47 protein-coding genes and 3 rRNA genes (1 of these 50 running past the window's edge) are annotated in these 57,671 nt (G+C 62.9%); 20 read left to right on the top strand and 30 right to left on the bottom strand.

The features are described 5' to 3' along the window. Together Bravens_RS08925 and Bravens_RS08920 are read left to right on the top strand one after the other, a co-directional pair. A protein-coding gene (locus Bravens_RS08925) for an ABC transporter permease (RefSeq protein WP_231863975.1) crosses the window boundary here: on the top strand, positions 1–655 show its 3' portion. It extends 239 nt beyond the left edge of the window; the window shows 655 of its 894 coding nt (coding positions 240–894); its start codon lies off the left edge, out of view; it ends in the stop codon at positions 653–655. Further along, positions 655–2,301 carry an ABC transporter ATP-binding protein gene (locus tag Bravens_RS08920; RefSeq protein ID WP_062022585.1) on the top strand — a complete coding sequence of 549 codons (1,647 nt, stop codon included), beginning with the start codon at positions 655–657 and terminating at the stop codon, positions 2,299–2,301. Before Bravens_RS08925 ends, Bravens_RS08920 begins: the two co-directional genes overlap by 1 nt. 83 nt (positions 2,302–2,384) lie before the next feature. On the opposite strand, the gene dctP is transcribed toward Bravens_RS08920, so the two are convergent. The 3 genes from dctP to Bravens_RS08905 are packed head-to-tail and all read right to left on the bottom strand — an operon-like array spanning position 2,385 to position 5,802. Then, positions 2,385–3,689, bottom strand: a complete 1,305-nt coding sequence (gene dctP / locus Bravens_RS08915) for a TRAP transporter substrate-binding protein DctP (protein WP_244878147.1) — start codon at positions 3,687–3,689, stop codon at positions 2,385–2,387. Further along, positions 3,686–5,212 (bottom strand): TRAP transporter large permease, encoded by a 1,527-nt coding sequence (locus tag Bravens_RS08910; RefSeq protein WP_062022573.1) that lies wholly within the window; start codon positions 5,210–5,212, stop codon positions 3,686–3,688. The genes dctP and Bravens_RS08910 overlap by 4 nt, the downstream gene beginning before the upstream one ends. Beyond that, positions 5,209–5,802 carry a TRAP transporter small permease gene (locus tag Bravens_RS08905; protein ID WP_062022570.1) on the bottom strand — a complete coding sequence of 198 codons (594 nt, stop codon included), beginning with the start codon at positions 5,800–5,802 and terminating at the stop codon, positions 5,209–5,211. The genes Bravens_RS08910 and Bravens_RS08905 overlap by 4 nt, the downstream gene beginning before the upstream one ends. A gap of 251 nt (positions 5,803–6,053) precedes the next feature. Here Bravens_RS08905 and Bravens_RS08900 point away from each other — a divergent pair, with 251 nt between their 5' ends. From Bravens_RS08900 to Bravens_RS08880, 5 genes are all read left to right on the top strand, one after another. Beyond that, on the top strand, positions 6,054–7,298 hold the full coding sequence (locus tag Bravens_RS08900) for an acetyl-CoA C-acetyltransferase (RefSeq protein WP_062022567.1): 1,245 nt from the start codon (positions 6,054–6,056) through the stop codon (positions 7,296–7,298). 168 nt (positions 7,299–7,466) lie between these two features. After that, complete coding sequence (locus Bravens_RS08895) at positions 7,467–8,258, top strand: electron transfer flavoprotein subunit beta/FixA family protein (protein ID WP_026022851.1); 792 nt, start codon at positions 7,467–7,469, stop codon at positions 8,256–8,258. A gap of 33 nt (positions 8,259–8,291) precedes the next feature. Then, the gene (locus tag Bravens_RS08890; RefSeq protein ID WP_019175941.1) at positions 8,292–9,242 is read left to right on the top strand and encodes an electron transfer flavoprotein subunit alpha/FixB family protein; all 951 of its coding nucleotides are present in this window, start codon (positions 8,292–8,294) and stop codon (positions 9,240–9,242) included. A 97-nt stretch (positions 9,243–9,339) separates the two neighbouring features. Next, positions 9,340–10,437: a YihY/virulence factor BrkB family protein gene (locus Bravens_RS08885; protein ID WP_062022564.1), complete on the top strand. Its 1,098-nt coding sequence runs from the start codon at positions 9,340–9,342 to the stop codon at positions 10,435–10,437. Positions 10,438–10,499: 62 nt separating this feature from the next. Continuing rightward, positions 10,500–10,736 (top strand): YtxH domain-containing protein, encoded by a 237-nt coding sequence (locus Bravens_RS08880; RefSeq protein ID WP_019175943.1) that lies wholly within the window; start codon positions 10,500–10,502, stop codon positions 10,734–10,736. Positions 10,737–10,840: 104 nt separating this feature from the next. On the opposite strand, the gene Bravens_RS08875 is transcribed toward Bravens_RS08880, so the two are convergent. From Bravens_RS08875 to Bravens_RS08865, 3 genes are all read right to left on the bottom strand, one after another. After that, entirely contained in the window at positions 10,841–11,377 is a 537-nt protein-coding gene (locus Bravens_RS08875) for a hypothetical protein (protein WP_141738891.1), read from the bottom strand. 17 nt (positions 11,378–11,394) lie between these two features. Beyond that, positions 11,395–12,876, bottom strand: coding sequence for a cardiolipin synthase (gene cls, locus Bravens_RS08870; RefSeq protein WP_062022561.1), 1,482 nt, complete (start codon positions 12,874–12,876; stop codon positions 11,395–11,397). Positions 12,877–12,986: 110 nt separating this feature from the next. Next, positions 12,987–13,445 carry a MaoC family dehydratase gene (locus tag Bravens_RS08865; RefSeq protein ID WP_019175946.1) on the bottom strand — a complete coding sequence of 153 codons (459 nt, stop codon included), beginning with the start codon at positions 13,443–13,445 and terminating at the stop codon, positions 12,987–12,989. Between the two features lie 116 nt (positions 13,446–13,561). Between Bravens_RS08865 and Bravens_RS08860 the strand changes: the two genes are divergently transcribed. Further along, positions 13,562–14,269, top strand: coding sequence for an NUDIX hydrolase (locus Bravens_RS08860; protein ID WP_157452740.1), 708 nt, complete (start codon positions 13,562–13,564; stop codon positions 14,267–14,269). Between the two features lie 59 nt (positions 14,270–14,328). On the opposite strand, the gene Bravens_RS08855 is transcribed toward Bravens_RS08860, so the two are convergent. From Bravens_RS08855 to Bravens_RS08845, 3 genes are read right to left on the bottom strand one after another with little or no spacing between them, the layout of a single operon-like run. After that, positions 14,329–15,075 (bottom strand): TSUP family transporter, encoded by a 747-nt coding sequence (locus Bravens_RS08855; protein WP_019175948.1) that lies wholly within the window; start codon positions 15,073–15,075, stop codon positions 14,329–14,331. Next, positions 15,075–16,295 (bottom strand): alpha-hydroxy acid oxidase, encoded by a 1,221-nt coding sequence (locus tag Bravens_RS08850; RefSeq protein ID WP_019175949.1) that lies wholly within the window; start codon positions 16,293–16,295, stop codon positions 15,075–15,077. The genes Bravens_RS08855 and Bravens_RS08850 overlap by 1 nt, the downstream gene beginning before the upstream one ends. 52 nt (positions 16,296–16,347) lie before the next feature. Further along, on the bottom strand, positions 16,348–17,679 hold the full coding sequence (locus tag Bravens_RS08845) for an MFS transporter (protein WP_062022554.1): 1,332 nt from the start codon (positions 17,677–17,679) through the stop codon (positions 16,348–16,350). 85 nt (positions 17,680–17,764) lie between these two features. On the opposite strand from Bravens_RS08845, the gene Bravens_RS08840 reads away from it, so the two are divergent. The 8 genes from Bravens_RS08840 to Bravens_RS08805 all read left to right on the top strand — a co-directional run bounded on the left by Bravens_RS08840 (position 17,765) and on the right by Bravens_RS08805 (position 27,440). After that, positions 17,765–18,334: a dienelactone hydrolase family protein gene (locus Bravens_RS08840; RefSeq protein WP_062022551.1), complete on the top strand. Its 570-nt coding sequence runs from the start codon at positions 17,765–17,767 to the stop codon at positions 18,332–18,334. 134 nt (positions 18,335–18,468) lie between these two features. Then, positions 18,469–19,497, top strand: a complete 1,029-nt coding sequence (locus Bravens_RS08835) for a 3-oxoacyl-ACP synthase III (protein ID WP_209435923.1) — start codon at positions 18,469–18,471, stop codon at positions 19,495–19,497. 33 nt (positions 19,498–19,530) lie between these two features. Further along, entirely contained in the window at positions 19,531–22,260 is a 2,730-nt protein-coding gene (locus tag Bravens_RS08830) for an alpha/beta fold hydrolase (RefSeq protein WP_062022547.1), read from the top strand. Beyond that, positions 22,260–23,234: an NAD-dependent epimerase/dehydratase family protein gene (locus Bravens_RS08825; protein WP_209435922.1), complete on the top strand. Its 975-nt coding sequence runs from the start codon at positions 22,260–22,262 to the stop codon at positions 23,232–23,234. The genes Bravens_RS08830 and Bravens_RS08825 overlap by 1 nt, the downstream gene beginning before the upstream one ends. Positions 23,235–23,535: 301 nt before the next feature. Beyond that, complete coding sequence (locus tag Bravens_RS08820; RefSeq protein WP_062022541.1) at positions 23,536–24,273, top strand: hypothetical protein; 738 nt, start codon at positions 23,536–23,538, stop codon at positions 24,271–24,273. A 167-nt stretch (positions 24,274–24,440) separates the two neighbouring features. Continuing rightward, entirely contained in the window at positions 24,441–24,986 is a 546-nt protein-coding gene (locus Bravens_RS08815; RefSeq protein ID WP_420887655.1) for a peptidoglycan-binding protein, read from the top strand. A 27-nt stretch (positions 24,987–25,013) separates the two neighbouring features. Continuing rightward, positions 25,014–25,373: an ArsR/SmtB family transcription factor gene (locus Bravens_RS08810; protein WP_244878146.1), complete on the top strand. Its 360-nt coding sequence runs from the start codon at positions 25,014–25,016 to the stop codon at positions 25,371–25,373. 111 nt (positions 25,374–25,484) lie between these two features. Next, positions 25,485–27,440, top strand: a complete 1,956-nt coding sequence (locus tag Bravens_RS08805) for an acetate--CoA ligase (RefSeq protein ID WP_062022538.1) — start codon at positions 25,485–25,487, stop codon at positions 27,438–27,440. A 94-nt stretch (positions 27,441–27,534) separates the two neighbouring features. Here Bravens_RS08805 and Bravens_RS08800 read toward each other — a convergent pair whose 3' ends face one another. The 14 genes from Bravens_RS08800 to argC all read right to left on the bottom strand — a co-directional run bounded on the left by Bravens_RS08800 (position 27,535) and on the right by argC (position 45,621). Further along, positions 27,535–28,812 carry a pyridoxal phosphate-dependent aminotransferase gene (locus Bravens_RS08800; protein ID WP_157452739.1) on the bottom strand — a complete coding sequence of 426 codons (1,278 nt, stop codon included), beginning with the start codon at positions 28,810–28,812 and terminating at the stop codon, positions 27,535–27,537. 17 nt (positions 28,813–28,829) lie between these two features. After that, positions 28,830–29,546, bottom strand: coding sequence for an SIR2 family NAD-dependent protein deacylase (locus tag Bravens_RS08795; RefSeq protein WP_062022535.1), 717 nt, complete (start codon positions 29,544–29,546; stop codon positions 28,830–28,832). Between the two features lie 244 nt (positions 29,547–29,790). Then, positions 29,791–29,904 (bottom strand): 5S ribosomal RNA (gene rrf, locus Bravens_RS08790). A gap of 120 nt (positions 29,905–30,024) precedes the next feature. Next, positions 30,025–33,120, bottom strand: a 23S ribosomal RNA gene (locus Bravens_RS08785). A 483-nt stretch (positions 33,121–33,603) separates the two neighbouring features. Further along, positions 33,604–35,132: ribosomal RNA gene (locus Bravens_RS08780) — 16S ribosomal RNA — on the bottom strand. Together the 16S, 23S and 5S rRNA genes form the textbook arrangement of a ribosomal RNA operon. 518 nt (positions 35,133–35,650) lie before the next feature. Then, positions 35,651–36,940, bottom strand: a complete 1,290-nt coding sequence (gene tyrS / locus Bravens_RS08775) for a tyrosine--tRNA ligase (protein ID WP_062022532.1) — start codon at positions 36,938–36,940, stop codon at positions 35,651–35,653. 110 nt (positions 36,941–37,050) lie between these two features. Next, positions 37,051–38,460: an argininosuccinate lyase gene (gene argH, locus Bravens_RS08770; protein WP_062022530.1), complete on the bottom strand. Its 1,410-nt coding sequence runs from the start codon at positions 38,458–38,460 to the stop codon at positions 37,051–37,053. A gap of 88 nt (positions 38,461–38,548) precedes the next feature. Then, on the bottom strand, positions 38,549–39,757 hold the full coding sequence (locus tag Bravens_RS08765) for an argininosuccinate synthase (protein ID WP_061943645.1): 1,209 nt from the start codon (positions 39,755–39,757) through the stop codon (positions 38,549–38,551). A gap of 44 nt (positions 39,758–39,801) precedes the next feature. Next, complete coding sequence (locus Bravens_RS08760) at positions 39,802–40,323, bottom strand: arginine repressor (RefSeq protein WP_061943642.1); 522 nt, start codon at positions 40,321–40,323, stop codon at positions 39,802–39,804. Next, the gene (gene argF, locus Bravens_RS08755; RefSeq protein WP_062022527.1) at positions 40,320–41,258 is read right to left on the bottom strand and encodes an ornithine carbamoyltransferase; all 939 of its coding nucleotides are present in this window, start codon (positions 41,256–41,258) and stop codon (positions 40,320–40,322) included. Before argF ends, Bravens_RS08760 begins: the two co-directional genes overlap by 4 nt. Next, positions 41,255–42,451 (bottom strand): acetylornithine transaminase, encoded by a 1,197-nt coding sequence (locus Bravens_RS08750; protein WP_062022524.1) that lies wholly within the window; start codon positions 42,449–42,451, stop codon positions 41,255–41,257. Before Bravens_RS08750 ends, argF begins: the two co-directional genes overlap by 4 nt. Then, on the bottom strand, positions 42,444–43,379 hold the full coding sequence (gene argB / locus Bravens_RS08745; protein WP_062022520.1) for an acetylglutamate kinase: 936 nt from the start codon (positions 43,377–43,379) through the stop codon (positions 42,444–42,446). Before argB ends, Bravens_RS08750 begins: the two co-directional genes overlap by 8 nt. Continuing rightward, positions 43,376–44,527: a bifunctional glutamate N-acetyltransferase/amino-acid acetyltransferase ArgJ gene (gene argJ / locus Bravens_RS08740; protein ID WP_062022517.1), complete on the bottom strand. Its 1,152-nt coding sequence runs from the start codon at positions 44,525–44,527 to the stop codon at positions 43,376–43,378. The genes argB and argJ overlap by 4 nt, the downstream gene beginning before the upstream one ends. Beyond that, the gene (argC, locus tag Bravens_RS08735; RefSeq protein ID WP_082791107.1) at positions 44,524–45,621 is read right to left on the bottom strand and encodes an N-acetyl-gamma-glutamyl-phosphate reductase; all 1,098 of its coding nucleotides are present in this window, start codon (positions 45,619–45,621) and stop codon (positions 44,524–44,526) included. The genes argJ and argC overlap by 4 nt, the downstream gene beginning before the upstream one ends. Positions 45,622–45,693: 72 nt before the next feature. On the opposite strand from argC, the gene Bravens_RS08730 reads away from it, so the two are divergent. After that, entirely contained in the window at positions 45,694–46,665 is a 972-nt protein-coding gene (locus Bravens_RS08730; RefSeq protein WP_062022511.1) for a quinone oxidoreductase family protein, read from the top strand. 72 nt (positions 46,666–46,737) lie between these two features. On the opposite strand, the gene Bravens_RS08725 is transcribed toward Bravens_RS08730, so the two are convergent. The 7 genes from Bravens_RS08725 to infC form a co-directional block, all read right to left on the bottom strand. Beyond that, positions 46,738–47,550: an SDR family NAD(P)-dependent oxidoreductase gene (locus Bravens_RS08725; RefSeq protein WP_062022508.1), complete on the bottom strand. Its 813-nt coding sequence runs from the start codon at positions 47,548–47,550 to the stop codon at positions 46,738–46,740. 10 nt (positions 47,551–47,560) lie between these two features. Beyond that, positions 47,561–50,089, bottom strand: coding sequence for a phenylalanine--tRNA ligase subunit beta (gene pheT / locus Bravens_RS08720; protein WP_062022505.1), 2,529 nt, complete (start codon positions 50,087–50,089; stop codon positions 47,561–47,563). Further along, a complete protein-coding gene (gene pheS / locus Bravens_RS08715) occupies positions 50,089–51,129 on the bottom strand; it encodes a phenylalanine--tRNA ligase subunit alpha (RefSeq protein WP_019174921.1) in 1,041 nt (346 codons plus the stop codon). The genes pheT and pheS overlap by 1 nt, the downstream gene beginning before the upstream one ends. A 50-nt stretch (positions 51,130–51,179) precedes the next feature. After that, positions 51,180–52,091 (bottom strand): TrmH family RNA methyltransferase, encoded by a 912-nt coding sequence (locus Bravens_RS08710; protein ID WP_019174920.1) that lies wholly within the window; start codon positions 52,089–52,091, stop codon positions 51,180–51,182. Positions 52,092–52,186: 95 nt separating this feature from the next. Continuing rightward, on the bottom strand, positions 52,187–52,576 hold the full coding sequence (gene rplT / locus Bravens_RS08705) for a 50S ribosomal protein L20 (RefSeq protein WP_019174919.1): 390 nt from the start codon (positions 52,574–52,576) through the stop codon (positions 52,187–52,189). A gap of 51 nt (positions 52,577–52,627) precedes the next feature. Beyond that, on the bottom strand, positions 52,628–52,828 hold the full coding sequence (gene rpmI, locus Bravens_RS08700) for a 50S ribosomal protein L35 (RefSeq protein ID WP_019174918.1): 201 nt from the start codon (positions 52,826–52,828) through the stop codon (positions 52,628–52,630). Between the two features lie 82 nt (positions 52,829–52,910). Beyond that, positions 52,911–53,546 carry a translation initiation factor IF-3 gene (gene infC, locus Bravens_RS08695; RefSeq protein WP_019174917.1) on the bottom strand — a complete coding sequence of 212 codons (636 nt, stop codon included), beginning with the start codon at positions 53,544–53,546 and terminating at the stop codon, positions 52,911–52,913. A 275-nt stretch (positions 53,547–53,821) separates the two neighbouring features. Here infC and Bravens_RS08690 point away from each other — a divergent pair, with 275 nt between their 5' ends. From Bravens_RS08690 to Bravens_RS08680, 3 genes are all read left to right on the top strand, one after another. Continuing rightward, positions 53,822–54,220 (top strand): DUF1844 domain-containing protein, encoded by a 399-nt coding sequence (locus Bravens_RS08690; RefSeq protein ID WP_062022502.1) that lies wholly within the window; start codon positions 53,822–53,824, stop codon positions 54,218–54,220. A gap of 120 nt (positions 54,221–54,340) precedes the next feature. Beyond that, on the top strand, positions 54,341–54,772 hold the full coding sequence (locus tag Bravens_RS08685; RefSeq protein ID WP_062022499.1) for a Fur family transcriptional regulator: 432 nt from the start codon (positions 54,341–54,343) through the stop codon (positions 54,770–54,772). Between the two features lie 21 nt (positions 54,773–54,793). Further along, positions 54,794–56,293: a catalase gene (locus Bravens_RS08680; protein ID WP_062022497.1), complete on the top strand. Its 1,500-nt coding sequence runs from the start codon at positions 54,794–54,796 to the stop codon at positions 56,291–56,293. The last annotated feature ends 1,378 nt before the right edge of the window (positions 56,294–57,671 follow it).

Below are 57,671 nucleotides of genomic sequence, written 5' to 3'. Positions count from 1 at the left end.
CAACCTCGGCCGCTCGGTCGGATCGCGCTTCCTTGCGGGCGGCCTGCTTCTGCTCGTCTACTCCGTTCTGGCAACGGCGCTCGGCATGGTCGTCGGCGCCGTGTTCGGCATGCTCGCCGCCTACGCCGGCGGGGCCGTCGATTCGCTCATCATGCGCATCAACGACGTGTTCCTCGCCGTACCGCAGCTGGTCTTCGCCCTGCTGGCCGTGACGATCGCCGGGCCGAAGGGCTGGGTGCTCGTGCTCGTCATCGGCCTGACCCACGCTCCCCGCATTGCCCGTGTTGCCCGTTCGGCCACTCTGAGCGTCATCAGCGAGGACTACATTCGGGCGGCGGAAATGTACGCGGTGCCGCGCTGGAAGATCATCGGGCGCGAAATCCTGCCGAACATCACCGGGCCCATGTCCGTCGAAGCCGGCCTGCGCCTGACCTACTCGATCGGCGCGATCGCATCGCTGTCCTTCCTGGGGCTGGGCATGCAGCCGCCGCAGGCCGACTGGGGCCTGATGATCAACGAAAACCGGATCGCCCTGACCGTCCAGCCGTGGGGAGTTCTGCTCTCCGTCATTGCCATCGCGGTTCTGACGATCGGCACCAACCTGCTGGCGGACGCGATTGCCCGCGCCACGGCCTCGACGAATGTGGAGCAGTGATGACGAAACATCCCAATGTTCTCGAAATGCGCGGCCTGCGCGTCGAAGCCGTCGGCGGCAAGGAGATCCTCCACGGCATCGACCTGACGGTTCGCCGAGGTGAAATGCTCGGACTCGTCGGCGAGTCCGGCTCGGGCAAAACCACCGCGGGCCTTGCTGCTATGGGGCATTTCCGGGCAGGTCTGCTGCAGACCGGCGGAACGTCCACGATCTACCCGAACACGCCCAGCGAAGGCCGCGAGAAGATCGTGGTCGAAGAGCTGAACGATGACGAAACCCGGTTCCTGCGCGGCGAGCGCATCGCCTACATTCCCCAGGACCCCGCGCTTTCGCTCAACCCCGCGATCCGCGTGGGTGACCAGATCCGAGAAGTGCTCGACATCCACGGCTACGGAGACTCCGAACGGGAGCGCGCTGCCCGTGTTGCCGAAGTGCTCGAAGACGTCGGCCTGCCTTCGGACCGGGAATACCAGAAACGATGGCCGCACCAGCTGTCCGGCGGTCAGCAGCAGCGCATCGGCATTGCGATGGCGTTCGCCATGTTCCCCGACGTCCTCATCCTCGATGAGCCGACCACCGGCTTGGACGTGTCCACGCAGGCTCACGTGCTCGACACGATTCAGCAGATGACCAAGCGACACGGGGTTGCCGGCATCTACATCACCCACGACCTCGCCGTCGTCGCCGATGTCACCGACCGCGTGGCCGTCATGCTGCGCGGCGACATCGTCGAGGAGGGCCCGGTCGAGCAGGTTCTGCACGACCCCCAGCACCCCTACACGCAGCGTCTGCTGACATCGGTTCCAGACCTTGCCGGCCGCAAGACAATCGGCGGGACAGATGCGAGCACCGCAAGCGGCGGCATCCCCACCGCGGCGGAAGCCGACGCTGCCGAGGTTCCAGCCCTCGAGGTCCGCGATCTCAAGCTCTCCTACGGTTCGAACATGGTGCTGCGCGGCATCAACATGGAGCTTAAGCCGGGTCGATGCACCATGCTCTTGGGCGAATCGGGCTCTGGCAAGACCACGCTGTCGCGCTCAATTGCGGGCCTTATCGACCACTACACGGGTTCGGTGAGTCTGGATGGTGACGTCCTGCCGAACAGCACCCGCAAACGCTCCGTCAAACAGCTCCAGGGCCTGCAGTACGTGTTCCAGTCGCCGTATTCGTCGCTCAACCCGCGCCGCACAATCGGCGAATCGCTGACGGTTCCGCTCGAGATGAACCGCGACCTGACACCGGCGCAGCGCCGCGGCTTTGTCGAGGAGGCACTTGACGCGGTGCGGCTGGGCCGGACGTTCTACGACCGCCGGCCCGGCGACCTTTCCGGCGGTGAGCGTCAACGCGCGGCGATTGCCCGGGCGCTCGTCAACGCGCCGAATGTGCTGGTGTGCGACGAGGTCACGAGCGCCCTCGACGTGTCGGTTCAGGCTTCGATCATCGGCCTGCTGCGCCGGCTCAAGGTGGAACGCGGTCTTGCAATGCTGTTCGTCACCCACAACATCACACTCGCCCGGCACATTGCCGACGACATTGCAGTGCTCAACAAGGGCGAAATCGTCGACTTCGGTCCTGTCGACGAGGTGCTCCGCTCACCCTCGCACGCCTACACAAAGGCGCTCCTGGAAGACGTCCCCACTCTCTAAACCAAGCGGCCCGCAGCAGAATTGCCCAACGCGACGATAAGGGGCGGTGTGCACTCGGCACGCCGCCCCTTACAGTCCTCGCTCTATGACTTCGCGCCTTCTTTTCCGCTGATGCCGCCGGGTCGGTGCGGCAGGATGACCTCTTCGTACACGGCTTGGCCGAAGGGCACATAGTCCGTGTTCCGGTCGTACCACTCATCCATCGTGCCGAAGTCTCCCCCGTCGGAGTAGCCGAGCTCTTCGGCTTTCTTCTGCCACTTTTCGAGCACGTCGGCAAACCGCTTTTCGGTGCCCTCCTCGAGCAGACCCTGTTCTTCGACGCTGCCAGCAAGCTCCCGGTTGAACGCTTTGAGTTTCGCCTGCAGCGGCTTTTCCAGCGGTTCGATCTTTCCACCCTGGGCGTGAATCGTCTTGACGGCCAGGTGGTTGCCGCCGATTGAGCGGTCCATCTGTCCCTGGAAGGACCCGCTGTAGCTGTCGAAGATGATCTGCCTGTACGCCAGCGGCAGGGTGCTGAACCGCTGTCCGGCGATGACCGCACCAACCGCACGGGGTGCCGAGGTGTCTGTCAGGTATCCCGTGTACTGCGCCACTTCGAACAGCCCGGCTTCTGCCGACGGCACCATCTGTCCCAGGGTGCAGTCGATTGTCTTGCGCTGCAGGGCTTCGTAGGTTTCCGTGTAGTCCAGGGACAGCGGTGTGCCGCCAAGAGCTTTCACGTAGCCGACCTGCGAGCGCGAGCCCACGCGGATTTGGCGGCCGCCGTAGTCGTCTGTCCCGAAGCCGTCGGTGTTGCACTGGCTGGAGTAGCTGCCCGAGGCGGAAACCGGGTTGAGCGGGTACACGCCTTTCTTTGCGTACTGCTCCAGCACTTTCTGGGAGCCCCAGCCAATCTCAGTCGAGGCGGCATTGGCGACCATCTCGCCGACGAATGGCGACGGGTCGGCTTCTGACAGCAGGTCGCCGACCGCCCCTGCTGCGGGGAATTCCTGCGGCAGATAGGCCGGCAGCGTGTAGGCCAAATCGAGGCGGCCGTCCGCCAGTGCGTCGAACACTTCGCCGTAGCCGGCAATCGCCTGTCCGTAGACGATTTTGACCGTGATCTTGCCACCGGAGCGTTCGCTGATTTCCTGCGCCCACTGAGGGGCTGACTCAATCTCTTTGAGCTTCGGCGAGGCTTCCGACGGCTGGTAGGTCAGCGTGACCGGCGGGAGGTCTGCAATCGCCTCGAGCACCTCGTCCTGGGAAGCCCCGTAGGCGTAGCCGGTGCCCGACCCCTCCCCTGACAGCGCGCCTCCGGCAACCGAACCGGCGCACCCGGTCAGGACCACGGCCCCAGCGGTGCAGACCGCGGCGAGCATCCTCATCGTGCGGGAGTGTGTCATCATCGTCCTCCTGCGGACTCAAGCAGGCCGGGCAGCCATTCAGCGACCTGCGGAAACGCGATCATGAAAACCAAGAACAGCAACGGGATCGGCAGGAACCACACGAGCGACCGGAAAACATCGCCCAGACTGATCTCAGTGCCGAGGTTGACGTCCGGTTTCTTCGCAATCGTGTGCACGATGTAGGACAGGATGCCCACCGGAGGGGTGATCATGCCGATTTCACCGAGCAGCACCACGAACACCCCGAACCACAGCGCGTTCACGCCCATCGCCTCAACAGCCGGAAGCAGGATCGGCACGGTCAGCAGCATCATCGCCAGGGTGTCGAAGAACATGCCCATCACCAGGTAGACCCCGATGAGAACCACGAGGAAGCCCACGCGCGACAGTCCCAGACCGGTGACGAAGCCGGTGAGGATCTCCGCCAGGCCCGTAATCGCCAGCAGGCGGGTGAGCATTTCCGCCCCGATCATGATGAAGAAGATCGCGGCGGAGGCGCTGACCGTGGCAAGTGCCGCGCGGGCCACACAGGCAAAAGGCTTGTTTCCGCGCTGTTCGATGAGGGTGAGGATGAGAGCCGTGAGTGCCGCTGCTGCACCGGCTTCCGTCGGGGTGAAAGCACCTGAGAACATTCCGCCGAACAGGACCACGAGGATGACGGGGAAGCCCCACACTTCACCGAGTGAACTGAGCCTCTGCGCCCATGTGGCGGAGGGACCACGATTGCCACCCCTGCCCACGAGCTTTGGCGACACGATGCCGAGCAGAAGGATGAACAGCGCGACGAACACCGCGACCAGCAGACCGGGCACCGCACCGGCCACCAGCTGTGGACCCACCGGCACCGAGGCGATGCCGGCGTAGACCACCAGAAGAATGGACGGCGGAATGAGGTTGCCGGGCAGACCCGCAACGATGACCGAACCGAGCGCTACCCGCTTGTCGTAGCCTGCACGAAGCATTTCCGGAATCGCGGCCCGCCCCAGGGCATAGGTCATGCCGATTGTCGAGCCCGACACTGACGACAGTCCGGCACCGGCCGCGGTTGTGCCGATTGCCAGACCACCGGGCAGCCACGAGAACCAGCGGTCGGTGGCCCGGTAGATCTTCTGCGTCAGCCCCGACTGCGATAGGAGCATGCCCATGAAGATGAACAGCGGCAACACCGAATAGGTCCACTTCGCGGTGGCCGTATACGGCGTCGTGGCGAGGATGTTGACGGTCGCGGGAATCCCGGAAAGACCGTAGACGCCGATGATCGATGGGATGGCGAGCGCTGCTGCCACGGGAACCCCGAGGAACATGAGCACCAGCATCATTCCGATGCACCACGCGCCGGCAATCGGCGCGGTCGGCGACAGGAAGAAGCCGACGATCGTGCCTATCAGCAGCGCCGTGCCGACGAGCATGACTCCCATGCTGCGCGGCCTGAAGCGCGTGTTGCGCGGAAGGAACGAGGTGCCGGGACCGGCGCTGATGCGCGGTCGGCCGGCTTTTTCGGGCAGGGGTGTTGTCATGGTCATGACCGAACCTCCGTGCTGCGCGGCTCGGTTTCGCCGCCGCCGGGCGCGGTGTTCTCTTCGACTTCCGCGATTTCCTTTTCGACTTCCGACACGTAGATCTGTTCAGGTTCGTCTGACAGCACGGCGCGGAAATAGGTAATGGCCTCAAGGACGCAGATGAGCGTCATCAGTCCGAACACAACGGGCAGGAGGAAGAACACCGGCCACGTAATGATCGTGGTCACCCCGGCTGTCGCCCCGAGCTCCATCTGCTCGACCGCGCGGTGCAGGCCGAACCACGCAAAGCCCGCACACACTGCCGCTGTGGCCAGACTCGCCAAGAGCATGCACCAGCCGGCGGCACGAGCACTCATGCGGTCCAGCAGAAGTGCCACGACAATGTGCTCGCGCTGCAGTTGAGCGACCGGTATGCCCAGAAGGGCAATGATCGGCAGATACCAGAATCCCGCGATCTCGTTTGTGCCGTAGATGGGTGTGGAGAAGAAAAAGCGCGAAAGCGCGTTGATGACGACGTGCAGCATCATGACGATGATGACGAGCGCAGTGATGACACTCAGCACTCTGCCGAGCAGCTTTGACAGCTGTTGCATGCGCAGACCCCTTCATTGCGGTCAACGGAAACTTGAGTCATCCTCTCAGACAATCTGGCCGAGCGGAACAGCTCTGCGAAAGATTCTTGGCATTCGATACACAACGGAGACAACAGCAAACCCGCAGATCAGGCGGGGTGCGCTTATAACGTTGCCGCAGAATTTCAAACGATCGTTCTACCCGGTGTCGCGCAGAGTGCCCCAGCCCTCTATTGTGGGGAGCGACACAGAACAGAACCCAAGGGGATTCATTGACCGACATCGTGATCTGCTCACCCGTCCGCTCCGCGGTCGGTGCTTTCGGCGGGCAGTTCAGGGACGTGCCCGTCGAAGACCTCGCCTCTGAGGTCATCGCGGGACTCATGAAGACTTCCGGTCTGCCCGGTGACGCCGTCGACGACGTCATCCTCGGCAATTGCTATCCCACGACGGAAGCCCCCGCGCTCGGCCGCGTGGCAGCACTCAACGCGGGACTGCCGCTGAACGCCGGCGGTTCGCAGGTTGACCGCCGCTGCGGTTCCGGGCTCTACTCGGTTCTCCTGGCGGCCGGCGAAATCGCCACGGGAGCAGCCACGGTCGTCATCGCCGGCGGCGCTGAATCCATGAGCCGCGCACCGTTCTACACGGAAGAGATCCGCTTCGGCGTGAAGGCCCCCGGCATCAACCTCAAGGACGGACTCACGCGCGGCCGCACCACCGCCGGCGGCAAAAACCACCCCGTTCCCGGCGGCATGATCGAAACCGCCGAAAACCTCCGCGCCGACTACGGCATCGGCAGGGAAGAACAGGACGTCCTGGCCGTCGAATCCCACCGCCGGGCAGCAGCCGCCGTTGAGGGCGGGCGCTTTGCCGACGAAATCGTGCCGATCACAATCCCGGCTGACCGCAAGACCCCCGAATATCAGGTGACGGCCGACGAACACATCCGGCCCGGCACCTCGGCAGAAAAACTCGGAAAACTGCGTCCCATCATGGGCAGGCAGGACCCGAACGCGACCGTGACCGCCGGCAACGCGTCCGGCCAGAACGACGGTGCGGCAGCTTGCATCGTCACCACCCTGGACAGGGCACACGAACTCGGCCTGACCCCCATGGTGCGCCTGGTGTCGTGGGCGCAGGCCGGGGTTGACCCCACCCGGATGGGCATCGGCCCCGTCTCCGCAACAGCCTCGGCCCTCGAGCGGGCCGACCTCAGACTTGCCGATATCGACCTCATAGAACTCAACGAGGCCTTCGCCGCCCAGGCACTCGCGGTCACCCGCGAGTGGGGCTTTGGAGAGTTCCCCGCAGACGGCGAAATACCCGAATCCAGCGACTTCTCACGCATGAACGTCAACGGATCCGGAATTTCGCTCGGCCACCCGGTCGGTGCGACAGGAGGGCGGATTCTAGCAACCCTGGCGCACGAAATGCACCGTCGCGACGCCCAGTACGGGCTCGAAACCATGTGCATCGGCGGCGGACAGGGACTGGCCGCTGTGTTTGAGCGGATCTGAGGCGGCAGCCGGGGACCATGTGGAACACGCCACAGGATCTCGGCGCAGCCAAACCAGAGAAAACGGTAAGAAAAACCTTGTTTTTTGATTGATACGATCGAAGAACAGCACCTTCGAACAACCGAAGATCGCGGGAAACCGCGAATCCTCAGGAAGGATGACAACCCCATGCGGATTGTTACTTTTGTGAAGTACGTTCCGGACGCCGCCGGCGATCCCGAATTCCTCGATGACAACACCGTCGACCGCGAAAGCGACGGCCTGCTGTCGGAGCTCGACGAATACCCCGTCGAACTCGCACTGACCCTCGCCGAAGAAGCAGACGATGCCGAAGTCATCGCCCTGACCGTCGGTCCGGACGACGCTGTCGACGCTGTCCGCAAGGCCCTCCAGATGGGTGCAGACTCCGGTGTTCACATTGTCGACGACGCCATCGCAGGCTCGGACGCTCTGGCCACCGCGAAGGTTCTCGCCGCCGCAGTCAAGAAGGTCGAAGAAGAAGAGGGTCCGGTCGACCTGATCCTCACCGGCTTCGCATCGACCGACGGCAACACCTCGGTTGTTCCGACCCAGGTTGCCGAACTGCTCGGCTTGCCCGCCGCCACGGTCGTTTCGGCCGCTGAGCTCGACGGCCAGACCATCAAGGCCCGCCGTGACGGCGACTCCTCATCGCGCACCATCGAAGTGCAGCTGCCGGCTCTGGTTTCGGTCACCGACCAGACCAACGACCCGCGCTACCCGTCCTTCAAGGGCATCATGGCCGCCAAGAAGAAGCCGCTGGAAGAGTACGATCTCTCCGAACTCGGCCTCGACGAAGGCGAAGTCGGCGCTGCCGGCTCCTACACCGAAGTTGTTGAGATCGCTGCCGCTCCGCCGCGCCAGGCCGGCGAAATCGTCACCGACGAAGGCGAAGGCGGAAACCAGCTCGTCGAGTGGCTCGCCTCGAAGAAGCTCGTCTGATCCCTGCCCATACCGAATCTCTAAGGAAGATTTATGTCTGAAGTACTCGTACTCGTTGACCACGTGGGCGGAACCGTTCAGAAGTCCACGTTCGAACTCCTCACCGCAGCAGCTCAGCTGGGCGAGCCCGTCGCCGTTTTCGTCGGCTCGGACGCTGACGCCCAGACCGCTGCCGCTGACCTCGGCAAGTACGGCGCAGCGAAGGTCCTCGTCGCATCTGACGCTTCGCTGACCGAATACCTCATCGCCCCGCAGGGTGAGCTCGTCGCTTCGCTCGTCGAGTCGCGTCAGCCGGCTGCCGTTCTCGCTTCGGCTTCGACCGACAACACGGAAGTCCTGGCCCGTTCGGCTGCGAAGACCGGCTCCGGTGTCATGGCCTACGCTTCGGACCTCGATGGTGAAGGCCAGGCCACCCAGTCGGTGTTCGCCGGTGCCTACACCGTCAAGTCGAAGGTCATCAAGGGTGTTCCGCACATCCTGCTCAAGCCCAACTCGGTCGAAGCTGTTGAAGCTGCCGGCGCGGGTGCGGTTGAAGCTGTTGACTTCGCCGCCTCGGACGCTGCCAAGACCGCCAAGATCACCGCTGTCGAAGAAAAGGCAGCCTCCGGCCGTCCCAGCCTGACCGAAGCAGCAGCTGTTGTTTCGGGTGGCCGCGGCACCGGTGGTGACTTCGGTCCGGTCGAACAGTTCGCTGACGCCATCGGCGCGGCCGTCGGTGCTTCGCGCGCCGCTGTTGACGCCGGCTGGTACCCGCACTCCTCGCAGGTGGGTCAGACCGGTAAGGTCGTCTCCCCGCAGCTGTACGTGGCAGCCGGCATTTCCGGTGCTATTCAGCACCGCGCAGGTATGCAGACCTCGAAGAACATCGTCGCCATCAACAAGGACGACGAAGCTCCCATCTTCGAACTGTCGGACTACGGCGTTGTCGGTGACCTCTTCACCGTTCTGCCGCAGGCTACGGAAGCAGTGAACGCACGCAAGTGATGTGACTGATCCTCGCCGACGGGCGCCTCGTCTTCTCTGACGAGGCGCCCGTCGCCGTTTCTGCCCCCGCGCCGGGGGCGCGGGTAGAGTGGGGCGTGTGTCTGACCGCAGTGATCTGTTTCCCCACCGACAAAAGGCGAAGCTGACCCGCACCTCGTGGGCCTACGCCTGGGCGCGGACAATCCAGCGCTTCAGCGACGATCGGCGGATGGATTCGGCGGCTACCCTCTCCTACTACTTCCTTCTGTCTGTCATCCCGGCCCTCGGTGCCGGGATTTCCATGCTGACGGTGTTCGGTCAGGGCCCGACGACTGTCGAGGCGATCCTCAATGTGTTCGAGCAGGTGACCGGCTGGTCGCGTCTGCAGAGTCTGTACGATCCGCTCATGTCGATGGCGCGGTCGTCGGCGAACCTTCCGGTGTTCATCGGCGGCATCATTCTGTCCCTGTGGTCGGCTGGCCGCTATGTGCGCACTTTCGGGCTCATGGTCAACGAGGTGTTCGAGGTGGCCGAGGGCCGCACCTGGTGGGTGCTGCGGTTCCAGTCGTTCCTGGTGACCCTGTTGCTGATTCCGCTCATCATCGCGATTTTCGGTCTGCTGACGGGCCGGACGGACTGGCTTGAGTTCTTCAACCCGCCCGATTCTGCGCTTCTTGCGTGGAAGATCGCCCGGTTTCCGCTGATCGTCCTGTTCATGTTCTTCACGATCGCGGTGCTCGGCGCGTGGACGTCCAATGTGAAGCGGCCGCAGCGCAATCCCCTCACGGTCGGCGCCGGTGTGGCTCTTGTCGCCTGGCTTCTGCTGACCGCGGGTGTGTACTTCTTCGTCATCACTGTCGGCTTCGCATCGGCCTACGGCGCGCTTTCGATTCCGTTTGTGCTGCTCACGTGGCTGTGGCTGACGAACCTGGCGCTTGTCTTCGGAATCCAATTCGACTGCGAGATGCTGCGGGCTCGTCGCCTGCAGTCGGGAATTCCCGCCGAATCTGACATCCTCCTGCCGCCGAAGGCTACCGGCAGGATCATCGGAGTGGAGCGGCGTGAATTCATGCTGTCCTACCTGGGCGCACAGCTGCGCCGCTCTGAAGGCAGGACCGTGGGCAAAGTCGAATACGCGTCGTTCCTGGCTGATCCAACTCTGCGCAGGCTCAAGAAGCTGCGCTTGCGCTTCGGCTCTGGGCGAAGCCGAGATTAGCCCTGGCGGCGGCCGGTTTCTGCCGTAGACTGGAAGTGATCACCCACCACTAAGGAGTGAAAATGAAGAAGCGCTACGTACTTCTGGCCGGCCTGGCTGTCGGATTCGTTCTCGGTTCCCGCAGCGGACGCCAGACCTACGACAAGCTCAAGTCCGAAGCCGAAAAGGTGTGGAACAGCCCCGACGTTCAGGCAGGCGTTCAGCAGGTCACGGAAACGGTCCGCGAACAGGGCCCGGAAGTTGCCGAAAAGATTCAGGAATCCGTACGCGAAGGCGTTGAGAAAGTCCGCAACAGCTGACCCTCTCCCCCAGCGGGTGCGGAGTGCGACCATCGGCCGCCTCCGGCCCGCTTTTCTGTGCCCGAACGCAGCCGAGCAGTCCAGCCCAGGCGAGCGGCGCCTCGTCAGTCTTCGAGGTGCTCGGCAGCCTGAACCACCGTGTTCACCGAGCCGAGAGTCGAAATGAGGGCGGGATCGAGGTTTTCGCCGGTGCCCGGATCAGCAGCATCGACCATGGCGATCACCAGCTGCGCCCCCACCCCGGACTTCGCCAGGGCGAGCGCGTCAGTGGTCATGCCGCCGCGGATTTTGAACTGGCCCAGTCCCACCGCGGTGCGGGTCTGTGCCTCAGCCAGGAAAGCATCGCGGTCGACCTCGCCTGATTCGATCTGCTGCTTCAGCAGGACAGGTTCGCGCAACCATACATCGGGATCGAGCACTCCCGCAGCGGGAAGCTCGTTGAAAAGGTCAAGGATCTGAGTGTCAGAACCTCCGGCGTCGTACCACTCTTCGAGCTTGCGCAGAGCGTCCAGCCCGGGACCGTTTTCAAAAGGCCCGCCGTGCACCGACGGGTCGAAGAAGTCATCGGGAGCTGCCTCGGCAAAGCGCGGGTGGCTGCCGGAACGGGTGGGAACGGGATTGCTGCCGGTGAAGAGCTCCATACTCGGACGATAGCGGTTTACAGCAGCGAAGAGGTCAACCGGCACACGTTTTCCATGTACTTAACACCCAGGGGACGCTGACGCCACACCTCGAGTTCAAGTTCTTCCGACGTCGATGCGTATTCAGCCTGTTCGAGTTCGTACATCCGCGACGCGAAGTCTTCCGACACGATGAGCACTGAGAGCTCCATGTTCATGGTGAAGGAGCGCTCGTCCATGTTCGATGATCCGATGACGGTGATGTCGTCATCGACGATGATGAACTTCGAGTGCAGAACCGTCGGCGCCGGATAGCGGAAAATCCGCACACCGGCCTCAATGAGTTCGTCGTAATAGGATTCCTGCGCTTTCTGCGCAATGTAGTGATTGGACTGTTCAGACACGTAGATCCGCACGTCCACCCCGGAATGCCCAATCGAGACGAGCGCCTGTTTGAGGGACTCGTCCGGCACAAAGTACGGCGAGCAGATGACCAGCTGTTCGGCTGCGTTGTAGATGAGGTGGTTGAACAGCTTGAGGTTGTTCTCCAGTTCAAAGCCCGGGCCGCTGGGCACAACCTGGGCGGCAAGCCCACCGGATTCCGGCGCGTGCAGTTCGAGTGTGAGCTCTTCGGACAGGATGACACCGGTTTCGGCGTACCAGTCGGTTCCGAACACTGCGTCGAGTTCTCGCACCACGGGGCCGCGGCAGGCAATGAACTGGTCTTTCCACTGATAGCCCCGCCGCAGATTCGAGCGCTTGTTGTAGGAAGGGTCGATGATGTTGAGCGATCCCGTGAACCCGAGCGTGCCGTCGACAACCAGCAGTTTGCGGTGGTTGCGCAGGTCGGGCCGCTGGTATTCACCTCGCCACGGGCGGATGGGCAGGCTGCGGTGCCAGTCGATTCCGGATTCATCGAGCATCTTCACGAGCTTCGAATAGCCGGGAAAGCCGAGCGAGCCGATGTGGTCGATGAGCACCCGCACCGTCACACCGCGTTCGTGGGCGCGAAGAAGAGCGTCGAACAGCGGTGCGGAGGTTTGGTCGTAGGCGACGATGTAGAACTCGAAGTGGACGTAGTCTTCGGCTTCATCAACCGCCTGGGCCATCTGCTTGATCGCCTCACCGGTTTCCGGCATGAGGTCGATTTCGTTGCCGTACACCAGCGGCAGTGCGCCCAGCGAAGAGTTGAGCCGGGCGGCTGTCAGGTGCGCTCGGCGCAGGCCCTCTTCCGTGCCGATGATCGCCTGATTGTCGGTGGTTTCCCGGATGAGGTCGGACACTGTCTGCTGTCGGCGGCGTCTGCGCTTGGGAAATTTGGCGCGCCCCAGCATCAGGTAGACGGCAACGCCGATGTACGGGATGAGGTAGATGGCCAGCAACCACCCGAGCGCTGAGGACGGTTTGCGCCTGTACGGCACCCAGCCGAGCACCGCCAGGCGGATGATGAGGTCGGGGATGAGGACCAGCAGAATGCGCCACAGGGGCCACGACGAATCGATCGAGAACAGCCAGTCCATAGGGCCCGAGTATCACTTCCTGTGTGCGGTGCGTCGGGTCGACACAGCTGGTGCCGGCGTGGCCGCCGGCAGCGGCTGCACCAAGCCGAAGCGGGTCAGTCCGAAGCGGGTCAGTCCTCCGGGATCATGATGGTGACGGCCTCCGCGATGCAGGCGGGGCGCTCTTCACCTTCGATTTCGATCGTGTGTGTCATGACCACCTGAATGCCGGAGCTTTTGACGTTCACTTCGGTCAGCTCCACGGTATCGCGCAGGCGTGCCCCGACGCGGACCGGGCTGGGGAACCGCACTTTGTTGCAGCCGTAGTTGATCTTCGCCTTCATGCCGGTGACGCTGACAGCTTCGGATGACAGCAGCGGAATGAGCGACAGCGTCAGGAAGCCGTGGGCGATCGGTGCACCGAAGGGGCCTGCCGCGGCGCGGTCGACGTCAACGTGGATCCACTGGTGGTCGCCGGTTGCATCGGCGAAGGCGTTGATGCGCTGTTGGTCGACCGTGATCCAGCCGCTTGATCCGAGAACCTTGCCGACGTTGTCCTGAAGGCCTTCCAGGCCGTGGATTTCGAGCACCGCTCCTCCTTTGTGTCCGTGCGTCACCCCTGTGTGGCGCACGTTCCCATCCTAGGACCGCGGGCGGCTGTGCGCACTGGCGAATTATGATCGAGTTTCAGCGACAGGGAGGTCTCATGGCTGGCACACCCGTGACTGGGGCTAGTGGCCCAGTGCCGATTCGACCCGCAGTGAGCGTGCTCGCCCTGCGCGGCCGCCCGGCCGGTGGGCTCGAGGTGTTTGTTCAGCACCGCCGCACGAGCATGGACTTCGCTGCAGGTGTTGTCGCCTATCCGGGCGGCAGGGTTGATCTGATTGACTTCTCACGAGGCGCCGCCGACTTCCGCTGCCCTGTTGCCGGGGAGCACGCGCGCCTGTGGGGTGACGCGGTGGATTTGAGTTTCGGTCCCGGTTCGGCGGGGCACCGACCCGGACAGGATGCGGCTGTGCCGGCGGCAGTTCTGTTGGCGGCCGCACTGCGGGAACTCGAAGAGGAAACCGGCGCGGTGGCCGCGCCGGAAGCGTGCGTGCCGTGGGATGTGTGGACCACTCCCCCGGGTTATCCGCGTCGTTTCGACACATTCTTCTATGCACTCAACGCGTCTGATCTGCACTTGGAGAACACGACGACGGAAGCCTCTGTTGGCCGATGGGCTTACACCGGGGATCTTCTGGAGCAGTTCTACGCCGGTGACATTCGCCTGTGGCGGCCCACGTATTCGCTGCTGCGCTCGGTTCACGAACTCGGTGATCCGTCTGAGATCAGCGCGGGGCGGGACATTGTGCCGGACCGGCCGGACAGCAGCACAGCAGATGATAAGCACCACCGGAAGTACGGACTGTAGGAGTTTGCGGTCTGCGTGCGCTGATGGCTGTGCGGCCGTCTGTGCGGCGAGGCCGTCGGCTACAGCAGGACGATGCCGCGGACCACGGTGGCGAGCGCACCGAGGGTCACGAGCACGACGGCCACGCGGCGCATGCCGGCGGCCGACACTCGTCGGGCTGCCGCACTGCCTACGGCAACACCCGCAATGACGGCGGCAACGAGTGCGGTGAAGAACCACCATGGCGGCAGGCTGCCGACAATCCCGACTCCCGCAATGAGCTTCGTGGTGACCGACAGGATGGCCAGCGCCATGAAGGTTGGCTGCATGGTCGCTGCGAAGCTGCGCTGGGGCCAGCGGGACACCCGGGCGTAGATCACCATTGCGGGGGCGGAAACACCCGCCGTCGTGTTGAGGAAGCTGGCTGTGATTCCGGTGGCCGCGGTCAGCGCACTCGATGACACTTGGGGCAGGCGCGGCGCGCTGAAGGTTGTCATGAGCGCAATGAGCACGATGCCGCCGATGAAGATCGTGAGAATCGCCGGGTTGGCATCCCGGACCAGCAGCGCGGCCGGCCACGCTCCCAACACGGCGAAGCCGGCCAGGAATCCGAAGCGCTTCCAGTCGACTTCGCTGAGAACCGCCAGGCCGATCAGCAGTCCGGAGACGATCGTCGCCGTATTCGTGACGAAGACTCCCAGCTGCGGGCCGGCCAGCAGGGTGAAGGCGGGGGCAGCGACCAGGCCGACGCCGATTCCGGAGATCCGCTGAAGAACGGCTCCGCAGAAAACGGCGATGAGGCCGATGACGATCGCTGCCGTTGTCATCAGCCGCGGGTGATCCTGCTGACCATGTCGGGGTTGAGGTCGCGCAGTGACTGTGCGCCCATGAGCTGCATCGACACGATGATCTCCTGGCGCAGCAGGTCGAGGACCTTGTTGACACCCGCCTCGCCGGCGGCCATGAGGCCGTACAGGTAGGCCCTGCCGATGAGCGTGAAGTCAGCGCCGAGCGCCAGGGCGGTCACGATGTCCGAACCGCGCATGACACCTGAGTCGAGGATGATGTCGACATCGTCACCGGCGGCTTCGCGCACCCGCGGGAGCGCATCCAGGCTGATGGGCGCCTTGTCCAGCTGCCTGCCGCCGTGGTTGGACACGACGAGGCCGTCAGCGCCGGCGTCGAGCGAACGACGCGCGTCGTCTTCTGTCAGGACACCCTTGACGAACAGCTTGCCCGGCCACTGTTCGCGGATCCAGCGCAGGTCGTCCATCGACAGTGTGGGGTCGAACATCGAGTTGATGAGGCTGGGCAGATCGCTGGTCTTGCCCGACAGGGTGGCAAAGGACAGCGGGTCGGACGTGAGGAAGTTGAACCACCATTCGGGACGGTAGGACGCGTCGAGAACCGTGCCGGCGGTCAGCTTCGGCGGGACGGTCATGCCGTTGCGGACATCGCGCAGACGCTGTCCGGCCACAGTTGTGTCGACGGTGACGAGCAGAGTGTCGAAGCCGTTGGCGGCCGCGCGCTTCAGCAGGTCCTGGGATACCGCGCGGTCGGCGAACAGGTACAGCTGGAACCACTTGGCGGCAGCCGGCGCTGCCGCGGCAACGTCTTCGATTGAGCGCGTGCCCATGGTCGACAGGGTGAACGGAACGCCGAAGCGCTCCGCGGCGCGGACACCGGCGACTTCGCCCTCGGTCTGCATCATGCGCGTGAAGCCTGTCGGCGCAATTCCGACGGGCAGTTCGAAAGTACGTCCGGCAACCTCCGCGCTGAGGTCGACATCAGCTGAGCCAGCGAGGATTGCCGGTGTCAGTTCGATGTCGTCGAAAGCTTTGCGGTTGCCGTCGTAGGTCAGTTCGGCCTGCGCGGCTCCGTCAACGTAGTCGAAAGCGGCCGTGGGTGTGCGCCGCTTGGCGATCTTCCGCAGATCGTAGATGTCGCCCACGCGGGACAGGCGGGCCCGACGTCGATTGAATTCAACGTCGAACTGCAGGAGCGGAGCAAGGTCAGACCACCGGGGAATACGTCGCGTAACAGCCATAGTCGAATAGTACCCACGGCCCAACCGGCGCTTCGGGTGTGCTCCGGCGAACTCAGACCAGGGTCGAGTTTTCGTTGTCGCCCATCCGCCCGGACAGCAGGATTGCGACAGCCGAGATCAGTCCGCACAGCATGAGGTAGCCGACTGCCAGCCACAGGCCGCCGCCGGCTGCGCTGATGAGCATGGCCACGATCATCGGCGAAAAGCCCGCAATCAACGCCCCGTTGAGTTCGCGCACAAAGGACATGCCGGACAGGCGCACGTGCGCGGGGAACAGGTTGGCAAGCAGGGCTCCCTGCCCGCCCGAGGTCCCGGTGATGATGAGTCCGTAGCCCAGGGCGATCGCCAGAGCGGACGGACCGAATTCGCCGGTCTTGAGCAGCAGGAAGATGGGCCAGCTGAGGACGACCATCATGAGGCTTGCCGCCGCCATGACCTTCGATGCGCCGATCCTGTCGGCAAGCATCCCGCCGAACGGGGTGGTCACCACTGCGACCGCTGAGCCGATGACAACCGCCAGCAGCGCCTGGGGCCGGTCGAGTCCGCCTTCAATGCTGAGCATGAAGCCGATCGAGAACGTGGCGAGCGTGTACTGCATGGCGTTGTGGCCGACGATCGACAGGAAGCCCACCACAATCTGCTTGGGAAAGTTCTTCAGAACGTACTTCAGCGGCATCGTGGTGTCGCGCTTCTTCTGTTCTGCCAGTTCCTGCGCGGCCACATACTCCGGGGTTTCCTCCAGGCGGCGGCGAATGTAGAACGCCACGAGGAACAGGACGGCGGAAACAAGGAAGGGCACGCGCCAGCCCCAGCCGAACAGCTGCTCTTCGCTCAGTCCGCTGACGATGAAGAACGCGGCAGTCGCCAGGGAAATGCCGGCCGGCGGGGCGGCAAGCACAATGCCCGTGAACAGTCCACGCCGGCGCACCGGCACGTATTCGGCCACGAGCGTTACGGCACCGGACAGTTCGGCACCGGCGCCGAAGCCCTGCACAAAGCGCAGGAGGATCAGCAGGATCGGAGCGAGCATCCCAACCTGCGCGGCGGTGGGCAGCAGGCCCATGCCGACAGTCGCGCCGGCCATGAGCACGATCGTGAGGATCATGGCGGCTTTGCGGCCGCGCGTATCGCCCAAATGTCCGATGACGATTCCGCCCAGGGGGCGGGCGAGGAAGCCGACGCCAAAGGTTGCCAGGGCTGCGAAGGTTTCTGCGCTGCTGGCATCGGACGGGAAGAACAGCGGACCGATGATCATGCCGGCGACCGCGCCGTAGAGCGCGTAGTCGTACCACTCGATGATGGTGCCGAGTACGGATGCTGTCACTGCCCTGCGGGCTCCGGGAGTCATCTTCTCCGGGGCCGAGGTGGAAATCGTCTGGGTCATGATCCTCTGTTCTTCTGTGTGTGGGCTGGGCGGCCGGCGCCCTGCCGGCGTGATTATGTCACAGCTCACGTTTAGACTCGGCACCATGGCACAGATCGTTCTCTTCCACTCAGCACTCGGCCTGAACAACGGCATGCACCGCATTGCCGGCGTGTTCTCCGAAGCCGGCCACACGGTGCACATGCCGGACTTCTACGACGGCAATGTCTTCGACAACGTTCCCGACGGCATCGCCTACCGCGACGAGATCGGTTTTCCGGCACTCGCCCAGCGGGCCTCCGGCGCGATTGACGGACTGGGGCTTGAAGGTCCCATCTACTTCGGCGGATTCTCCCTTGGGGCTGCCATGGCGCAGTCCTTCGGCAAACGCCACCCGCAGGCCGCCGGCGCATTTCTGTGCCACGCCGGCGGCGTACCGAAGCCCACGTCGTGGAACGGCGACTGCTGGCTGCAGATGCACTACACGGAAGGCGACGAATGGGTTGATGCTCAGCAGGCTGAGACGCTCATCGAATCCGCCCGGGCCGCCGGCGCGGAGGCTTCCGCACACGTCTACCCCGGCAGCGCGCACCTTTTCGGCGACCCAACCGCGCCGGAATACAGCCCGGAACTGGCACAGAAGATGTGGGACACCATCCTGGCGGCCATTCGCTGACGCCTGCAGTCAGATAGCTGACCCCGGACACGCGGTCAGCGGCCACCCATTAGGATTGATTGGGCACTATTCATTCATCCAACGGAGCCGCGCGCACTTATCGTCCGGCTCTGGGAACCAGGGACTGGACGCTGTTGAACGGAAACACGACGCTTCGGCACGAGAACACATCGCTTCTGAGTGTCTCGGAAGTGACTGCACCCATCGAAGTGACGTCTGCTTTCTACGACGAACAGCTGAAGTCCACGCTTGACCGCTTAGGGCTGCCCGAAGGTCTCCTGCAGCGGGTCGCTGGTGTCGAATCGCGCCGCAACTGGGCAGAGGACTCCGGCGGGTTCGTCGAAGGCGGCATTGCGGCCGGCAAGAAGGCACTCGCTGAAGCCGGCATCGAAGCCCAGCAGATCGGGCTGATGATCAACGCGTCGGTCACGCGTGCCAACCTCGAACCGTCTGTGGCAGTGTCCATTCACGACGGCATCGGACTTCCGTCGTCGGCCATGAACTTCGACATCGCCAATGCGTGCCTGGGCTTCGTCAACGCCATGGCAGTCGCCGCAACCATGATCGAATCCGGCGCCATCGAATACGCGCTCGTCGTGGCCTCCGAAGATGCCTCGAAAGTGCAGCGGGCCACCCTCAACCGCCTGCAGCGCGAAGGAATCACCCGCGCCGAATACCTCGAGGAATTCGCCTCCCTGACCCTGGGCTCAGGTGCGGCGGCCGCCGTTCTCGGACGTTCAGACAAGCACCCTGAGGGCCACCGGATCCTCGGCAGTGTGACGCGTGCGGCCACGTGGAATCACAAACTGTGCGTAGGCGACCACGACGGCATGTTCACCGACACCGCGGGCCTGCTGTCCAACGGCATGCAGCTGGTCACCTCGGCGTGGGAAGAAGCCCACGAAAACGGGTGGGACTGGACCGACATGGACCGCTACATCATGCACCAGGTGTCCGATGTCCACGTCAACGCGATCACGAAGGCCGCGAAGATCCCCATGGACCGGGTTCCGAAGACCTACCCCGAGCTGGGCAATGTGGGCCCCGCGTCTCTGCCGATCACACTTGCCCGCGAAGTCGAGTCGCTCAAGTCCGGTGACCGTGTTCTGGCAATGGGTGTGGGCTCAGGCCTCAACACGTCCATGACGGAGATCATCTGGTAAACACCACCGGCACACTAAGAGGAGAGAAGCTCATTGCCGACTGAAAACAGCCCTCTTCCAGCCGCTGCCGCGCAGCTGCCGCCGAATCTTCCCGAATGGGACCCCCGATGGTCCCGCCTGGTCACGGTCGGCGAGCACACCTTCCACGTTCTCGACACCGCCGATGCACTCAAGGACATCGGTGCAGAACCCGCCGGCACGATCGTCGCCGTACACGGCAATCCCACGTGGTCCTACATGTGGCGCAGACTCGCACAGGCCTCAATCGACCAGGCGCAGGCAGGCGGCACCGCGTGGCGGATCATTGCTCCCGACCACCTGGACATGGGCTATTCGGAGCGTGTTACCCACCCGGTCCCCACACCGCACGGCACCGGCTATTTCCGCCTAGCTGATCGCTTAGGCCAGCTCGACGCACTCATCTCTGAACTCGTCGACGACAGCCTCCCGCTGGTCACACTCGGCCACGACTGGGGCGGGGTCATTTCGCTGGGTTGGGCAGCCCGCAACACCGACCGCATCAGCGCGGCCATGAGCCTCAACACCGCCGTGCACCAGCCGGAAGACGCATCCATCCCGGCACCTCTGCGGGCGGCACTGGCAGGCCCCCTGCTGGCCGGTTCGACCGTGTACACCGACGCCTTCATCCGCACCACCCTGCGCTTGTCGAAGGAGATCTCGGACCCTGTGCGCCGCGCGTACCGCAGGCCCTACGCATCCGCGCAGCGCCGCGGGGGTGTGGGCGGCTTCGTCGCAGACATTCCGGTGGATGAAAACCACCCGTCCTACGCTGAACTGCAGCGCGTCGGCGCTGACATCGCCCGCATGACCAATCCCGCGCTTCTCATGTGGGGTCCGAAAGACCCCGTCTTCTTGGAGCGCTATCTGCGCGACCTTCGCGAGCGCCTGCCGCAGGCGGACATCCACCGTTTTGAGAAGACCTCCCACCTGTTCGTCGAAGACGTCCCGTACTGGGAGACCATCTTCCAGTGGCTTGACGCCAACGTGAGCGGACAGACTGAAGCCCCCTCCACCTCGGCAGAAGAAAGCGGTCCGACCCAAGAAGAGGGCCCCGAACCAGACTTCGTGTTCTCAGCCCTCGATGCCAAGCGGCACGAACGCTCAATCGCCAGCGTCGACATGTCCGCCAAACCGGCCCAGGCCGTGTCCTGGGCGCAGCTGGCAGGTGTTGTCGACAACATTGCTGCAGGGCTGAAGGCCATGGGCCTGCGCAAGGGCGACCGCGTCAGCCTGCTGATCGAACCGGGCAACAACCTCACGGCGGCCGCCTACGCGGTCCTCAAGGTGGGCGGGGTTGTCGTCGTCGCCGACGCGGGCCTGGGGCCTGCCGGCATGACCCGGGCAGTCAAGGCTGCCGACCCGCAGTGGATCATCGGCGAAACTCCGGGGCTGACCCTGGCACGGGCCGGAGGGTGGCCCGGCCGCCGCATCTCCGTTCTGCCGCTGCCGAAGCTGCGCGCGCGAGCGCTGAAGGTCGAAACCTCAATAACGGCGCTGTCGCGGACCGTTGTGCGCGACCGCGACGCAATTGCCGTGCCGGCTCTCGATGACGACGCGGCGATTCTGTTCACCTCCGGCTCCACCGGACCGGCGAAGGGCGTGCGCTACACGCACCGCGGTCTTGGCGAGCTCATGCGCATCCTCGGCGCCGAATTCGATGTGCGTCCCGGCACGGGGCTGGTTGCCGGCTTCGCGCCGTTTGCTCTTTTGGGTCCGGGGCTGGGCGCGGTGAGCGTCACGCCGAACATGTCGGTGACAAAACCCGCCACTCTCACGGCTTCTGCTCTGGCCGATGCCATCATCGAGGCCGGCTGCACCATGGTGTTCGCCTCCCCTGCCGCCTACACGAACGTCGTCAAAACTGCCGGCGCTCTGAGTGATGAGCAGCGCGAGGCCTGCGCGGGCATTGAACTGGCGCTGTCTGCCGGAGCTCCCGTGCCGACCGTGCTCATGGAGCAGATCGCGGAAGTCTTCCCGAACGCGCAGATCAATTCGCCCTACGGCATGACGGAGAGTCTGCTGCTGACCAACATCGACTTCCCCGGCGCCGTCGAGGCCGAGGCGGATGCGGCTGACCCCGAATCCTCAGTTGTCGGCGGGGTCTGTGTGGGAAGGCCGATCGGCCCGGTCGACTTCAAGCTCGCCCCGCTCGATGCCGAGGGCAAACCCAGCGAACACACGATTGCCCTGGAGGACGGCATCGGCGTGCTCAGTGAGTTCGTCGTGTCCGCCGCTCACCTCAAGGACGGCTACGACCGTCTGTGGAAGACCGACGCCGATGCTCGCCGCGATGAGCACGGCGGTGCGAAGGCATGGCACCGCACGGGCGATATCGGCCGTTTTGACGCCAAGGGCCGCCTGTGGCTGGAAGGACGCGTCCAGCACGTAATCGCCGGTCCCGCCGGCCCCATCGGCCCGGGTGCCGTGGAGTCCATTGCCGAACGCACCGACGGGGTGACCCGCTGCGCGGCAGTCGGCGTGGGCCCGGTGGGCACACAGGCTCTCGTCGTGGTGCTTGAACCGGGTGGTCCGCAGGACCTGCAGCCGGGTCTTGCCCCGCAGCCGATCATCGATGACATCCGCGCGGCAGTTCTTGACCGCATGGGCCTCGATGTTGCGGCGGTTCTCGTCGCGCCCGAATTCCCCACTGATATTCGCCACAATTCCAAAGTCGGCCGCTCTGCGTTGGGCGCGTGGGCATCCCGCGTGCTTTCCGGTGCGCCGGTGGGAAGGAGCGTCTGATGAAGGTTCTCATCACCGGTGCATCCGGTCTTCTGGGCAGTTCTACGGCGCGTGCGCTCATTGCTCAGGGCCACGAGGTCACCACTCTGCAGCGCCGTCCCTCCGGAGTTGAGGGCGCGCGTGACATTCAGGGCTCCGTCACGGACATTGAGACTGTTGACCGTGCAGTTGCGGGACAGGATGCTCTCATCCACATGGCCGCGAAAGTGTCGATGGTTGGGGCTCCCGAAGAATTCGAAAAGGTCAACATCGAAGGCACCGCGAACATTGTGGCCCGCGCCCAGCAGGCCGGCATCGGCCGCATGGTGCACATTTCATCGCCGTCGGTTGCCCACTCGGGTGATTCCCTCGTCGGCGACGGTGCGGGGCCTGCCGATCCCGAGGCCGCCCGCGGCGAGTACGCCCGCACAAAGGCCGCCGGCGAACGCCTGGCCCTTGCCGCATCGCACGATGAGTTCCGGGTGCTCGCCCTGCGCCCCCACCTCATGTGGGGCCCAGGTGAACCGCAGCTGACCGAACGGATCATCGACCGCGCTGCCCAGGGCAGGCTGCCGCTGCTGGGCTCGGGTTTGGCGATGGTCGACACCCTCTACATTGACAACGCGGTCGATGCGATCGTCGCCGCGCTGTCTGCAGTCGAGCACACGCACGGGATGGCTCTCGTGGTGACGAACGGCCAGCCGCGCCCGATTGGCGAACTCATGCGCCGGATTGCCGTTGCCGGAGGTTCGGCCGAACCGACCCTGAGGGTCCCCGTGGGTGCTGCGAAGGTCGCCGGCAAGGTCATTGAGAAGGTGTGGACGGCCGGTGATTTCGACGACGAACCGCCGATCACCGAGTTCCTCGCCGAACAGCTGTCCACTGCGCACTGGTTTGATCAGCGGACCACGCACAGTGTTCTGAACTGGACGCCCGCGGTATCGATTGAAGAGGGCCTGAGCAGGGTCGCCGCCCACTACGGCGGAACCGCGTAGATCCTGTCTGCGCGGAGGGGCTCGGCACTTATGCCGGGCCCCTTTTCCATGCCCGGGTACGAGGTGGAGAACGGGACTGCGCGGCACTCGGCACCGCCCTGTCTCACCGACCTCGACACATCCGGGATTTCGGAACTTTGCGCAGGGCAATTTTGGACGCTGAACTACATGAGTGTGTTTTCGCAGGTCACAGATTTACTTACATAGATGTAACGCTTCTGATTTTCCGGCGTGTGAAACTTGACAGATTTTGCGCTACAGTTTCGGGAGCTCGAATCTTCCACTTCCCGAAACGAGGATCATGCGAATCATCTACACCACCGCCACCGCACTCGGCTGTGCAGCGGCAAGCTCCCTCCTCTTTGCAGGACCGGCCAGTGCTCTCAGCGGCAATGTCATTGACCACAACACCCCGCAAGCCGGCAGCAGCGCCCAGAGCGGCGGCTCGGAAGACAGCGGCGAGTACACCTCGGTCGGCGGCCCGGCCACCCAGCACGTGACCCCGGAAGAAGCCGACAAGGCGCGCAAGGCCCAGCAGAAGAAGGCCCCGAAGCCCGCGCCCAAGCCGGCCGAAAAGAAGGCTCCCGCCAAGAAGGCGGCGAAGCCCGGCCCGCAGCCCAAGGGAATCGACCGCGACCAGGCCGAGAACGCACGCATCATCATCGGCGTCGGCAAAGGCGCAGGCATGAGTGACGACGCGATCATCATCGCGCTCATGACCGCCAAGCAGGAATCAGACCTGTACAACATCAACTACGGCGACAGGGACTCCATCGGCCTGTTCCAGCAGCGCCCCAAGTACGCGTGGGGATCGAAGTCGCAGATCATGGACCGCGTGTACTCCGCAAAAGCCTTCTACGGCGTCAACCCGAAGGTGAAGAACCCCGGGCTCAAGCAGATTTCCGGCTGGCAGAAGATGAGCAAGAACGACGCCGCCCAGGCTGTCCAGCGCTCTGGCTACCCGCACCGCTACGCGCAGTGGGAAGGCCTGGCCACCGCACTGCTGAAGGCCAACAAGGACGCACCGGCAATCAGCTGACACGTGCGCTGGGCACTGGCCGCCGCTTGGGGAAGCAGTTCGGCAACTGGTGCCCAAACGCCTAAAGTGAGGACGTGACACGCAGAAAGACACGACGCAGACGGCCAACTGGCCGCAAGGTTCGGCGCCGCACAGGGGAAGGGCGCCGACACCTCCGCAGCACTGTCATGGGCGTGGCCGCCGGACTGTGCGTCCTCGGGCTCTTCGCCGCGGGCACCGCCATCACGGGGACGCTCACCGACCCCGACCAGCGGCAGGCAGCCAAAGAGAAGGTGTCAGAGAAACTGGCCCCCACCTCGGCCTCGGCCCTGGATTCCGGCCAGATGGAAATCGCGCAGACCATCATCGACATCGGGCGCGAACATTCGATACCCGACGCGGGGATCGAGATCGCACTCATGACCGCAATGCAGGAATCGTCATTGCGCAACCTGCCCTACGGTGACCGAGACTCGCTCGGGGTTTTCCAGCAGCGCCCATCCCAGGGCTGGGGAACCGACAGTCAGGTGCTCAGCGTCCACCACGCCACGACCGCGTTCTACGGCGTCAACCCGAAGGTGAAGAACGCCGGACTCACGCAGATCTCCGGCTGGCAGAAGCTGAGCAAAAACGATGCCGCCCAGGCGGTGCAGCGCTCTGCCCACCCTGAGGCCTACGCGAAGTGGGAGCCGCTGGCCGCCGACATCCTCGCGGCCGCGCCGAACAGTCGCTGAAGGCAGGCCTGGAATACACTGGTGCGCATGGCACGTGACGCATACCCGCACCTGAAGTTCGATGACAACGGCGAACCCTGCATTCCAGACGACCTGACGGATGCTCAGGCCATTGAGCTCACGGCCGATATCTTCAAGGTTCTCGCCACCCCGTCGCGCCTGCGGATCCTGCTGGCGCTGTCCCACTCTCCGCTTACGGTGTCGGAACTCGTGCTGCTGACCAACCTGTCGCAACCGCTGGTGTCACAGCACCTGCGCACGCTGCGCAATCAGCGCCTGGTCAGCGTCAAGCGCTCCGGCCGCGAAGCCCACTACGAAGTGACCGACCACCACGTCACCCACATCATTCAGGACGCCCTGGCCCACTCGGCCGAACTCTGCGACTGACTGCCCCTCTCCACTGGTCTGCCCAGCCGGAGGCACGGTCCGAAAACCTCAGGAGTATGGTGGTCTACATCACCGCACTCAACGTGAGGCGCACCACACACAGGGGGCATCATGACCACCGCACACACAGAAAACGCCTACGAAACCGCCGCGCGCCGCGCAGTGGAGGACCGCGAAGCCTTTTGGCTCGAAGCGGCAGAGGGAATCGACTGGGACACCAAGCCCACCCGCGCACTCGACGATTCGCGCGCACCGCTGTACCGCTGGTTCCCCGACGGCGAACTCAACGTCTGCTACAACGCGCTTGACCGCCACGTCGAAGCCGGCCGGGGTGAGGACACCGCACTCATCTACGACTCCCCCGTCACCGACTCCAAGCAGAAGATCAGCTACCGCGAACTGACGGACACCACGGCACGGTTCGCCAAAGTGCTGCAGGACAAGGGCGTCGAAAAGGGCGACCGCGTCATCATCTACATGCCGATGATCCCGCAGGCGGTTGTCGCAATGCTCGCCTGTGCGCGCATTGGTGCGGTCCACTCGGTTGTCTTCGGCGGGTTCTCCGCCCGCGAACTCGCAGTGCGCATCAACGACCTCAAGCCGAAGGCCATCGTGTCGGCTTCCGGCGGCATCGAACCGTCGCGGAAGGTCGAATACAAGCCCATGGTCGATGCCGCTCTTGACGAAGTCGAGCACGTTCCGGCACTCAGCATCGTCTACCAGCGCGACCTGATCCCAGCCGAGGTCAAGGGCGAAAACGCGACCACCGCCTCGGGAGCCCAGTACAGCGAATACTCCTTTGATGAGCTCATGGAGCAGACCCCCACCGGTGCGGCACCCGTGGCCATCAAAGCGACGGACGAACTGTACGTGCTCTACACGTCTGGCACCACGGGCAAGCCGAAGGGCATTGTGCGCGACGCCGGCGGCTACGCAGTGGCGCTGACATGGTCGATGAAGAACCTCTACGACCTCCACCCCGGCCACACGATCTTCTGTGCATCCGATGTCGGCTGGGTGGTCGGGCACTCCTACATCGTGTACGCGCCGCTGCTGTCAGGTGTCACCACCATCGTGTTCGAAGGCAAACCCGTCGGAGTGCCGGATGCCGGCACGTTCTTCCGGGTGGTCGACGAATACGACGTGCGCCTGTTCTACGGCGCCCCGACCGCCATGCGCGTCATCCGCAAGGAAGACCCCGAAGGCGAACTCATGGCCAAGCACCCCATGCACCACCTACGCGCGTGGATCCAAGCCGGAGAGCGCCTCGACCCCGAAACCTACAAGTGGACGACCGAAAAGCTCGCCGAGGCCACTGGCCGGGACATTCCGGTGTTCGACAACTGGTGGCAGACCGAAACCGGGTGGCCGATTGCGGCCAACCCCATCGGCCTGCACGAATACCCCATCAAACCGGGCTCGCCCGCCATGGCGGTTCCCGGCTACGACGTGCGGGTTGTCGACGCTGCCGGCAACGAAATGGAACCGGGTGAAGAAGGCCTCATCATCGTCAGCCTGCCGCTTCCGCCCGGAACGCTCGCAACCGTGTGGGGTGACGACGAACGCTACGTCGATTCGTACCTGTCGTCGATTGAGGGCGCCTACCTCACCGGTGACGGCGGTTGCGTCGACGAAGACGGCTACGTCTACGTCATGGGCCGCACCGACGACGTCATCAACGTTGCCGGCCATCGTTTGTCCGCGGGCGCTCTGGAAGCAGCTGTGGCATCCCACCCGGCGGTTGCCGAATGTGCTGTCATCGGCCTGTCCGACCCGGTGAAGGGCCAGATTCCACGAGCCCTGGTGGTGCTCAAGGCAGGGCACGAAGACGTTGATCACGCAGCACTGGAAAAGGAGCTTGTCGCTCAGGTGCGCGTTGAAGTCGGGCCGGTGGCGGCATTGAAGTCGGCGACTGTCGTCGAGGCTCTGCCGAAGACCCGCTCCGGTAAGATCCTGCGCAAGACAATGCGCGAAATCGCCGAGGGCAAAGCAGACGCGGCTGTCCCTTCGACGATTGAGGACATGGCGGTTCTCGACGCAATCCGCCCCTCGCTGCGCCAGGACTGAACGCTGAGCCGGTTCTGGTGACCCCAGAACCGGCACGAAAAAGGACGAGGTGGAGTTCCACCTCGTCCTTTTTCTCACCTGGTCTGGGCTGCGGTCAGGCCCCGTGGCGGGCCTGGAAGCGCTTGATGCGCTCGAGGGCTTCGACGACGGCCTCGTGACCCGCGGCGAGTGAGATGCGCACGGCCTGGTCGCCGTGGACGCTGTCGAAGTCGCTGCCGGGAGACACGGCCACGCCCTCTTCTTCCAGAAGTGCTGCGCACCAGTCGATCGCATTGGCGAATTCACCGAGCACCGGGGTGATCGTCGCGTACATGTAGAACGCCCCGTCAGCCGGAGCCAGCCCCGTCCATCCGAGTTCGTCAACGGCATCGAGCACGGCCTGGCGGGCGGCAGCGAAGCCCTCAACGGCCTTCGCACCCTCTTCGTAGGCTGACTCTGAAAACGCTTCGACAGCAGCGAACTGGGAGGGCACGGGTGCGCACAGCGTGAGGTTGCCGGCAAGTGCCTTGATAGGTTCGACAAGATCTTCCGGGACGATCATCCAGCCCAGACGCCAGCCCGTCATGCCCCAGTACTTCGAGAACGAGCTGATGACAATCGCCTGGTCAGAGCATTCGACCGCTGTTGTGCCGACGGAATCGCCGAATGTGATGCCGTGGTAGATCTCATCCGAGATCAGGCGCACCCCTTCACGGTCGCACCAGTCGGCGAGTTCCGACATGTGCTCGGCGTCGATCATGGTGCCGGTCGGGTTGGCCGGTGAAGCCACCATGACGCCGGACAGGGGCGCTTTTTCGTGTTCTTCTTCCAGCATTTCGACGGTTGGCTGGAAGCGGACTTCTTCACCGCAGTCGAGCTCGACCACGTCGATGCCAAGTGCCTTGAGGATGTTCTTGTAGGCGGCGTAGCCGGGGCGGGCAAGCGCGACCCTGTCGCCCACGTCAAAGCAGGTGAGGAACGACAGCTGGAAGGCACCGGAAGAGCCCGCCGTGACAATGAACCGGCTGGGGTCAATGTCGATGTCGTACCAGCGCTTGTAATGGCCGGCAAGGGCTTCGCGCAGGGGTGCGATGCCTTCGACTGGCGAATAACCCAGGTCGGTGCCGTCGAGGACAGCGTCAGCGGCGCGTTTGCGGACGGCACTCGGAGCGCCCTGACCGGGTTCGCCCACGCACAGCGAAATGACATCGCGGCCTTCAGCTCGCAGCTGGGCCACACGGCCGAGAATGTCCAGAACCCTGAATCGCTGCACTTTGGAGACGCGGGCCGAAACAGCTTCGCGTGGTTCTGCGCCTGGCGTGTCCTCCCCCAGAGGATCGGCGGTGGCCGCCACGTGAGACAGAGCGGATTTAGATGACGTCGTTGGCTTCATGCCTCTATAGTGCCAGGTCAGCCGAGAAGTTCATCCAAGACCCGCGGCACCGTCTCCTGCAGGTCACCGCGGACCACCTCTTCTGCGTATGGGTCGAATGGTGTTGGCTCGGCGTTGAGGATCATCCCGCGGGCCCCTGCCTCGATTGCCATGGGGAACATGTGCGCCACGGGAGTGACTGACAGTGAGGTCCCGATGGCGATAATCCAATCGCAGTTCTTTGCGGCTTCGAATGCTGCTTCTATGACATCGGTCTTCAGCATTTCTTCGAACAGGATCGTCGTCGCACGGGTGATACCGCCGCACTGAGGGCACGAAGGGTCAGGTTCGCCGTCTTTGACTCGGCGAATCTGATCTTCCATGGGGCCGGTGGCGTCGCAGCCTTCGCATTGCCAGGTGCGCGCGCTTCCGTGGACTTCGAGCACTGTGTCCGGACTGGAGCCAGCCAGGACGTGCAGACCGTCGGTGTTCTGGGTGACGACTGCTTTGACGTCGGCCTGTTCTTCAGCTTGCGCAATGCGGTGGTGAGCTTCTGTTGGCGATGCTGCCCAGATGCCCGATTCAAGGCGCATCTGCCAAGCGCGTTCACGCACTTCGGGACTTTTCAGGTACCAGGACAGGGTCGACATGCGCTCTGCAAGAGGATCACGCGTCCACACACCCTGTGGGCCGCGAAAGTCGGGTATGCCGGCAGCTGTGCTCAGACCGGCTCCGGTTAGAAAGGTGATGCGCACTGTTTCTCTCCTCACGTCGCACCTTCCAGCCTACTGCGGCGAATAAGACACGGGTGAGGGTCATGTGAGCGTGCAGACAAAAACACCCCAAGCACGCTGGGATACTCGGGGCGCAAAAGGAAGAGGCGCCAGCGGCGCTCATGAAAAAGTCTCTGTAAATGGGTGAAGGCCCTGCAGGTGCCCCGGGGAGCAAATCAATGCTCAACCCTCGGGGGCGACCTGTCAGGGCCTTCGTTATGGGTGATTGCGGCAGTGTCTTACTCTCCCACACATGTGTGCAGTACCATCAGCGCTGTCAGGCTTAGCTTCCGGGTTCGGAATGGGGACCGGGCGTTTCCCTGACGCTTTTACCACCGCAAAATCTTTGGGTGTTGTTATTCAGTTAGTTAAGTCATTTTGTGGACGCGAACAAACAGTGATTGTTTGTTGGTGTTTGTTGTGTTACTCGCCTTGGCACCCCACACAATGGTGTGGGTTGTTGGGTGAGTGATTGGTGTATTAGTACCAGTCAGCTGCGCACATTGCTGTGCTTCCACATCTGGCCTATCAACCCAGTCGTCTACTGGACACCTCAGGGGAAATCTCATCTTGAAGCAGGCTTCCCGCTTAGATGCTTTCAGCGGTTATCCTTCCCGAACGTAGCCAACCAGCCATGCACCTGGCGGTACAACTGGCACACCAGAGGTTCGTCCGTCCCGGTCCTCTCGTACTAAGGACAGCCCTTCTCAGATTTCCTACGCACGCAGCGGATAGGGACCGAACTGTCTCACGACGTTCTAAACCCAGCTCGCGTACCGCTTTAATGGGCGAACAGCCCAACCCTTGGGACCGACTCCAGCCCCAGGATGCGACGAGCCGACATCGAGGTGCCAAACCATGCCGTCGATATGGACTCTTGGGCAAGATCAGCCTGTTATCCCCGAGGTACCTTTTATCCGTTGAGCGACCACGCTTCCACAAGCCATGGCCGGGTCACTAGTCCCAGCTTTCGCTCCTGCTCGACACGTCCGTCTCACAGTCAAGCTCCCTTGTGCACTTACACTCACCACCTGATTGCCAACCAGGCTGAGGGAACCTTTGGGCGCCTCCGTTACTCTTTGGGAGGCAACCGCCCCAGTTAAACTACCCATCAGGCACTGTCCCTGGACCCGATCAGGGTCCGAAGTTCAGGAATCCACTATGGCCAGAGTGGTATTTCACCAATGACTCCACACACACTGGCGTGCATGCTTCACCGTCTCCCACCTATCCTACACAAGCCACACCGAACACCAATACCAAACTATAGTGAAGGTCTCGGGGTCTTTCCGTCCTGCTGCGCGTAACGAGCATCTTTACTCGTAATGCAATTTCGCCGAGTTCGCGGTTGAGACAGCAGAGAAGTCGTTACGCCATTCGTGCAGGTCGGAACTTACCCGACAAGGAATTTCGCTACCTTAGGATGGTTATAGTTACCACCGCCGTTTACTGGGGCTTAAATTCTCCGCTTCGAACCAAGGTTCTAACAGATCCTCTTAACCTTCCAGCACCGGGCAGGCGTCAGTCCGTATACATCGACTTACGTCTTCGCACGGACCTGTGTTTTTAGTAAACAGTCGCTTCTCTCTGGCCTCTGCGACCACCACCAGCACATCCAACCGCAAGGGTTGTTCACCGGGGTGGTCCCCCTTCTTCCAAAGTTACGGGGGCATTTTGCCGAGTTCCTTAACCACGATTATCTCGATCGCCTTGGTATTCTCTACCTGACCACCTGAGTCGGTTTAGGGTACGGGCAGTTTGAACCTCACGTCGATGCTTTTCTTGGCAGCAGAGGATCACCGGATCACCCCACCACGTGTGGGGCGCCCATCAGCTCTCAGCCCTAGTGTGTGGCGGATTTGCCAACCACACGGCCTACAACCTTAGACCGCGACAACCATCGCACGGCCCGGCTACCTTCCTGCGTCACACCTGTTAACACGCTTACCTACAAAACCCTCAGGTCCCACCACCACACACCACACACACTCCAAAGGAGTCTGTTGCGGGTGTGGCACTGGTTAGTATCAGATTCTTCGGTATGGACGGTTCTTCACTGGTACGGGAATATCAACCCGTTGTCCATCGACTACGCCTGTCGGCCTCGCCTTAGGTCCCGACTAACCCAGGGCGGATTAACCTAGCCCTGGAACCCTTGGTCATTCGGCGGACGGGTTTCTCACCCGTCTTTCGCTACTCATGCCTGCATTCTCACTCGTATAGCCTCCACCACTGAATCACTTCGCAGCTTCACCGGCCACACGACGCTCCCCTACCCAAAAACACCCGAGTTATCGGTTGAACATGTTTTTGCCACAACTTCGGTGGTGTGCTTAAGCCCCGCTACATTATCGGCGCGGAATCACTTGACCAGTGAGCTATTACGCACTCTTTCAAGGGTGGCTGCTTCTAAGCCAACCTCCTGGTTGTCACTGCAACTCCACATCCTTTTCCACTGAGCACACGCTTAGGGACCTTAGTTGATGGTCTGGGCTGTTTCCCTCTCGACTACGAAGCTTATCCCCCGCAGTCTCACTGCCACGCTGACTTCACGGCATTCGGAGTTTAGCTGACGTCAGTAACCCTCGCGGGCCCATCAGTCATCCAGTCGCTCTACCTCCGCAAAGCACCACGTAACGCTGCACCTAAATGCATTTCGGGGAGAACCAGCTATCACAGAGTTTGATTGGCCTTTCACCCCTAACCACAGATCATCCCCCCAGTTTTCAACCTAGGTGGGTTCGGGCCTCCACGCCGTCTTACCGGCGCTTCACCCTGCCCATGGCTAGATCACTCCGCTTCGGGTCTAGGACACACGACTGACCGCCCTGTTCGGACTCGCTTTCGCTGCGGCTTCCCCACACGGGTTAACCTCGCCACATGCCTCTAACTCGCAGGCTCATTCTTCAAAAGGCACGCCATCACCCCACAAGAGGACTCTGACGGATTGTAGGCACACGGTTTCAGGTACTCTTTCACTCCCCTCCCGGGGTACTTTTCACCATTCCCTCACGGTACTATCCGCTATCGGTCACCAAGAGTATTCAGCCTTACCAGGTGGTCCTGGCAGATTCACACGACATTCCACGAGTACCGTGCTACTCGGGCACCAACACACACAAACCAGCACAGTTTCAGCTACGGGACTCTCACCCACTCCGGTCAGGCTTCCCAACCTGTTCACCTACCACACTGCATCCATGCCCCAGCCATGCTGAACTAGGACGATTGGCCCCACAACACCGCGCATGCAACACCAGCACGCTTGACACACACACGGTTTAGGCTCTTCCGCGTTCGCTCGCCACTACTAACAGAATCATTATTATTTTCTCTTCCTATGGGTACTGAGATGTTTCACTTCCCCACGTCACCCCCAACAAGGCTATACATTCACCCTGTGGTCACTACGCACAACACGCAGCGAGGTTTCCCCATTCGGACACCCTCGGATCACAGCTCGTTTACCAACTCCCCGAGGCTTATCGCAGATTACCGCGTCCTTCATCGGCTCTTGATGCCAAGGCATCCACCATGCGCCCTTGAACACTCACCACCCCACACAGGCACACACAACCCCAAAAGGCTCACATGCACGTCAGGGTGACAAGACGAATAACACAAGAAACACAAAAACAAACAAAATCACAACAACCACACACAAACGCGCGTGGCTGCCAGATGCTCGCGTCCACTATTCACAAAACAAACAACCACCACACACCCGAACCACCACCCCCAACACAGGGAACAGCAATCCATGGCAGTGGAAAGAGACAACAACCACACACCCCACAAGAGCGTGCAGGCCTGTTCTCCCACAACCCAACAGCGTGCCTGCCCACACCCACACACCACACACAAGCACTCCATCCACGAGCACCCTGAGCAGTACGTCAGTGCAGAAGTTTCGCAGTGTTCCACCCATGAGCACCCCACACACCCACCATGGATGTCAGGGCTTACCACAACACACCCCACAACCAACCACCAAGTGACAGTGGTTTTTAGGAGTGTGTTTGTATGTGTTGCTCCTTAGAAAGGAGGTGATCCAGCCGCACCTTCCGGTACGGCTACCTTGTTACGACTTAGTCCCAATCACCGGTCCCACCTTCGACGGCTCCCCCCCCACAAGGGTTAGGCCACCGGCTTCGGGTGTTACCGACTTTCGTGACTTGACGGGCGGTGTGTACAAGGCCCGGGAACGTATTCACCGCAGCGTTGCTGATCTGCGATTACTAGCGACTCCGACTTCACGTAGTCGAGTTGCAGACTACGATCCGAACTGAGACCGGCTTTAAGGGATTCGCTCCACCTCACGGCATCGCCACCCTCTGTACCGACCATTGTAGCATGCGTGAAGCCCAAGACATAAAGGGCATGATGATTTGACGTCATCCCCACCTTCCTCCGAGTTGACCCCGGCAGTCTCCTATGAGTTCCCACCATCACGTGCTGGCAACATAGAACGAGGGTTGCGCTCGTTGCGGGACTTAACCCAACATCTCACGACACGAGCTGACGACAACCATGCACCACCTGTACACCAGCCCCGAAGGGCGCACCTATCTCTAGGCGATTCCAGTGCATGTCAAGCCTTGGTAAGGTTCTTCGCGTTGCATCGAATTAATCCGCATGCTCCGCCGCTTGTGCGGGCCCCCGTCAATTCCTTTGAGTTTTAGCCTTGCGGCCGTACTCCCCAGGCGGGGAACTTAATGCGTTAGCTACGGCGCGGAATCCGTGGAATGGACCCCACACCTAGTTCCCAACGTTTACGGCATGGACTACCAGGGTATCTAATCCTGTTCGCTCCCCATGCTTTCGCTCCTCAGCGTCAGTAACAGCCCAGAGTCCCGCCTTCGCCACCGGTGTTCCTCCTGATATCTGCGCATTTCACCGCTACACCAGGAATTCCAGACTCCCCTACTGCACTCCAGTCTGCCCGTACCCACTGCACGCGCACCGTTAAGCGGCACGATTCCACAGCAGACGCGACAAACCACCTACGAGCTCTTTACGCCCAATAATTCCGGACAACGCTTGTACCCTACGTATTACCGCGGCTGCTGGCACGTAGTTAGCCGGTACTTCTTCTGCAGGTACCGTCACCCAAAGGCTTCTTCCCTACTGAAAGAGGTTTACAACCCGAAGGCCGTCATCCCCCACGCGGCGTCGCTGCATCAGGGTTTCCCCCATTGTGCAATATTCCCCACTGCTGCCTCCCGTAGGAGTCTGGGCCGTGTCTCAGTCCCAGTGTGGCCGGTCGCCCTCTCAGGCCGGCTACCCGTCGTCGTCTTGGTAGGCCATTACCCCACCAACAAACTGATAGGCCGCGAGCCCATCCCCAACCGAAAAACTTTCCACCACCCAACATGCGAAAGATGGTCATATCCGGTATTAGACCCAGTTTCCCAGGCTTATCCCGAAGTCAGGGGCAGGTTACTCACGTGATACTCACCCGTTCGCCACTCATCCACCCAGTGCAAGCACCAAGCTTCAGCGTTCGACTTGCATGTGTTAAGCACGCCGCCAGCGTTCGTCCTGAGCCAGGATCAAACTCTCCACTAAAAACAAAAAGAAAGATAAGATCCCAACCAAAAGAAAACTGACAAGAACAAAAACAACACCAACAACACCAAACAGTGCAGCCAGCATCATCCTGCTACAAATCAAAAAATTCCATGGCCAGAAACAAAAAAATCTGGCACCACGAAACAAACAAACACGCTATTGAGTTGACAAAGAACAGACACCAAAACCTTTCAGCCCGCTGTTGCGAACCTTCCGGAGTTGTGATGTTCAGGCCGAGGTTTCAAACCGTTAATCTCAGGTTTCCCTGCGACCGGGTCTCTACTCTACCTTGCGGATTTTCAATCTGCAACTCGCTTCTGTGTGAAGCTTGCCACTCTGATCTTTCCGCTTGAGTGCGCTGCCTTCCTTGGACTGCCCAGCCAGCTGCCTGATTTGGCTTCTGAACTGCAGTTGGGCTTGCGCCCTCCCGTTTTGGCAACGAGGGATAACTTAATACACAAGAGGGAGCGGATGCAAATCCGCTCCCTCTTCCAGTCTGTGTGGACTCTGGCAGGTCAGTTATCGCGCACGATCACGGCACCGAGAGTGCGCTTGCCCCGGCGCAGCAGAGCAGCCGATCCCCCGTCAATCGGAAGGAGCTGCTGACCGGTGAGAGGCACCTCGGCATCCGAGACCCGCTCGTTGTTGATGTAGGCGCCGCCATCTTTCACGGCACGGCGTGCATCGCCCTTCGACTTGACGATTCCCGATCCTGCAAAAGCGTCGGCGACGGAAAGGCCCGCCGTGATCGCGGAGCTGTCGACCTCGAGGTTTGGCAGCGAAGCAAGAGCCGAGCCCAGCGTCGAGGGGTTGAGCTCGCTCAAGTCACCGGTGCCGAAAAGCGCCGCCGCTGCAGCGAAGGCCTGATCGGATTCTTCCTTGCCGTGCACGAGCGTTGTGACGTCTTCAGCAAGCGTGCGCTGCACAAGACGCTTGTGAGGTTCAGCCTGGAACTGCTCGATGATGTCTTCGATTTCATCCAGCGGACGCAGAGAGAACACCCGGAGGTACCCCGGCGCATCGGCGTCTGCCGAATTGAGCCAGAACTGGCTGAAGGCGTACGGCGAGGTGAGCGAAGGGTCCAGCCAGACGGTGCCGGATTCGGTCTTGCCGAACTTGGTGCCGTCAGCCTTGGTGATCAAACGCGTAGACATAGCGTGCACCGACTTGCGCTCAACACGGCGAATGAGGTCTACACCGCTGGTGAGGTTGCCCCACTGGTCCGAACCGCCGGTCTGCAGCGTCACACCGTAGCGGCGGTGGAGTTCGAGGTAGTCGTTGCCCTGCAGCAACTGGTAGGCGAACTCGGTGAACGAAATTCCGTCTTCCGACTTCAAGCGAGCGGCAACGGCTTCCTTGGCCAGCATGCGGTTGACGGAGAAGTGCTTGCCGACATCGCGCAGGAAGTCCAGCGCCGAAATGTCTTTGGTCCAGTCAAGGTTGTTGACCATGCGGGCCGCGTGCGGACCGTCGAAGTCGAGGAAGCGCTCAATCTGCGAGCGAATCTTCTCGACCCAGCCTTCGACGACTTCGCGGTCGTTCAGAGTCCGTTCCCCCGACATGCGCGGGTCGCCGATCAGACCGGTTGCACCGCCGACCAGCATGAGCGGGTTGTGCCCGGCCATCTGCAGACGGCGCGCAACGAGCACCTGCACCAGGTTGCCCATGTGAATACTGGGCGCGGTCGGGTCAAAGCCAACATAGAACGTCAGCGACCCGCCGTTGAGAGCTGCTCGAAGAGCATCTTCGTCGGTTGTCTGCGCGGCAATTGCGCGAGCCTGGAGGTCGCTGAGGACGTCAGTCACTTTTGGCCTTTCTGTTTCTGCTTTGTGGGAGCTTGGGCTCCACAGGGCATTCTACGTGTACAGAAACGGCCGCGTGCTGAAGGTGCACGCGGCCGCTGTGTCGAGGTTGGTCAGCTCTGGGCGAACTCGCTCAGGCGACGCAGCTCGACTCGCGCGTTTTCCAGCTGGGTCTGCACTGCACTGCGAGCGGTTCCGCCCTTCGCACTGCGCGAATCGACAGAGCCCAGGGTGCTGAGCACTTCGCGCATCTGCGGGGTGAAGTGCTCGGAGATTTCGGCGTAGTCGTCATCGCTGAGATCCCACAGCTCAACACCGCGGTCTTCGGCTTTCTTCACGGCGGCGCCGGAAAGTTCGTGTGCCACGCGGAACGGCACACCTTCGCGGACCAGCCATTCGGCAATATCGGTTGCCAGCGCAAAACCACGCGGAGCCAGCTGCGCCATACGCTCAGTGTTGAACTCTGCCGTTGCGACCATGCCGGCAAAGGCGGGCAGCAGGAGCGTAAGGGTGTCGACCGCATCGAAGATCGGCTCCTTGTCTTCCTGCAGGTCGCGGTTGTACGCCAGCGGCTGAGCTTTGAGTGTGACCAGCAGGCTGGTCAGGTCGCCGATGAGCCGACCCGCCTTGCCGCGGGTCAGTTCGGCTACATCGGGGTTCTTCTTCTGCGGCATGATCGACGAGCCGGTCGAATAGTTGTCCGACAGCTTGATGAACGAGAACTCGTTGGTGTTCCAGACGATGATCTCTTCGGACAGACGTGAAAGGTCAACTCCGATCATGGCGGTCACCCACGCGAACTCGGCAAAGATGTCACGGCTGGCAGTGCCGTCGATCGAGTTCTCGGTCGAGGTGGGGAAACCGAGCTCTTCAGCCACGGCCTGCGGGTCAAGTCCGAGCGACGAACCGGCAAGAGCGCCCGAACCGTAGGCGGACACCGCGGCACGCTTGTCAAGGTCCTTAAGTCGTTCAACATCGCGCATAAGCGGCCACGCGTGGGCCAGCAGGTGGTGGGCCAGAAGAACAGGCTGGGCGTGCTGCAGGTGCGTACGGCCGGGCATGGGAGCATCCGGGTGGGCTGCCGCCTGGGCAATGAGCGCCTCGACAACAGCGAGCACCTGCTGCGCGATGACGCGCGAAGAATCGCGAACGTACATCCGTCCCATCGTGGCGATCTGGTCATTGCGGCTGCGACCGGCGCGCAGCTTGCCGCCGAGCTCGGTTCCGGCGATCTCGAGCAGACCGCGTTCAAGGGCAGAGTGAACATCCTCGTCAGATTCAACGGGAGTGAACTCCCCCGACTCGACCCTGCGGCCGAGTTCGTCGAGAGCCTTGAGCATCCCCTCGAGCTCGGCTTCGTCAAGCAGACCGGCCCGGCGCAGAACGCGAGCGTGAGCACGCGAACCGGCCAGGTCGTACTGGGCCAGACGCCAGTCGAAGTGGGTCGACTTTGAGAGCTTTGCCAAGTCGTCGGCGGGGCCGGAGCCGAATCGTCCGCCCCACAGGCTTACACGTTCTGTCACGTCACAATCCTTTCTGCACACCGTGCGATTTCGCCGCGGCCCGGCCCGTCGAGTCCCTTCAAACCGACCGGGCCGCGGAGAAAGCTGATCATGCCTGCTTCTGCACCCGCTGGTTGCGGTCGCTGGCCACGCGAGCCGACAGACCGTAGATGTCGATGAAGCCGCGCGCAGCCGACTGGTCGAAGGTCTGGCCTTCGTCGTAGGTGGCCAGGCCGAAGTCGTACAGCGAGTTCGGGGATTTGCGTCCGGTCACAACCGCGCGACCGCCGTGCAGGGTCATGCGGATGTCGCCGTTGACGTGCTTCTGCGTGTCAAGGATGAACGCGTCGAGCGAGCCCTTGAGCTCCGAGAACCACTGGCCGTCGTAGACGAGTTCGGTCCAGCGCTGCTCAACCGAGCGCTTGAAGCGCAGCTGTTCGCGCTCAAGCGTGATGCGCTCGAGTTCACGGTGAGCTTCGATGAGCGTGATCGCACCGGGAGCCTCGTAGATTTCACGGCTCTTGATGCCGACCAGGCGGTCTTCCACGATGTCGATCCGGCCGATGCCGTGCTGACCGGCGCGGTGGTTGAGCTTTTCGATCGCCTGCAGCGGGGTCACTGCTTCGCCGTCAATGGCAACCGGAATGCCGTTTTCGAAGGTGATGACAACTTCGTCGGGAGCCGGCGGGAAAGCAGGGTCGTCGGTGTAGTCGTAGACGTCCTTGGTGGGACCGTTCCAGATGTCTTCGAGGAAGCCGGTCTCGACTGCACGTCCCCACACGTTCTGGTCGATGGAGAACGGGTTCGACTTCGTCGTGATGATCGGAAGGTCGTTCTTCTCTGCGTATTCGATTGCTGCTTCGCGCGTCAGGGCGAGGTCACGAACCGGGGCGATGCAGTCGAGATCCGGAGCCAGCGTCGTGATAGCGACTTCGAAGCGCACCTGGTCGTTGCCCTTGCCGGTGCAGCCGTGGGCAACTGTGCCCGCACCGAACTCACGAGCGGCGGCCACGAGGTGCTTAGAGATGAGGGGGCGCGACAGAGCCGAAACATTCGGGTAGGCGTCCATGTACATGGTGTTCGCCTGCAGACCCGGCATGCAGTATTCCTCGGCGAATTCGTCGCGAGCGTCTGCAACATAGGCTTCGACCGCACCGCAGTCGAGGGCGCGCTGGCGAATGGTTTCGAGGTCTTCTCCGCCCTGGCCGACATCGACGGCCATTGCGACGACTTCCTTGCCGGTGGCTTCCTGAATCCATCCGATGGCGACCGAGGTGTCGAGGCCGCCGGAGTATGCGAGAACAATGCGATCAGTCATTGTGTCTCCTTTCCTTCTGGTGTCTGAGTTCTGAGTGTCTGTGGTTAAACGCTGTCTGCGGCGAGGTCGAGCAGGAAGCGGGCGACTTCGTCTCCCCCGTCGGGTTTGCGGGCGATGACCATGACGGTGTCGTCACCGGCGATCGTGCCCAGCACTGTCGGCAGGGACGAACGGTCAAGCGCGCTGGCCAGGTACTGGGCCGCACCGGCCGGCGTGCGCAGCAGGACGAGGTTGCCGGAGGCTTCCGCTGATACAAGCAGCTCTTCGAGGAGCCTCTGGAGCTTCGCGTCGATGAGTTCGCCTCCCACGCCCTGCTCCAGTGAGCGGTCTCCGCCTTCGCCCGGAACTGCGTAGACCGAACCGGCGCTCGTGCGGACCTTGACTGCTCCGAGCTCCACCAGGTCGCGCGACAGCGTGGCCTGAGTGACGAGGATGCCCGCATCGGCGAGCCTGCCAGCCAGCTCCGACTGCGAGCGCACCCGGTGTCTGCGGATGATGTCTGCGATGTGTGAGTGGCGGGCGGTCTTTGTGCTGGGAACGGACGCGTTCTGCTGAGGTGCTGTCATGAGCGTCCCACCAGCCAAGCCAGAAGTGCCTTCTGGGCGTGCAGCCTGTTCTCCGCCTCGTCAAAGACGACAGAGGCGGGACCGTCGATGACCTCAGCATCCACCTCGTGCCCGCGGTATGCAGGCAGGCAGTGCATGAAGATGGGGTTCCGACCGAGGTCCATGAGCTCCTGGGTGACCCGGTAGGGCACGAACGGCGAATCTTCGCCAGAACGGCCGTCGTCTTCCTGTCCCATGGAAATCCAGGTGTCAGTCACAAGGACATCGGCGCTGCGTGCGGCTTCAGCAGGGTCTTCCGTGACAAGCACCGAGCTGCCGGTCGTTTCTCCCAGAGCGCGCGCTTCGTCCACAACGTGGGCGGCGGGCTGAGCAGAGGCGGGAGCGGCAATCGCAACGTCCATACCGGCGTTCGCGCTGGCCAGCAGATAAGAGTGCGCCATGTTGTTCGCACCGTCGCCGAAGTAGGCGAGCTTCAGCCCGGCAAGACCATTGCCTTCGCCCGTACCGCGGTGTTCGCGGATGGTCAGCAGGTCAGCCAGCAGCTGGCACGGATGGTAGTCGTCCGACAGGGAGTTGATGACCGGCACACTCGAGTGAGCGGCCATCTCCTCCAGACCGGCGTGGTCGAAGGTGCGCCACACAATAGCCGACACCATGCGAGAGAAGACGCGCGCCGAATCGGCAATCGACTCTTTGTGTCCCATTTGGGACTCACCGGGGTTGATGATGAGCGGATTGCCGCCGAGCGCGGCGATGCCGGTCGCGAAGGACACGCGGGTGCGGGTCGACGTTTTGTCGAACACAACGGCAACCGTCTGCGGCCCCTCCAGTGGGCGGAAAGCGTAGGGCTCGGCTTTCATCCGCTGGGCAAGGTCGAGGACTTCACCCAGCTCGCTGGGCGTGAGGTCCGTGTCTTTGAGGAAATGTCGGGTCATGCGCTCTGTCCTCCTTCCTTGAGGATATCGGGCACAGCAGAAAGAAAAGCGCGGATCTCATCGGAGGTGATGATGAGCGGCGGTGCCAGGCGGATGCGGCTGGGAGCTACTGCGTTGACGAGGAAACCGGCCTTGAGTGCGGCCGAGGTGAAGTCCTTGGCTGAGACCGGTGCGATGTCAAAGGACAGCAGCAGTCCGGCACCGCGAACATCGTTGACGCCGGGAATCGCTTCGAGGCCGTCGTGCAGAAGCTGGCCGGCCTCACGCACGTGCTCAAGCACGGCGTCGGACTCGATGACGTCAAGGACAGCATTGGCCGCCGCACACGCGATGGGGTTGCCGCCGAAGGTTGTGCCGTGCTGGCCGGCCGTAAGGAGCTTCGAAGTTTCTTCGCCAAAGGTCACGAGTGCGCCGATCGGAAGTCCCCCGCCCAGGCCCTTGGCCAGGGTCATGGCATCGGGCCGCACACCCTCGCCGATTTCCGGGTGCTGGAAGGCGTACCAGCTGCCGGTCCGGCCGACACCGGTCTGCACTTCGTCGAAGATGAGCAGCGCACCGACTTCGTCTGCGATTTCACGGGCCGCAGCCAGGTAGCCGGCAGGGTGCGGGCGCACACCGGCCTCACCCTGGATGGGCTCGATGATGATGGCCGAGGTGTTCTCGTCTGCCGCATCTTTGAGCGCCTGGGCGTCGCCGAAGGGCACGTGCTGGGCGCCGGGAACCAGCGGGGCGAAGGGTTCGCGGTAGTCCTTCTTCGCCGTCAGCGACAGCGCACCCATGGTGCGGCCGTGAAAAGCGCCGTCAACCGCGATGATCCCGGTGCGGCCGGGCTTAGCACGGCGGGCGAGTTTGACTGCAGCTTCGTTCGCTTCGCTGCCGGAGTTGCACAGAAAAACCTTCGAACCTGCCGGAGCCTGTGCCGTGCTGAGTACGCGCTGAGCCAAGCGGATCTGCTGATCCGAGGTGTAGAAGTTTGAGATCTGCCCCAGTTCGGCCGTCTGCTTGCTGACGGCTTCGACGATTGCCGGGTGGGCGTGCCCCAGGCTGTTGACGGCGATTCCGCCGAGAAAGTCGACATAGCGCTTGCCGTCGGAGTCCTCGACAACCGCTCCTTTGCCCTTGGCGAGTTTCTTCTGCGGGTCGCCGTACACCGGCAGCAGGCTGCCGCGGTATTCATCAAGCCATTCAGTCATTTGTCCCTCCCTTGGCGGGTTTGACGTCTGCAATGAGCGTGCCGATTCCCAGGTCGGTGAAGACCTCTAGAAGAACCGAGTGCGCGGTGCGGCCGTCGACAACGTGCACCTGTTTGACCCCGGCATCCACCGCATCGAGTGCGGCGGTCATCTTCGGGATCATGCCGGAATCCAGCTTCGGCAGCATTTCGCGCAGTTCAGCCGGTGTGATTTCGCTGATGAGGCTGTCCGTGTCGGGCCAGTCGGCGTACAGGCCGGGAACGTCGGTGAGCATGATGAACTTGTCCGCCTGCATTTCGCGGGCAATCGCCGCTGCCGCGAGGTCCGCGTTGATGTTGAGCGGATTGTCACCGCTCGTGCCGAGTTCCGCGGCGATTGAGCACACCACGGGCACGCGCCCGGAGTCCAGAAGATCGTGCAGCAGCTGCGTATTGACAGAGGTGATGTTGCCGACCCGACCGAGGCTTGTGAGCTCACCATCCACCTCGACAGAGGCCGGCGTGGCCAGCAGGAGGTCGCCGTCCTCACCCGACAGGCCCACGGCAGCCGAACCGTGTTCGTTGATCCGGGACACAATGCTGCGGTTCACCTGGCCGGAAAGCACCATGCGGATGACGTCGATGGCCTCGTCAGAGGTCACGCGCTGGCCGGCGACGAATTCGCTTTCAATGCCCAAACGGTCGAGCATAGTGCTGATCTGGGGCCCGCCGCCGTGCACGACAATCGGACGGATGCCGGCAAAGCGCAGGAACGAAATATCGTCCGCGAAGGTCTGCTGCAGCTCCGGCGAGATCATCGCGTTGCCGCCGTATTTGATGACGATCGTCGCCCCGGAGAACGTCTTGATCCACGGCAGGGCCTCTGTGAGGATTTCGGCTTTGGCCTGCGCTTTGATCAGCCGCTGGGCGGGTGAGAGTTTGTCGGTCATGATGCTGCTGAGCTGTTCTCGGTCACGTATTCGTGGGTCAGGTCGTTGGTGAAGATCGTTGCTTCGGCCTGGCCGCTGTTGAGGTTGATCTCAATGGTGATCGTGCGGCCGAACTTCACCTTTGCGGCATCTTCGTGCGGTGCGGTCGCCCGGCACACCTGAACGCCGTTGAAGCTGACGTCAAGGTTTTCGGGGTCGAACTTCGCATCCGCTGTGCCGACCTGTGCGAGAACGCGACCCCAGTTGGGGTCTTCTCCTGCAAGCGCGGTCTTCACGAGGTTGGAGCGTGAAACGGCGCGGCCGACTTCAACGGCATCGTCTTCGCTCACTGCGCCCGTGACGGTGATTTCGACATCGTGGGCAGCGCCTTCGGCATCCGCCATGAGCTGGCGGGCAAGGTCGGTGCACACCTCGGTCAGAAGGGCGGTGAATTCGGCTTCGTCCGCTTCTGCGCCAGCACCGGACGACAGCAGTGCGACGGTGTCGTTTGTCGACTGGCAGCCGTCGGAGTCAAGACGGTCGAAGCTTTTCGCCGTTGCGCTGCGCAGCGCCCGGTCGAGCTGTTCGGGGCTGAGTTTGGCGTCGGTTGTGATGACGACGATCATCGTGGCCAGTGAGGGTGCGAGCATGCCGGCGCCCTTGGCCATGGCACCGATCGTGTAGCCGGTGCCTTCTGCGAGCGCTTCCTTGGAAACAGAGTCGGTGGTGAGGATGGCCTCTGCGGCGTCGGATCCTCCCTCGGCGGAGGCTGATTCGACCAGTCCGGGGACTCCTTCAACCAGACGCGAACGGAAGTCCTCTCCCCCGGTTCCGATCAGCCCGGTGGAGCACACGAGAACATCGTCAGCGTTGCAGCCGACGGCGTCAGCGACAGCGTGGGCGGTCAGCTTCGTGGTTTCGAAGCCGAAGTCGCCGGTGAAGCAGTTGGCGCAGCCGGAGTTGATGATAGCCGCACGGACCTGTCCGTCGCTCGTGCGCGGCTGGGACCACTTCACGGGGTTCGCTTTGCACTTGTTGGAGGTGTAGACGGCGGCGGCGTTCATGCTGGGGCCGTCGTTGATGACGACGGCGAAGTCCTTTTTGCCGGTGGGCTTGATGCCGACGGATGTTCCGGCGGCGCGGAAGCCCGGTACTGCTGTCACGCTCACGGTGCGACTCCTTCGTGTGGCAGGTGTGATGTCTCTTCAAGTCCAAGTGCGATGTGTGCCGACTGCACGGCTTGGCCTGCGGTTCCGCGCACGAGGTTGTCGATTGCCGCGCAGACGGTGACGGTCTGGGTGCGGGCATCCAGCGCCCACTGCAGGTGGGCTTGGTTCGATCCCACGGTCGCCGATGTGTTCGGCCACTGCCCCGGTGGCAGCACGGTGACGAAGGGTTCAGAATCATAGGCCGAGGCGAAGGCCGCGCTGATCTTCTCCTGCGCCTGGGCGATGTCGATTCCGGGCGCAAGAGGTGCCGAGACGGTTGCGAGGATCCCGCGGGACATCGGCACGAGGGTCGGGGTGAAGGTGATGCGGGCGGTGCCGGCCAGCGGGTCTTCACCCGATGCCAGAGCCAAGTTCTGTTCGATCTCGGGGATGTGGCGGTGCGTGCCGCCGACCGCGTAGGGGCTGGCGCCTCCGAGGATTTCGGAGGCCAGCAGGTGCGGTTTGAGGGCTTTTCCGGCGCCGGATACGCCGTTGGCCAAAACGGCGGTCAGCCGCGTGTGGTCGATGAGGCCTGCGTTCACGAGCGGCTGCACGCCGAGGGTGACTGCTGTGACATTGCAGCCGGGGACGGCAATGCGCGCAGCTCCTGCCAGCTGTGTCCGCTGCGTTGTGTGCTGTGCTGTTTCCAGGTCTGCCAGCATGAGCTCGGGCAGACCGTACGTCCACGTGCCGGGGTGTTCTGAGCCGTAGTAGCTCTTCCAGGCTTCAGGGTCGATGAGCCGGTGGTCGGCGGCGAGGTCGATGATGAGGGTCTCGGGGCTGAGCTCTTCGAGTTCGGCCGCAATAGCACCTGACTGACCGTGCGGCAGCGCCAGGAACACGACATCGTGACCGGCGAGGGTTCCCGCCGATGAATCCGCGACCGTCATGTCGGAATAGGCGCGCAGGTGCGGCTGTTCTTCCCCCAGGAGACGACCGACTGTGGAATGCCCGCAGACTGTCGTCACTGTGAAATTCGGGTTGCCGGCCAGCAGGCGGAGGACTTCCCCGCCCGCGTATCCCGTGGCTCCCGATACCGCAACTGTATAAACCATATGCATAAGCATACATGGACCAGATAAATTATTCATACACGGTCCTGCTGTTGCCGCATTTCAAGGAGGAACATGTACGCAGTCCAGGCAGTCCGACAGGGCGGACCCGAAGTTCTCGAGTACACCGAAGTCGAAACACCCACCCCCGGCCCCGGTGAAGTCCTCGTCGACGTCAAAGCGGCCGGTGTGAACTTCATCGACACCTACCGACGCGGCGGCATGTACCCTATGCCGTTCCCCCACATTGTCGGCGTTGAGGGCTCCGGAGTCGTTGCCGAACTCGGCGAGGGCGTCGAAGGAGTGGAAATCGGCCAGCGCGTGGCCTGGACGGACGTCCACGGCTCCTACGCTCAGAAGATCGTCGTCAAAGCCGAAGAACTGCTGCCCCTGCCCGACGGCGTGGACTTCGAAACCGCTGCCGCTGTGCCCCTGCAGGGGCTGACGGCGCAGTACCTGGTGACGGACTCCCACGCAATCAAGCCCGGCCAGACGGCTCTCGTCCACGCTGCCGCCGGCGGTGTCGGCCTGCTGCTGACCCAGTTCATCAAGCACCTGGGCGGTAAGGTCATCGGCACGGTGTCCACGGAGGAAAAGGCTGAGCTTGCCCGTGCGGCCGGGGCTGATCACGTCTTCCTCTACGGCGACGGCGTCGACATCCGCGAAGAGGTCATGGCCTTCACCGACGGCACGGGCGTTGACGTTGCCTACGACGGAGTTGGCAAAGACACCTTCGATGCCTCGCTGGCCTCCATCCGTCCGCGCGGCTCCATGGTGCTCTTCGGCGCGGCTTCCGGCGCTGTTCCGCCGTTCGACATTCAGCGACTGAACTCCAGCGGCGGAATCTTCCTGTCCCGTCCTTCCACACAGTGGTTCATCGACTCCCCCGAAGAACTCCAGAAGCGCGCAAAGCAGCTCTTCGCCGGACTCGACGAAGGATGGCTGAAGTTCCGCGTCGGACAGACCTTCCCACTCGAGCAGGCGCGCCAGGCCCACGAAGCTCTCGAGGGCCGCGCCACCACCGGCAAGGTCGTGCTGACGGTCTGATTCCAGCCGAAAAGCACGAGGCGGAGCTCACCAATTCTGGTGAGCTCCGCCTCGTACTTTGTGAGGGGTGGGTCAGTCCATGCGGACGGCCAGCCGACGGAAATCCTCAGCGAGACCAGCGGCAGCGGTCTTCGCGAGTGACTCAGGTGTGTCGAGACCAGCGCGCACGAAACGGCCGGAGTAGGCGTCGAGATCGCCAGAGGCGAGCGCGAGCGCCAGAGCCACAACGTCTTCCGGATCAGTCCAGTCGGAGCTGCCCCGCCAGTCGTGCATCGCCATGGAGCCGGTCATGTCGGATTCGATGACGCCGGGGGCCATTTCGAAGATCCGCAGACCCTTGTCATAGCCGTAGACGTGCACGGAATCAGCCAGCCGGAACAGGGCCGCTTTCGATGCCGAGTAGGCCGCATAGGCGGGTGTGCCCTGGGCACCGGAACCCGAATTGAGATCGATGATCCGGCACGGCTCACCTGAGGCTTCTGCTGTTTCCAGCAGACGCTTGGCAAAGGCTTGGACCATGAGGAACGGCCCGCGGATGTTCGTATCGAGCGTGCGCATGAGCTGCTCTGCGGGAACATCCCACACGGGGCCTTCCGGGCTTTCGACCACGCCGGCGTTGTTGATGACCGTCGTGACTGGCTCTCCCAGCTGCTGTTCGATATCCGCGGTGCGCTCAGCGAGTGCCTCAACCGATTCGGGTTCTGCTGCTTGGAGTTCCGCGCCGATGACGCGGGTGCCGCGAGCCTGCGCAATCTGCTGGGCTGCGGCAGCCGCGCGGGCTTCGTCGGTTGCCGTGAGGATGACGTTCCATCCGGCGGCTGCGAAGCCATCAGCCAAGTGTCGGCCGATGCCCCGCGAACCACCGGTGATGAGGACGGTGCTCATGATTACCCGCTCACGCCCCGTCGCCAGTGCGGGCCACAGCGCCGTACGCCTTTTCGACGGCGGCGGTTGCGGCTTCGCGCAAGGCTGAGGCTTCATCGCTTGTCATGGTGCGGTCGGAGGCGCGGAACGTCATGCGGAACGCAAGCGACTTCTTGCCTTCGCCCACCTGTTCGCCGCGGTACTCGTCGAACAGTTCGAGCTCTTCGAGGTCGCCGCCGATGGCTTCGCGCATCGTGCTCACGAGATCGCCGATAGCAATGCTGTCATCCACGATGAGCGCCACGTCCTGCCTGGACACCGGGTAGGTCGACAGAGCGCCCGCCCAGCGGCGTTCCGCCGGAGCGTCAAGCACTGAGTCGAGGACGACTTCGAATGCGACCGTGCGGGCCGGCAGACCCAGGGTTTCGACGACCTTGGGGTGCAGTTCACCGGCGTGGCCGAACAGCGTGCCGTCTGCTAGGCGGAACTCGGCGCAGCGGCCCGGGTGGAACGGTGCGCGGTCAGAGGCCGCAGGTGTGACGCTCTGGCCCAGCGCCACGGCGATCCGCTTGACGATTTCAATGGCGTCCATGGCTTCGGCCTTGCGGCCCTTGCCCCATACGCCTTCGAGCTCCCAGTCTCCGGATACGATGCCCGCCGCGTGCAGAGGCTGGTGCGGAACGGCATCGAAGATCGCTGCGCGTTCTTCTTCCGTGGGGTGGTAGCCGGGTGCGAAGGTTTCGCTGGCCGGCAGCTGTGCGGTTTCAGGCTGGGTGACCAGACCGATTTCGAACAGTGCCGTGTCCTTGAAGCCGCGTCCCTGGTTGCGCAGCTGCGCGTCGACGAGTGTCGGCAGCAGCTCGGTGCGCAGCAGCGGCTGGTCGTCGCTGAGCGGGTTGGCCAGGCGCAGGTTGTTCCGTCGCGGATCGTCTTCCGGGATCCGGAAGGCGTCGTGACGGGCTTCCGATGTGAAGGGGTAGGTCAGCACTTCCGTCAGACCGAGATCGGCCAGCAGGTTCGACACTGTGCGGCGCGATGCCTGGCGGCGTGTGAGCCCCTCACCGCCGGGTGCCTGCGGGACGATCGACGGGATCTGGTCGTAGCCGTTGACACGCGCGATTTCCTCGATGAGGTCTTCCGCGTCGGTTAGATCCGGGCGCCAGGACGGCACCGTCACGCGGTAGTCATCACCGCTGTCTTCGACTTCACAGCCGATGGCACGCAGGGCGCCGGTCATCTGGTCGTCGGTGTAGTCGACGCCCACGACTTCTGCCGGGCGGGTCTTCGGCAGGATCACCTCACGAGGTGCCGGAAGGCTGCCCGCGATTGTTGCGGTTGCGTCTGCCTGGCCTCCTGCCAGCTGGGTGAGCAGCTGGGCGGTGCGGGCAACTGCGGCAGGGCCCAGGGCCGGGTCGACACCGCGTTCGAAGCGCTTGGCGGCTTCGCTCGGCAGACGGTGTCTGCGAGCTGTGCGGGCAATCGACACGGGGTCCCAGTGGGCTCCTTCGATGAGGACGTCGACGGTGGTGTCGCTGACTTCGGAGTCAGCTCCACCCATGACGCCGGCCAAGCCGAGCAGCTGCTCAGTGCCGTCTGCGCTCACACCGGTGACGAGCACGTCTTCGGGGTGAATGCTCCGTTCGGCGTCGTCGAGCGTCGTGAGCTTGTCACCCTTTCGGCCGCGTCGCACAACGATCTTGTCACCCACGAGAGCGAGGTCGTAGGCGTGCAGCGGCTGCCCGAGTTCGAGCATGACGTAGTTGGTGATGTCCACGACGAGCGAAATGGGGCGCATGCCGGCTTCCAGCAGTCGCTTCGACATCCAGAACGGCGTCTGTGCGGTCGGGTCGATGCCGCGAACGCGCAGCGCGGTGAAGCGGGTGCAGCCGTCGTTGCCGTGGATGGGAGCGTCGTCGGTCAGTTCGACCGGGTGCCCCTCACCGGCAACCACAGGGGCGACTGCGTCGGCGGGGTCTGCGTAGTTCTGCTCTTTCAGGAGAGCGTATTCACGGCCGATGCCGCGCATCGACATCTGGTATCCGCGGTCGGGCGTGATGTTGACGTCGAGGACTTCGTGGTTCAGACCCAGCAGCTCCGTGGCGTCCTGACCGGGGGTGAGATCGGCAAAGCCCCATTCGGCCAGCACGATGATGCCGTCGTGGTCGTCGCCCAAGCCCAGTTCGCGAGCCGAGCAGATCATGCCGTCGGAGATGTGGCCGTAGGTTTTGCGTGCCGCAATAGCAAAGTCACCGGGCAGAACAGCACCGGGAAGCGCTGCGACGACGTAGTCGCCAACACCGAAGTTGTGCGCTCCGCACACAATGCCCTGCGGTTCATCGGCGCCGACGTCAACGGTGCACCAGTTGATGGTCTTGCCGTTGGAGTGCTTTTCCGGTTCGCAGGTCAGGACTTTGCCTACGACAAGCGGACCTGTGACGGCCGGGCCGATGTAGTCTTCTTCTTCCAGGCCGATGCCGGCGAGTTCGGCAGCGAGTTCGTGAGCGTCGAGGTTCTGCGGCAGGTCGACGTACTCGGCCAGCCATTCCAAGGGTACGAGCATCAGTTCATCACTCCGAAAGCCTTCGAGAAGCGGATATCGCCTTCCACCATGTCGTGCATGTCATTGATTCCCTCGCCCAGCATGAGCGTGCGTTCGATGCCCATGCCGAAGGCGAAGCCCTGATAGACGTCCGGGTCGATGCCGGATGCGCGCAGGACGTTGGGGTGGACCATGCCGCAGCCGCCCCATTCGATCCAACCGGGGCCGCCCTTCTTCTGTGGGAACCAGAAGTCGATTTCGGCACTCGGCTCAGTGAACGGGAAGAAGCTGGGACGCAGGCGCGTGTACGCTTCCGGACCGAACATGGCGCGGGCGAAAGCATCGAGCGTGCCCTTGAGGTGAGCCATTGTGAGGCCCTTGTCGATTGCGATGCCCTCGACCTGGTGGAACACCGGAGTGTGGGTCGCATCGAGCTCATCAGTGCGGAAGGTCTTGCCGGGGCAGACCACGTAAAGAGGCACACCGCGGTTCAGCAGCGAACGCGACTGGACCGGCGAGGTGTGGGTGCGCATGACCAGGTGGGCCGATGCGGGTTCGACGAAGAACGTGTCCTGCATCTGGCGAGCCGGGTGGTCGGGACCGAAGTTGAGCGAATCGAAGTTGAGCCATTCGTGTTCAATTTCGGGGCCTTCTGCAACTTCCCAGCCGTGGCCGACGAAGTGATCGGCGATCTTCTCCTGCAGCAGCTGCAGGGGGTGGCGGGCACCGGCCGGACGGCGGGTGGAAGGGCCGGTGACGTCAATGGCCTCGGCTACCAGCACGCGTGCGTCACGCTCGGCTTCAAGTTCTTCCTGGCGGGCCTTAAAAGCCTGGGCAATCCGTCCGCGCGATGAGCCGACGAGCTTTCCGGCTTGGGCCTTCTGGGACTTGTCGAGTTTTCCGATTTCGCGGTTGGCGAGGGCCAGCGGGGCTTTATCACCCATGTGCGCAATGCGAACTGTCTTGAGTTCGTCGAGGTCGCCGGCGGCGGCAAAGGCCGCGAGCGCGTCCTCCATTGCAGCGGTGACGGCAGCCTCATCAAGCGGGTCGATGACGGACATCTGCCTTCTTTCTCAGATGGTTGGACAACGTTCTGCAGTCTAGCGAACCGTCAGATCATCCGGACGTGCTTGGCGGATTCGTAGACGGCAATCGCGGCGGCGGTGGCCAGATTGAGGCTTTCAGCTTTTCCGTAGATGGGGATGGCCACGGCCGCGTCAGCCTGTGCGCGGTCGGCTTCGGGCAGTCCCCACGCTTCGTTGCCGAACACCCACGCGGTCGGGCGGGCCAGGTCGAGGCCAGTGTCCCACGGAACGTGGAGGTCGTGGGCCGGCGGGTGACCGTCTGCGGCGAGGATCTGCAGTCCGCGGGCGCGTGCCAGTTCGGTGACTTCCGGCAGTCCTACGCCGGTGACGACGGGCACGTGAAAGATCGATCCGGCTGTTGAGCGGACGGCCTTCGGGTTGTACACGTCAACACTCGAGGAGGTGATGATAACGCCATCAGCACCGGCGGCATCCGCTGCGCGCAGGACGGTTCCCGCGTTGCCCGGATCGCGCACCTGGCTGAGCACGACGATGAGCTTGGCCTCTTTCGTCACAACCGATGTCAGGTCGACGTCGAGCTGTTCGACGACGGCGATCATGCCCTGGCTGTTGACGGTGTCGGTGACCGATGCGAGGGCTTCAGGAGCGGTCTGCTTGATCTTGATGCCGGCATCCCGAGCGGCCTCGAGAATGTCGGGATTGCGCTCGGCCGCTTCGACGGTCGACCATACGTCGAGCACCGCACCGGTCCCCCGAGGTGCCACTTCCCCGGGTTCAACGTGCAAAGTCACAGCTTTGGGTCGGTTCTCGGCCTGGTGGCGCAGAGCTTCGCGGATGCCCTGGGGGCCTTCCACGAGGAACCTGCCGGACTTATTGCGGCCCTGTTTGCGGTCGAGCTTCGCGGCTTCGCGCAGTCGGCGGGATTTCGGGGACGTCACTTCCGGGCCGTACAGGCCGGGGTGGATGTCGCGTTCCATAACCTCACTCAGTTCTTGTTTTGGGGGTGCGCAGCCGGAGCTGTCGGAAAACGAAAACGCGGGGGCCAACAGCCCCCGCGTTTTCACAGCTGCACTCAGGCAGCCGGCGTCTTCGGCGCGTTCACGTCAGCCGGAAGTGCGTTCTTGGCGACTTCCACGAGCTTGGTGAACACAGCTGCGTCGTTGACGGCCAGTTCGGCCAGCATACGACGGTCAACCTCAACACCAGCGGCCTTGAGGCCCTGGATGAAGCGGTTGTAGGTCATGCCGTTGGCGCGGGCACCAGCGTTGATGCGCTGGATCCAGAGGCGACGGAAGTCGCCCTTGCGCTTGCGGCGGTCGCGGTAGTTGTATACCAGCGAGTGGATGACCTGTTCTTTGGCCTTGCGGTACAGGCGCGAACGCTGTCCGCGGTAGCCGCTCGCCCGGTCGAGGATGACCCGGCGCTTCTTGTGGGCGTTGACAGCCCTCTTGACACGTGCCACGTGTACTCCTTCAGATGAATGTCACAGCGGTAAGGCTGTGGTGCGCTTTGGTCAGGCCTTGCCCAGCAGCTTGCGGGCCTTGGCGGCGTCGCCGCCGGTCATGACTTTGTCGGTTCCGCTGATGCGGCGCTTGCGGCGCGAGCTCTTGACTTCGGCGAGGTGGCGGTTGCCGACACCTTCGCGCATGAGCTTGCCGCTGCCGGTGACGCGGATGCGCTTCTTGGTACCGCTGTGGGTCTTCTGCTTCGGCATTGTGCCGTTCTCCTTCAGTCGGCCCTCGGGAACCTGTCCCGAGGGTGGTGGCTTCGGGGCGCTGGACGCTCCTGAGCCGATGTCAGTTCTGCTTGCGCTGCTCGGCCTTGGCCTGAGCTGCGCGGTCGCGACGCGACTTCACTTCGGTGTACGTGCCCTTAGCACCCGCGGTCTCCCGGCGCGATTCCGCGCGGGCGTCTGACTTCGAACGCGTCGGTGCGAGCACCATGACCATGTTTCGTCCGTCAAGCCGGGGCGAGGATTCGACGGTGCCGTATTCGACAACCTCCTCGGCCAGCTTCTCGAGCAGTCGCATACCCAGTTCGGGTCGAGACTGTTCGCGTCCGCGGAACATGATCATGACCTTGACCTTGTCGCCGCCGTTGAGGAAGCGGACGACGTGGCCCTTCTTGGTTTCGTAGTCGTGGTCGTCGATCTTGAGTCGGAACCGGATTTCCTTCAGGGCAGTATTGGCCTGATTCTTCCGTGCTTCGCGTGCCTTCTGGGCAGTTTCGTACTTGAACTTGCCGTAGTCCATGAGTTTGACCACCGGAGGCTTCGCCTTGGGCGCAACCTCGACGAGGTCAAGATCGGCTTCGCGTGCCAGGTCGAGTGCCTTGCGAATGGCGACGATCCCAACCTGTTCTCCGTTGGGTCCGACCAGACGGACCTCAGGTACTCGAATCCGATCGTTGATGCGCGGCTCGCTGATGTGCATGCTCCTTAACTCAGATGGTGATCACGGTGTTCGCGGGGAACAGAAAAAGCTCCCTTTGAACACGCAAAGGGAGCTTGAAACGCTGCCGGTGAAACAATGTTCACCTCAGTGCCCAACAGCGGAACACCGAGCTTTGCAGCCCGTCATTTCCAGCTGTTATCGCTGACCCGATTGCCTGTGGCAATCCAGGTGGGAGTCAATCTCCACTTTGCACGCCCTCCAGCTTACACGATGCACAGGGATTTTTCACACTCAAGTGTGGGAAGCTTGGAGTCATGACTGAAAACCGCCACTCTTTTTCCGATGACCACACTGCTGAAGACCACGCGCACGCAGAGCAGCAGGCGCTGCGCGACATCGCCGAAGTTCCGGCAGTCGAAGTCATTTCATCCGCGGCCATTCACCTCATGAGCGCCGCCGCCGTGAAGTGCGGTCTGGCCGAAGACACCGAAGAGTCCCTGGGCAAAGACCTGCAGGACCTCGATGAGGCGCGCAAACTCATCAACGCACTGGCAGGCCTGGTCACCTCGTCCGCAGTAGACCTGGGAGACCAGCACGCCCGCCCCCTGCGCGACGGCCTGCGCAGCCTGCAGCTGGCCTTCCGCGAAGCCTCCCCCTTCCCAGACGCACCCGGATCGGGCCCCGGCGAAAAGTACACCGGCCCCGTCTCCTGACCCTCTCTCCCGGCGAGGTAAGGCAGGGCGCCGGCGGCGCCTCGGGAGCTTCGGAACAGCACTTCAGTAACTTAGGTCTACCTTTCTTGAATGATTCCAGAAAAGACCTACGGTTGAATCATGACCACGAGTGCTGCTGACACGATCAAGGCCGCCGGACTGCGCGTCACCGCGCCCCGCCTGGCGGTCTACGACGTGTTGGAGCACGATCACACCCACCTCGACGCCGACCAGGTTTTCCGCGCCGTGCGCGAAAAGCTCGGCACGGTGTCAGTGCAGACGGTGTACGACGTGCTCGGCGCGTTCGCGCGCACACAGCTTGTCAGGGTCATCGATCCGGCCGGCTTCGCGTCGGCCCGGTACGAAATCAACCGCAACGACAATCACCACCACATCGTGTGCCGAACCTGCGGTGACATCCGCGATGTCGCCTGCGGAACCGGCAGCGCTCCGTGCCTGGACCCGGCTGAAGACTTCGGCTTCACAATCGACGAAGCAGAAGTCGTCTACTGGGGGCAGTGCCCCCAGTGCGGGCTCAGGACCACTCTGTAACTCCAAAACCCAGGAGGACTCATGGCCACCAATCGCACAACCGACAACTTCGGCATCCCGGTCGGCAGCGACGTTCACTCGCTGACGCTCGGCGCCGACGGCCCGACGCTTCTGCAGGACTACTACCTGGTCGAGAAGCTCGCACAGTTCGACCGCGAACGCGTTCCCGAGCGTGTCGTCCACGCAAAGGGCGGCGGCGCATTCGGCACGTTCACCGTCACCGGCGACGTTTCCAAGTACACCAAGGCCAAGGTCTTCCAGCCCGGCGCCGAAACCGAAATGCTCGCCCGCTTCTCGACCGTTGCCGGCGAACAGGGCTCGCCCGACACCTGGCGTGACCCCCGCGGCTTCGCACTGAAGTTCTACACCGAAGAGGGCAACCTCGACATCGTGGGCAACAACACCCCGATCTTCTTCATCCGCGACGCCATCCAGTTCCCCGACTTCATCCACTCGCAGAAGCGCAACTCGCAGTCCGGCCTGCGCGACCACAACATGCAGTGGGACTTCTGGGTCAACGAGCCCGCATCGGCCCACCAGGTCACCTACCTCATGGGTGACCGCGGCATCCCGCGCTCGTGGCGCGAAATGAACGGCTACGCATCCCACACCTTCCAGTGGATCAACGAAGCCGGCGAACGCTTCTGGGTCAAGTACCACTTCCACTCGGACCAGAAGCAGGAATTCATCGACAAGTACGGTCACGAAGGCTTCGCGGCTGACGACGCCGACGAAATGGCCGGCATCGACGCCGACTTCCACCGCCGCGACCTGTTCGACGCCATCAAGGAAGGCAACTTCCCGTCCTGGACCCTGTCCGTTCAGGTCATCCCCTACGAAGAGGGCTTCACCTACGGCACCAACATCTTCGACGTCACCAAGACGGTGTCCCACAAGGACTACCCGCTGATCGAGGTCGGCAAGATGGAGCTCAACCGCAACCCCGAAGACTTCTTCGCACAGATCGAGCAGGCTGCATTCAACCCGGCTTCGCTCGTTCCGGGCACCGGCCTGTCGCCTGACAAGATGCTCATGGGGCGTCTGTTCTCCTACCCGGACACCCACCGCCACCGCATCGGGCCGAACTACGCCCAGCTGCCGGTGAACCGTCCGAAGTCGCCCAAGCACAACTACAGCCGCGACGGCCAGATGCGCTACGAGCTGTACCCGGCAGACCAGCCCGAGTACGCTCCGAACTCGTACGACGGCCCGCGCGCTGACGAATCGGTTGCAACCGACGTCAACCTCGTTGACGTTCCGCAGTCGGACGTTGTTCGCGCCGCCCAGACGCTGCGCGAAAACGACGGCGACTTCAACCAGGCCGGCGACCTCGTGCGCAACGTTCTCGACGACGCTGCTCGCGACCGCCTGGTCCACAACATCTCCGGTCACGTCATGGGCGTGTGGGACAAGGAACTGCTGCCCAAGGTCTTCCAGTACTGGAAGAACGTCGACGCAGAACTCGGTGCCCGCATCGAAACCGTTGTCACCGAAGCCAAGAAGAAGCAGGAACAGGCCTGATCTTCTTCAGCTGTGTGAGCTGAGCGCGGTGTGAGCTGAACAGGCTCGGCGCGGCGTGAGCTGCTCGTAACGGCAGTTGCGGGAGCTGCGTGTAGCGTCAGCTGCTTTAGCTGAATACGAGCGCCCCGGCAGGTTTTCTGCCGGGGCGCTCGTGTTTTTGCTTTGGGCTGCTGTGCTGTTTGGCGGAATGAGCTCCTCGGGTGGGAACTGGGTTGCGCAGTGCTTGCTGTTTCTCGCGCGTCTTCTTCGGGCGCGTGCAGACGGTGCGAAAACACCCGGCAGCCGGAATCTGCGCTTTAGCCGCACACAAACACCGCTTAGCCGGAATCCGCGCCTTAGCCGCAACTGCTAACGGGAGTTTCTGTTGCTAAAGCGTGGGCGCAGGTGCTGGGTCCCTGACATAGGGGCTCGGCATCACATGACGAGGTGCCAGAAGGCAGGGCACCGAAATAGGGCAGAGCGCCCGGGACAGTTCAATGACGAGGCGGAGGTTCAGAGGCAACGTGGGCGGCACCTCGTGCCTTCTCGGCGGGCGGAATGAGCGCCTCGGGTGGGAACTCGGTGGCGCGAAAACACCGCTTAGCCGGAATCTGCGGCTTAGCAACCACTGCTAACGGGAGTTTTTGTTGCTAAAGCGTGGGCGCAGGTATGGGGGCGCCGGAAAGGGGTAGGTGTGGCACCAGATGCCGAAGTGCCTGAGGGCAGGGCACCGAAATAGGGCAGAGCGCCCGGAACAGTTCAATGACGAGGTGGAGGCTCGGTCACGATGCGGGCGGCACCTCGTGCGTTCTCGGCGGGCGGAATGAGCGCCTCGGGTGGGAACTGGGTTGCGCAGTGCTTGCTGTTTCTCGCGCGTCTTCTTCGGGCGCGTGCAGACGGTGCGAAAACACCCGGCAGCCGGAATCTGCGCTTTAGCCGCACACAGACACCGCTTAGCCGGAATCCGCGCCTTAGCCGCAACTGCTAACGGGAGTTTCTGTTGCTAAAGCGTGGGCGCAGGTGCTGGGTCCCTGACATAGGGGCTCGGCATCACATGACGAGGTGCCAGAAGGCAGGGCACCGAAATAGGGCAGAGCGCCCGGGACAGTTCAATGACGAGGCGGAGGTTCAGAGGCAACGTGGGCGGCACCTCGTGCCTTCTCGGCGGACGGAATGAGCACCTCGGGAGGGAACTCGGTGGCGCGAAAACACCACTTAGCCGGAATCCGCGCCTTAGCCGCACACAAACACCCCTAAGCCGGAATCTGCGGCTTAGCTGTACTAACCGGGGACGTTGGTTGAGTTTGTGTGTTGCGGTGGCATAGGGAAGACCTCTGGTGTGGAATGAAGGTGCTCTAATCCGCTCACTCGACACAAGAGGTCTTCTTGATGGTCCACT

The sequence above is a fragment of the Brevibacterium ravenspurgense genome (assembly GCF_001584615.1).
GTDB classification, from domain to species: Bacteria; Actinomycetota; Actinomycetes; order Actinomycetales; family Brevibacteriaceae; genus Brevibacterium; species Brevibacterium ravenspurgense.
Note: the sequence above shows the minus strand (reverse complement) of the source record. Positions and strands in the feature narration are given on the sequence as shown.

What these genes read in the sequence shown, in the direction of transcription:
- Bravens_RS08920 (WP_062022585.1), top strand. Translation starts at nt 655, where the DNA reads ATGACGAAACATCCCAATGTTCTCGAAATGCGCGGCCTGCGCGTCGAA.
- dctP (WP_244878147.1), bottom strand. Translation starts at nt 3,689, where the DNA reads ATGATGACACACTCCCGCACGATGAGGATGCTCGCCGCGGTCTGCACC.
- Bravens_RS08910 (WP_062022573.1), bottom strand. Translation starts at nt 5,212, where the DNA reads ATGACCATGACAACACCCCTGCCCGAAAAAGCCGGCCGACCGCGCATC.
- Bravens_RS08905 (WP_062022570.1), bottom strand. Translation starts at nt 5,802, where the DNA reads ATGCAACAGCTGTCAAAGCTGCTCGGCAGAGTGCTGAGTGTCATCACT.
- Bravens_RS08895 (WP_026022851.1), top strand. Translation starts at nt 7,467, where the DNA reads ATGCGGATTGTTACTTTTGTGAAGTACGTTCCGGACGCCGCCGGCGAT.
- Bravens_RS08890 (WP_019175941.1), top strand. Translation starts at nt 8,292, where the DNA reads ATGTCTGAAGTACTCGTACTCGTTGACCACGTGGGCGGAACCGTTCAG.
- Bravens_RS08880 (WP_019175943.1), top strand. Translation starts at nt 10,500, where the DNA reads ATGAAGAAGCGCTACGTACTTCTGGCCGGCCTGGCTGTCGGATTCGTT.
- Bravens_RS08875 (WP_141738891.1), bottom strand. Translation starts at nt 11,377, where the DNA reads ATGGAGCTCTTCACCGGCAGCAATCCCGTTCCCACCCGTTCCGGCAGC.
- cls (WP_062022561.1), bottom strand. Translation starts at nt 12,876, where the DNA reads ATGGACTGGCTGTTCTCGATCGATTCGTCGTGGCCCCTGTGGCGCATT.
- Bravens_RS08860 (WP_157452740.1), top strand. Translation starts at nt 13,562, where the DNA reads ATGGCTGGCACACCCGTGACTGGGGCTAGTGGCCCAGTGCCGATTCGA.
- Bravens_RS08855 (WP_019175948.1), bottom strand. Translation starts at nt 15,075, where the DNA reads ATGACAACGGCAGCGATCGTCATCGGCCTCATCGCCGTTTTCTGCGGA.
- Bravens_RS08850 (WP_019175949.1), bottom strand. Translation starts at nt 16,295, where the DNA reads ATGGCTGTTACGCGACGTATTCCCCGGTGGTCTGACCTTGCTCCGCTC.
- Bravens_RS08845 (WP_062022554.1), bottom strand. Translation starts at nt 17,679, where the DNA reads ATGACCCAGACGATTTCCACCTCGGCCCCGGAGAAGATGACTCCCGGA.
- Bravens_RS08840 (WP_062022551.1), top strand. Translation starts at nt 17,765, where the DNA reads ATGGCACAGATCGTTCTCTTCCACTCAGCACTCGGCCTGAACAACGGC.
- Bravens_RS08825 (WP_209435922.1), top strand. Translation starts at nt 22,260, where the DNA reads ATGAAGGTTCTCATCACCGGTGCATCCGGTCTTCTGGGCAGTTCTACG.
- Bravens_RS08820 (WP_062022541.1), top strand. Translation starts at nt 23,536, where the DNA reads ATGCGAATCATCTACACCACCGCCACCGCACTCGGCTGTGCAGCGGCA.
- Bravens_RS08815 (WP_420887655.1), top strand. Translation starts at nt 24,441, where the DNA reads ATGGGCGTGGCCGCCGGACTGTGCGTCCTCGGGCTCTTCGCCGCGGGC.
- Bravens_RS08810 (WP_244878146.1), top strand. Translation starts at nt 25,014, where the DNA reads ATGGCACGTGACGCATACCCGCACCTGAAGTTCGATGACAACGGCGAA.
- Bravens_RS08805 (WP_062022538.1), top strand. Translation starts at nt 25,485, where the DNA reads ATGACCACCGCACACACAGAAAACGCCTACGAAACCGCCGCGCGCCGC.
- Bravens_RS08800 (WP_157452739.1), bottom strand. Translation starts at nt 28,812, where the DNA reads ATGAAGCCAACGACGTCATCTAAATCCGCTCTGTCTCACGTGGCGGCC.
- Bravens_RS08765 (WP_061943645.1), bottom strand. Translation starts at nt 39,757, where the DNA reads ATGACTGATCGCATTGTTCTCGCATACTCCGGCGGCCTCGACACCTCG.
- Bravens_RS08760 (WP_061943642.1), bottom strand. Translation starts at nt 40,323, where the DNA reads ATGACAGCACCTCAGCAGAACGCGTCCGTTCCCAGCACAAAGACCGCC.
- argF (WP_062022527.1), bottom strand. Translation starts at nt 41,258, where the DNA reads ATGACCCGACATTTCCTCAAAGACACGGACCTCACGCCCAGCGAGCTG.
- Bravens_RS08750 (WP_062022524.1), bottom strand. Translation starts at nt 42,451, where the DNA reads ATGACTGAATGGCTTGATGAATACCGCGGCAGCCTGCTGCCGGTGTAC.
- argB (WP_062022520.1), bottom strand. Translation starts at nt 43,379, where the DNA reads ATGACCGACAAACTCTCACCCGCCCAGCGGCTGATCAAAGCGCAGGCC.
- argC (WP_082791107.1), bottom strand. Translation starts at nt 45,621, where the DNA reads ATGGTTTATACAGTTGCGGTATCGGGAGCCACGGGATACGCGGGCGGG.
- Bravens_RS08730 (WP_062022511.1), top strand. Translation starts at nt 45,694, where the DNA reads ATGTACGCAGTCCAGGCAGTCCGACAGGGCGGACCCGAAGTTCTCGAG.
- Bravens_RS08725 (WP_062022508.1), bottom strand. Translation starts at nt 47,550, where the DNA reads ATGAGCACCGTCCTCATCACCGGTGGTTCGCGGGGCATCGGCCGACAC.
- pheT (WP_062022505.1), bottom strand. Translation starts at nt 50,089, where the DNA reads ATGCTCGTACCCTTGGAATGGCTGGCCGAGTACGTCGACCTGCCGCAG.
- pheS (WP_019174921.1), bottom strand. Translation starts at nt 51,129, where the DNA reads ATGTCCGTCATCGACCCGCTTGATGAGGCTGCCGTCACCGCTGCAATG.
- Bravens_RS08710 (WP_019174920.1), bottom strand. Translation starts at nt 52,091, where the DNA reads ATGGAACGCGACATCCACCCCGGCCTGTACGGCCCGGAAGTGACGTCC.
- rpmI (WP_019174918.1), bottom strand. Translation starts at nt 52,828, where the DNA reads ATGCCGAAGCAGAAGACCCACAGCGGTACCAAGAAGCGCATCCGCGTC.
- infC (WP_019174917.1), bottom strand. Translation starts at nt 53,546, where the DNA reads ATGCACATCAGCGAGCCGCGCATCAACGATCGGATTCGAGTACCTGAG.
- Bravens_RS08690 (WP_062022502.1), top strand. Translation starts at nt 53,822, where the DNA reads ATGACTGAAAACCGCCACTCTTTTTCCGATGACCACACTGCTGAAGAC.
- Bravens_RS08685 (WP_062022499.1), top strand. Translation starts at nt 54,341, where the DNA reads ATGACCACGAGTGCTGCTGACACGATCAAGGCCGCCGGACTGCGCGTC.
- Bravens_RS08680 (WP_062022497.1), top strand. Translation starts at nt 54,794, where the DNA reads ATGGCCACCAATCGCACAACCGACAACTTCGGCATCCCGGTCGGCAGC.